We start from the raw sequence: 57671 nt of genomic DNA on the forward strand, positions 1-57671 counted from the left end.
AACTAACAAAGGGGAATTCGATATTTAACTATCAAATCCCCCTACAAATTTACAGTACTAGTACCTAGTGTACGTCTTTCCAATACTCTCTCTTAAGGAAATAAGTAAGAATAAAGAAGAAGAATAAGAAAGCTAATACCCAATAACCAATCGCTTTACGCTCAAGTTTATTTGGCTCACCCACATATTCTAAGAAGTTTGTTAAGTCACGTACTACAACATCATACTCTTCTGCCGTTAACGTACCGCCCATTGCTGGAGATAGCTGACCATGTTCATCAATAGTGCTAACACCTTGCAAGTTTTGCAATACGTGTGGCATACCAACATCTTTAAATACGGTGTTATTTACGCCAAACGGACGATTTTCATCTATATAGAATGAACGTAAGTAAGTATAGATCCAATCTGGGCTACGAAAACGTGCTTCTAAAGTTAAATCTGGTGGCGCACTACCAAACCAACTCGCTGCCTCTTTTTTCGGCATAGCGTTGAGAATATGGCCACCCACTTTATCACTTGAATACATATAGTTAGCAATACCGTCAGCTTCTTCTATGCCTAAATCGTTAAAAGTACGATTGTAACGTTGGTACTGTAACTGATGACAACCTAGACAATAGTTAACATAGGTTTTAAAGCCTTTTTTCAAAGACTCTTTATCAGATAAATCATTATTCGCTTTATCTAAATGAATACTTGGCCCTGAGGCAACAGCTGAGAACGGCACGAGTGCCGATACGCTGCAAAGTATGCCGAAAGTAGCGGCGATAATTAATTTTTTCATTAGTCTGCAATCCTCTCAGGTACTGGCTTAGTATTTTCATTTTTGCTGTAGAACCATAAAGCAACGAAGAAACCAAAGTAACCAAAACTAGCAATAGCACCAATCAAGTTAGCCATTGGTGTCGCAGGCATAGTACCTAAAGCACCAAGCACCACAAAACAAATTGAAAATTGAATTAAATTAAATAAATGCAGTTTCGAACGATAACGCACAGACTTAACTGTACCACGGTCAAACCAAGGCAATAAGAACAACACGATAATAGCGGAGAACATACCAATAGCACCTAACATTGCATTAGGAATAACACGTAAGATGGTATAGAAGGGACCAAAGTACCATACAGGTGCAATATGCTCAGGCGTTTTCAAACCATCTGCTGGCGTGAAGTTTGGCGCTTCCATAAAGTAACCACCACCCTCTGGGGCAAAGAACATTACCCAACAAAATAAGAATAAGAAGCCAACAACATACATAATATCTTTAACAGTGTAATAAGGATGGAAAGGTACCGCATCAACAATATCGTATTTATCGCTATATTGCTTATGGAAAGTAAATTTACTCAACTCTTCTGGTTTCATACTGCCTTTAGGTTTCTTAATATCGGTACCTTCTGGGTTGTTAGAACCCACTTCATGTAAGGCTAGGATATGTAAAAACACCAAGATAACTAGCACTAACGGTAAAGCAATAACATGCAAGGCGAAGAAACGGTTTAAGGTAGCACCGGATATGACATAATCACCACGAATCCACAGTGTTAAATCATCACCAATAATTGGCACTAAGCCAAAGATAGAGATAATAACTTGTGCACCCCAATAAGACATGTTGCCCCAAGGTAATAAGTAGCCCATGAAAGCTTCCGCCATCAACACTAAGAAGATCAACATACCGAAGATCCACAGTAATTCACGTGGCTTTTGATACGACCCATACATTAGGCCACGCATCATGTGCATATAAATAACAATGAAGAACGCTGACGCACCAGTAGAATGCATATAACGTAGTAACCAACCGAAGTCGACATCACGCATAATATATTCAATTGATGCAAAAGCACCCTCGGCAGATGGCACGTAGTTCATCGTTAACCAAATACCGGTAAAAATTTGGTTCACTAGTATTAACATGGCTAATGAGCCAAAAATGTACCAAAAGTTAAAGTTTTTAGGTGCTGGATATTGTGCTATATGCTTATTCCATGCATCGGTTACGGGTAAACGTTTATCTATCCAGCCCATAAAATCGGTAAATACTTTCATTAACATTATGCGGCTCCCTTATTTACATCTGGGCCTACACCAATTAATAAGGTGTCGTCACTAATAAATGAATGCTCAGGAACCACTAAGTTTAATGGTGCCGGAACGCCTTGAAAAACACGACCAGCCATATCAAATTTACTACCATGACAAGGACAGTAGAAACCGTTTGGTACACCTTCTACAAATTCAGCGAAATCACCACCGTGATGAGTTGGCGCACAACCTAAATGAGTACAAACACCTAAAGCAACGAGAAACTCAGGTTTAATTGAGCGATAAGCGTTAGTTGCATACGCAGGTTGCTGAGCTTTTTCAGAATTAGGATCACGTAACTGGTCATCATGTTTAGCTAAATCATTCACGGTCTTTTCCGTTCTACGTACAACATAAACGGGTTTACCTCGCCATTCGGCGCGGATTAATTGACCAGGCTGTATTTTACCTACATTCACTTCAACTGGAGCACCCGCCGCTTTCGCGCGAGCACTTGGATTCCAGGAAGCAATAAAAGGCACAGCAGCTCCAACCACACCAACACCACCAACAACAGCAGTAGCCGCTGTTAGGAAGCGTCTGCGGCCGTTATTCACAGGCTCATTGCTCATTCATACTCTCCAACTAAGACTCTAACAAAACAAATATTTTTATACCAAACTAAGCGTTATATTGATTATACGCCATATGCGCGGCAGCTGTTTTTGTTAGCTCAAATTCATACCAAGCGGTATATCGACAAAAATTTTCCTGATGATAAAGAAATAGTGTGTTTTTTACAAGGTAAAAAGGGGCTTAGGTACTGTAAAAGCAGAAATAATTTGAAATACTTTAAAATAGAATAAATAAAGCATATTTCAGTTAGGGGAATTGTAATTTATCACTGAAATGAAGGCAAAGTGTAGACATAAAAAAACCGACACTAGGTCGGCTTTTTGAAGCCAGATATACATTTTGCATATGTGGCTCATATTTTCTAAATGATCTGCATTGAGGCAAGGCGTTGAATTAAGAGTCCCTAAATTTAGATTAACTAAATGACTGGGACGAATAATGATAACAACGCAGCATAAATACTGAGCATAACGAAAATTAACGTTTTGAGAATTGTGGCTTCTTACGTGCTTTATGAAGACCAACTTTCTTACGTTCAACTTTACGCGCATCACGAGTAACAAAACCAGCTTGGCGTAAAGCGCCACGCAATGTTTCATCAAATACCATTAATGCACGAGTAATGCCGTGACGAATTGCGCCAGCTTGACCAGAACTACCACCACCAGTTACAGTAATGTTAAAGTCAAACTTTTCTACCATTTCAACTAACACTAATGGTTGACGAACAACCATTACAGCCGTTTCACGAGGAAAGTATTCCGCGATATCACGTTTATTAATTGTGATAGTGCCGTTACCAGCTTTCATGAACACACGAGCAGTTGAGCTCTTGCGACGACCAGTACCGTAATATTGATTATCAGCCATTGCTTAAAGCTCCAAAAGTTGTGGTTGTTGTGCAGTATGTGCATGCTCAGGGCCGGCATATACTTTTAATTTGCGGAACATTTCACGACCTAAAGGACCTTTAGGTAACATGCCTTTAACAGCAAATTCAATAACGCGTGTTGGTGCTTTTTCAATTAGCTTTTCAAAGCTAATTTGCTTAAGACCACCAGGGAACTCAGTATGCGAGTAGTAAATTTTACCTTTCGCTTTGTTACCTGTTACACGTACTTTTTCAGCATTGATAACAACGATATAATCGCCAGTATCTACGTGAGGAGTATATTCTACTTTATGCTTACCGCGTAAACGGCTAGCAATTTCGGTAGCGATACGACCTAAAGTTTTATCTTCGGCGTCCACTAAGAACCATTCGCGTTGTACGCTTGCTGGTTTAGCTACAAAAGTTTTCATTAAAAACCCAATCTTATAAATGTTACTTAAATAACAATAAAAGCAATAAGCTAATATTGTCCGTTAAATGGACTACGCCATTGCCCCTTCGAGCATCGAGCCCAGCGCCACTGTTTATGGATACTATTCACCTAAAAGTAAATCAAACCACAAAACAATAGGCATTTGTAACGCAGGGAGCGCGGATTATACAGAAGAAAATAGTAAAGATCACCTATATTAGCCATTGTTTTTAAATAAGGGCTAATATTTTTAACAGGTATAGCTAGGTTGCGCTATTAATGACTTTAATGAATGATAAATAGTCATCAAAACGACGTAAGTGTATAAAAGGCTGGATAAGTTACATCTTGTAATGTCTTGTAATGGTCTGAATATTTTTATTATTGTATATTTTATATGCTAACGGTAATTTGGTTTCTTACCGCTATTAGATATCAAAGGTAAGTCATCCTTTTAAGACAAACAGATTTTAAATTGATTACCACTTTGATCAGTTGACTTGAAGCTGATTATCCCTTGGCGAAATTTTCGTTAATAGGTTACTAGCCTAAGGTAAAAGTTAACCTTTAGTTAATAATGGGTTACAAAATAATCGATTAATGGTTAACCAGTAAAAAAAACAAAAAAAATCGTAACAAAGTTTTACATTTAAGACATTTTGTCGCAGTATGAGGTTTGCCCCCGTAAAAACAAATGGAATATAATTATGAAAGCTATTAAAAACTTAAACACATTTAATAAAGTACAAAAAGGTTTTACCCTGATTGAATTAATGATCGTTGTCGCGATTATCGGTATTTTAGCAGCAGTTGCTTTGCCTGCTTATCAGACTTATACCAAAAAAGCTCAGTTCGTTGAAATTATCCTTGCCGCCACTATTTACAAAAATGCGGCAGAAATTGCCTCACAAACAAAAACAAAAATTGTTTCTGGTACAGCCACGGCGTTAGTTGTAGGTGATTTAGATGCCGCTAATTATGGTATTCCAAAAGCAAATGATGCTGGCGCTATTTCTGGTACTCATGTTAAAGAAGCTACTATTGCAGACGGCGTGATTACCATTAAGGGCGAAGCTACGGTAGATAGTGCAACGTATACACTTACTGCCACAGTAAGTTCTACTACTAATGCCATCACTTGGGTAGCGGGCGGAACTTGTTTAACGCTAGGATTATGTTAAGCACTTAATTATCACTATCGGCATTGGCTACTTAGTGAGGGTTTAATACATTAAAGCTCCTTCGGGAGCTTTTTATTTACTTTATTTAACACTCAATTTATCAACATTAATATACTATTTAGCACATTAATGATGACTGCCAGAGTGTGGTTTTATTCTCTGTCAATACAAAGTATTTTTTACATAGTTGCTCGTCTATTGTCTGTACGCTTTACCCTTGCAGTTGATACAAGCTATTTATTGAAAACCGCATCCGCTTACAAATATTTTCTTCACAATAGTGACTTTTCTGTTGTTGGATTCTCTACATCATTGATTTATTATCAAATAATTTTTTGGCTGGCAATGTCTCTATTAACTTCATTACACTATATTTATTACAGATAGATGAGCTATTAGTTAGCTGAACAACCCTATACCGCGTTAATATTTTCGGTGGCATTACTTGCACTTTGATTGTTTTGTTGGCTTATTTACCGGCTATCGTTTGCTAATATACTAAAAAATATAATCCTATTATTTTGGGCAGATGAAGCCATCAGTAATTTAGCACTAATCCATACTCCGGCTAGCTTCACCTCATTAGCCAGTTTAAACAAAACAAAAAATGACCAAAATAATGCTAGTATAAGTTTTAAACAGAATATGCAGGCTAATAGTGCCAATAAGATTGAGGGAAATATTGTTCAGGGACTAAAGTCACAGCTAATAGAACATTTTCAACTTTAAGATTAATGATTCATAAAAATAACGTTAACCGATAATCGACAATGCTTCCTTAGTCACTTGCAGTCAAATGCTGCACTTAAAATATAAGTATAATAATCCGATGAAAAAAAAGTATTACCACCACGCACTATTACTGCTTCTTGTTGTTTTTGTCATTATTATTTACCTGCCTGGTATCAATGGCGCGTTATACTACGATGATATACGTCCGCTTAGCGCCCTAAGCCAGGTTGCTAATTTAAACTCAGCCTTAGTTTATATTTTTTCAGAAACGTCTGGCCCGCTTGGACGCCCAATTTCCATGTTTACCTTTTTGTTTAATAGCGCAGATTGGCCAGTGGCAGAGTCAACAGGCGATATCAGTGCTTTTTTGCGTGTTAATATTGTATTACACGCGATAAACGGAATATTAATCTTCGGCTTAAGCTATTTCCTTGCCCTATTGTACCAAGGTAAAAAGAGTAGTAATTATTGGCTAGCGTTGGCAACAGCCGCATTTTGGTTAGTATTGCCAATGCATGTATCCACCTCACTCCTTGCAATACAACGCATGACAGGTCTATCAGCTTTTTTTGTTTTTTCCGGGTTATTGCTGTATTTATATGGTTTGCATAAGCAAAATATAAATAGTAAGACCAAAAATAATGATGGCTTAAGCTTACAAGTTACCGCATTATTGCTCTTTACTTTACTCGCCATGTTCAGCAAAGAAAATGGCATACTTTTACCGGTATTTGTCTTGGTATTAGAGTTGACTCTGCTCAACAAAATTAAAGGTATTAATTATCGACGAAAGTTACGTGTATCTGCCTGTGCACTCGGTTTACTGATAATATTAATTTATTTGGCCTACCTTAGTTTAAATCATAACGATATTTTTCAGGGACGTAATTTTACCCTGCTAGAGCGCTTAATCACACAGCCAAAAATATTGCTCGATTATCTTGTATTAGCCTTTATCCCAAATATTACCGCGTTCAACCCTTATCATGATAATTACCCTCACATTAAACATTTACTTGATTCAAATATAGCAATATTCGCCAGTATATTATTGATAACAACACTTATCAGTGCAATTACCTTACGCCGTAGATACCCTTTATTTTCTTTCGCTGCGTTATGGTTTATATCTGCTCACTTACTAGAATCAAGTGTAGTGAATCTTGAGTTGTATTTTGAACATCGTAATTATATTGCGCTATTTGGTCCTTGCTTGGCAATGGTATTTGTATTCACAAAAATACCAACACACTATAAAAAACTCAGCGTAGTATTCTTTTCAATATATTGGATATATTTAGTTTTCAATTTAAGCATGACAACACAACTATGGGGTGACCCTTTTAATGCCTCACGCGCTTGGTTTATAGAGCAACAAGGGTCTCAAAGAGCAGCAGCTGACCTTGCATATAAATACTTCAACCGACAAGAGCCAGAGCAAGCTTGGCTAATAATGGAGCAGCAAGTACAAAGCTGTTCCGATTGCATTAACTCTCGCGCCCAGGCGATGTTATTTTCCTGTTTTGCCAGAAAGCATGAACGCACCACCGTACATTACCAAAAGTTGTTCACGCTCGCTCATACTGCGAGAAAAGCTAACGGTGTTGCACCCGTGTTGGCCCAAGTACATAAGTTAATTGGTGATAAAGTATGCACTTCGCTGACACTATCAGATCTTAAACAACTGAATAGTGAACTACTCCACCTACCCGATACCGCTTACAATAAAAGATCACCCTATCTACAAAATTTGTACAGCATTGCGTTAACAGAAAGAAACAGTAAAGAAGCTATTCGATTATTATATTTAGCATGGAATGATCAACAAGACCGACTCATAGCCAATGAGCTTGTTGCTATGTTATTAGCTGCAAATAGGTATGACGAAGCCAAGGACTTTGTTAACAATGAAATATGCAAAATATTGCCATTAAATCCAATATTGGCCAATATAGAGTTGCAGCAGTGTCTGGTATTATTTGAACGGGTGACTGCTACATTAAAGAGTAACTTATAACTTTAATAAACTATAAATTTTGACAAGAAATAAATTACTTTCTGTTATATTACTTACTAAGTGACACATATTCACTTGTACTAATATTATTTTTTATATTTAAGATCTAACCCACAATGCCATATGTAACAAACGTCAAAAGAAATAAAAATGAATACTAAACTATCAATTGTTATCCCTGCAAAAAATGAGCAGGTATCTATTAACGCTCTTATAACCAAACTTATTCACTTGCCTTTTGACTATGGCGTTGAAGTAATTGTTGTTAACGATGGTTCAACTGATAAGACAGCACAAGTAGCACAAGAAGCCGGTGCAAAAGTGATCACTCACCCATATAGTAAAGGCAATGGTGCAGCAATAAAGACAGGTGCAAGAGCTGCAAAAGGAGATGTTATTATCTTTATGGATGCCGATGGCCAGCATAACCCTGACGATATTCCACGTTTATTAGCTAAACTTGAGCAAGGTTATGATTTGGTGGTCGGCGCCAGAAAAAAAGGCTCACAAGCAAGTATCGGGCGCAGTTTAGCGAACAAGTTTTATAACAAATTTGCCAGTTACATGACAGGCCATAAAATTGAGGATTTAACCTCTGGTTTTAGGGCAGTAAAAGCAAATAAATTTCGTCAGTTCTTATCTTTATTACCCAATGGCTTTTCTTACCCAACGACTTCTACTATGGCCTTTTTCCGTGCTGGTTATTCGGTAGCTTATGAGCCAATTCATGCCGCACAGCGCGTTGATGACAGTAATAGTCATATTCATATAGTAAAAGACGGTATACGTTTTTTATTGATCATATTTAAAGTGGGTACATTATATTCGCCGCTTAAACTATTTTTACCTATTTCTGCCGCGGTATTTATGATTGGCTTATGCTATTACGCTTATACATTGGTAACCATGGGTCGTTTCACAAATATGAGCGCATTAATGTTTACCACTTCTTTAATAATATTTATGGTGGGCTTAGTTTCTGAACAGATTACAGCACTTATGTATAAACAGGAAGAGTAAGTGAAATCAGTCCTAATAAAATATTTAACGGCTTTAAGTATTATAGGAATATTAGGGCTATGCTTTTACTACGCGTCTTCATTTTATATGGCTATAGTTAAGGAACCATTAATTTTTAGCTTATTAGTTCTAGTTAACTTGGTTCATTTTTATATTCAATCTTCATTATTTTTACTGCTACTTAACACCAAGATGGAAGCATCGAATAGAGACTGCATTGGAATTTGGGGATGTTCTACAATACTTAGTTACCTTGCTCCCTTTCAATCGGGCTTAATGATAAGAGGAGTGTTTTTTCATTCTGTCGGCATTAAAACAAAGGATATTTTCACCGCTAGTTTTTTGCAGCTGTTCATTAATATTACTATTGGTTGTCTTATTATTTTAATAATACAATATGATAAAATTCAAATTGAATATATTTTAATTTTCGTGCTATTTTCTGTGGTTACTTTAAAGCTCCTTTTAAAGCTAAACTTTATAAAAGAAAAACTAAATACTTTTAGCTATCACAACATAAAGTATCGATTAAAAAAAATATTGAATCAAAGAGCCACCTTAATTAAAATAATTTCTTTTTCTTTAGCATTCCATTTAATACCTGGTTTTTCAACTTATCTTGGATTTCAATTAATCGGAGAGGTTGCATCGTTTAAAGATGCTATCTTAATATCATCAATGTCTTCTGTTGCCAGTGTTTTTTCTATTTTACCCAACAATATAGGCATACAAGAAGCAATTATCAGTGGTTATACACTTAATAATCTTGGTTCGAGTGAGTTAGGGATAAAGCTATCACTATTATTAAGAATTACTCAGTTAACTGCGGGCGTTATAGCAAGTATAATGTCTTTAAATTTTATTATTTCGTTGTACAAAAAACATGTTTAATAAAGAATATTATAAAAATTACTCTAGCATTTTTAATTCATCGAAATTAAGAAAAAAATTTAGCCCTCAAATAAAATATTTAAAAAAAACAATAATTACCCTGCCGGATAATGCACTCAGTTTAGATGTCGGTTGTGGTGTAGGTTCACTGTTGTCACTTCAAGAAAATCTAAGACCAGATTTAAAAACTGTTGGTTTGGATATTGGAGAACCACCCTATCAGCTTTTTAAAGGCAGTTTAATAAAAGCTGACTGTATTAATATCCCTTTGCGTGAAAATTCATTTGATTTAATATCGGCATGTCATTTAATTGAACACTTACAAAAGCCCTCTGAGTTAATCACTGAACTGGTTAGGGTAACGAAAAAAGGAGGGGTGATATATTTTGAGGCTCCGTCTCAAAACTCAACAAATAGTTTACTGCCTTTCTCTTTTTGGGACGACCCGTCCCATATAAGACCATACTCTCCTTTGTCATTAAAAAATTTAGCCGAAATGCATGGTTTGACAGTTGTAAAATTTGGTATCAAAAGGTCTTTTCTATCCGTAATGATGCTATTACCTGTTTTATTTATAAATATGTTTATAAAAAACAAAATTAATACGAATGTTTATTGGTCATATGTTTTTGGTGCAAATAGTTACTGTATCTGTCGTAAATAACAGTAATATTCATCTACTACATCAAAAGTTTTAGGTAATATCCAAACTATGAAAATATATTCCGCTTTAAATATGATCTTTGATTATTTACCTTCAACCTTAAAAAGTTAATTACTAAAGCAAAGCGAAAATAGATAAATTCAACAATAAAAACAAGAAAACTGAAGATGTATTTACACAAATATACCAATTGAATAAATGGGGAGGGGTAAAAGGTGAGTTTTCTTCGGGTTCAGGCACTGAACAGAATTCAATTATTAAGCCGTATGTAAAAATGATATCTGACGTTATAAGCTATCAGAAGTTTGAAGTAACTTCATTTGTAGATCTTGGCTGTGGATACTTTAAGGTAGGTTCAAAATCACTTCCCTTTTGCTCAAGTTATATAGGTATTGATATTGTAAAGCCGCTAATATTGCACAATGAAAAAACTTTTATAAATGAAAAAGTTAATTTACAACATCTCAATATTATTGAAGATGAGTTACCAGAAGGAAATATTTGTTTCATTCGCCAAGTTTTTCAACACTTATCTAATGAGCAAATAATTAAAGTATTAGCAAAACTAAAAAAATATAACTCAATTTTTATCACGGAACATTACCCAAGTGAAAGCACGTAATAACAACTAATATAAACAAGGTTCATGGGGCAGATATAAGACTTAATAGAGGTTCTGGCGTTTATCTTAGTGCTCGACCATTTAACATCCCAGAAGATCAATTAGAATTAGTATTAGAGGTAAAAGGAGTAGGCCTAGGTAAGAGCTATAATGAGCAAGGAATTATCAGAACATATTTATATACACCGTAAATGAACTTTTAAAAGACCATTTTTGCGTGATTGATTCAATATTCCCCCGATACACAGTTAGGATTACACCCTCATACATTGAGTAATAAAACAACCTGAGACCATATTCCTTATCTAACCTCAACTCGGGATAATAAATAGCCTTCTAACAGCTATTTTTACTATTATCTTCGTTACGTTGACGTTGTATTTGCACCAAAAAGATATGACCAATAACTTTATACGTTAAGTTTTTTAGTCTTTGCTATTGCTTGGTTAAAAACATCAATAACAGAACTAATCATATAAAACAAAAACCATGATATGGTAATTATAGTTAAAGGGCTATGCTTTAAATGCAAATACATCTCTGTCGCTGTATGCCCTACCGAAACATATACAGCATACGAGTTTATTCCAAGGGGAGTAGGTATATTTTCTGGTGCTCTCGTAGCTTTCAAAATACTTGGAGTTTCTTTTATCTCGGCTATTATTTTTCTAAATGTTGCATGTTTTACTAAACTAGGTTCATTAACCATTTCTTTTAACCCTAAAACGTTCCCTTCTTCATCTTCTTGGTATATTAATATATTTGGATCAAATACATGCCCCTTACCGTTGACTACCAATTCAGTAAAGGCGTGTTCAAATGTACTACCTGAGCTTTTACCAACCCAAAAGCGATTGTATTGACTAATCCCTAGGTATCTTGAAAGAGTAATAACATTATTAGCTTGATAACCACAATTTCCAATACCTCCTTTAATAACAGAGGCTACTGAACTACCATCAAACCAGTCTGGATAACCTTCTTTCTCCCACCCTGGGTACTCTGATGTTTTAATGACATTTTGCGCTAGCCATTTTGTAAGGGCCTTTAATTGCTCTTCTAAAGTCACCTTTCCTTTTGTAGCTTCTTTGACAACACTAGCAAGATACAAGAAGTCTTTTTCATCAGAATCCAAATCAGACAGCGAAGTATAACTTAGAAGAACGACAGATAACGCAATAAAAAAATAAGTGGTCATTAACCATTAATTCACCCAAGTACTTTATTTTAACCTCTACAACTCAAAATATTAGACGATAGCTACTATAACTTAAAAAATATAACTTTTTCTAGCCGTGCGTATAACCTACTTGAAAGTCATTAAATTAGATTTCAAGTAAAACTTAATAATTTAACCAAATGTTATTTTTGACAATATATGACCAAAAGCGACATAATTTTTATAATGAATCACAAAATAATTTAATACATTGAATCAGTGATTTTTTTACTTATTAATTTTGAACATGTAATCCAATTATATTTTTGAGAAAAGTAAAAAGCTTTTTCAATAGCCACTTTATCATGTTGATAATTATTTATTAATTTAAGTAATTCATTTTCATTTTCAAAATATTTAGCATGTTCTTGGTATACTTCACGGGCAACGGGGATATCATATGAAAAAACCGCTGTATTTAACCTCATAGCTTCAATAGGAGGTAGGCCAAACCCTTCATATAAAGATGCTTGTATTAATATATCTGCCCTTTGGTATATATCTCCAATATTTTCGATATGCGGTATTTCAGAAACAGAGATATTTATAGCTAAATGTTGAAGGCTGATTCTTGTTTGTTGATCAAATTTACCTACATGTACCCAATTAATAGAGTTATTGCATGATAATAAAGCTTTAACAATTACTTGATAGTTCTTTCTCAAGCTAGCAGGTCCTACTGTCATTATTGTTAACTTGTCAGATGATTTCTTTATTTTTTTTAAATAATCACCTTGATTTTCATAATTAAATTCTGGTGTTATTACGCCATTATAAGCAACTGAAATATTTTTACGTTCAACATTTAAATATTTTATAATTTCTTGTTTAGTAAAATTTGATATTGCAAAAATGTGTTTAGCTTTTTTTATACCTGGCCTTTTAAAAAAATAACTTAATATAAATATGAGAATGTTTTTAAACTTTACTTTATATGGAAAGTCATAAATGGGCCTTAAGCTAGTCAAGTCATGCATATGCAGATAAATATTTTTACTGTCAATGTAGGGGATAACTGTAGCGTCTGCATGGTCTGCAATATATACCATGGCATTTTTTGGTATTATTTTTTTACAATAACGAGGAAAAATAAAGTACCGGTATAAAACTTCTTTAACTATTTTCCATTTCCCTTGTTCTAGAGTCGCTTTGGGTTTCAAAACAACGTCTACTACGTTCCACCCCTGTCTTTCAAAGCCCTCTTTTAAACCCTTTGATACCACTCTAGTTGAGTAAGCTTGTAAGCCTAACACTCCACTTACTAAATATATTTTCTTATTCATACTTTTGCTTTACCGATAGGGCTAAGCTCATCCAACCGTTGCACCACCTTAATAAATTAAATTTTTTGGTGAAGTATTGATTTTTTTGATAGTAAAAAAATCCTTTCTGGTTATACATATTGGTAATAGTCCAATGATAAATATTATCAACTAATTCTGAATACTCATTTTTGTGACGAGAAAATGTAATTATTCCCTGGGCTGCGCCATGGATATCATAAGGTAATTCTTTATCACTCATCCACTTAGGAGCCCCATCATTATTGAATAAATTTTTAGCATAAAAATCTAAACCTTTTCTATATTGTGGCATCCATTGGTTATTACCAGACTCTTCCATATAAAACCATAGGGCATCTAAAATAAAACCTGTGTGATAGTTGTCGTGTCTAATATGGGAATCTTCAGATGGATCAGTATAGTACCAAGCACCTTCATCGGTTTGTTGATTGACAACATAGTTAATTAACCGAAAAGCAATTTTAGATAGTTTATCAGAAGGACGGTAAATGCAATATTTAGCAATAACACACCCAATTAAAATACTTACGTCCATTACCCTCATGGTCATTTCAACAGGCATATAGGATAAACACAATTCATTTTCATCATCTTTTAAGACACTAAGATCTCTCATGAAAAAGTTAATGCATTGCTCTACGACATTGAGATATTTTTCATTTTTAGTAACTTTATATGCATGAAGAAAACTCTCACAGACAAACGCACTAACAACGGCGTTTGGCATTTTTTTATGAGCAAAAAAGCCCATATCTTGCCATGGGTAGTGATAACCCCATGCAGTGGAATTATTATTTAAATCTGATTTAACATCTAATAATAATTTAAGTAAATATTCAGCTTCAACCAAGTAAGCTTGATCTTTTGTTGTTTCATATAAGTTTAAATATGACCTAACAAATAAAGAAAGTCCTTTTGGGTTATAGGTTTTAGGGATCAACAACAACGGTCTTAAATTAATAGGGAAACGCATAACTCCTTGTATTGCAATTAACCTTGGCCATTTTGCCCACCCTAAAAAAAAATTTAAAATAGGGCTATTCAAGCCATCATGCTTATTAAACCCTCGATACTTTTCTTTTTTACAATAGGACAGAGTGTCTACTAAAATTTTATTACTAACTGACTTATTTTTGTTGTTCATTTTCAAATAACTCTACCCATATATGTGTCCCAAGCATTAAATACAAAATAAAATAATGCCACCGATATTTTTTAGAAGCTGATGTATTTACAACCTTTTTAATAAAGTTATAATTAAATAATCCTATTGAATTTACTTTATCTTCAGTTAAGTATTGATTGATTAAAGGCTTTAATTGTAAATGAAAAAATTCATGAGAAGAAACTTGAAAGCCACTTTTTTTTCTTGATAGTATTTCATTATTTAAATAATGTTTGGCTGATTTTTTTAGGAAGTACTTTTTAGTTTGGTTATGATATATCACATCTCCCCAATAGGGAGAAATTTTACGGTATAACTCTTGGTCAACAAACGGCGTTCTCACTTCAAGTCCGTAAGCCATACTTAATCTATCTTCTTGCCATAGTAGATCATTGACCATTTTATTATCCCACTCAAACTGTTGCATAGCAGCTAATGGTGGGAGTTTGTGCTGCCATTGTTCGCCTATCCAATCAAAAATATTATCTAATTTTGCATCAAGTAACCTCTCTCCGTATATTTCTCTTCTTAATTTAGGTGAGTCCCAGCAGTTTCTTAATATTCCATAGGCAATATGAGGTTTTTTATTATTATCTAACATATTAAAAAAACGAAAAGACTCAGACCAGCTAAAAGATGCTTTCTGAGTTAAAAATTTTCCAGTTTTAGCAAAAACACTTGATAACAAAGGTGGAAACTTAAGAGTTCGATCAAAAATACTATGGGCATTGTAACCACAAAAGAGTTCATCCGCCCCTAAACCAGACAATACAACCTTTTCACTTTCTGATGCAAAAGAGGCTAATAAGTCGATTTGAAGAGCATTTACTTTTGGCGTTTCAAGATGAAAAATAACTCGTTTAAGATCTTCAATAGTAACTTGCTGAGCAAGACTCTTTATATTATTTTTAACCGACAGATATTCAGCAGTTTTTTGAGCATTTACCCCTTCATTTGGATCATCACCAATATTTAAAGTGTAGGTATTCAAATTTGGATTTTTCTTCGATAAAATAGCAGATATAAATGCTGAATCTATTCCTCCACTTAAATAACTAGAAACAGGAACATCGGCAATAGAATGTAAGTTAATAGTACTTATTAGTTCTTCATCTAAATCATCTAAAACAAATGAATTAACATCATTAAGTGGTAATTTAAAAAATTTATTTCCCTTAAGTGGCGTGTACTCAAGAATTGTACCTGGCTCTAATTGATTAATACCTGAAAATAACGTTTGCTGGCCGGGTAAATACCTTAGATTCATTAACCCATGTAAGGCATTTAAATTAAGTTCAAATCCATTTTTGATCGTTAATATGGCCTTAGCTTCAGAAGAAAAGTATACACTTTTATTATTATCTACATGATAAAAAAGAGGTTTTATTCCACAGTGATCTCTCACCAAGTAAGCCTTTTTATATTCATTGTCCCATAGAGAAAAGGCAAACATTCCTCGAAGCCTTCGCCACCCCTTAATACCTTCAAAATGGTATAACCATGGTATTACTTCTGTGTCGCTATTGGTTTCTAACTTCCCTCCTTGCTTTTCTATCCAATAAACAAGCTCTTTATAGTTATATATTTCACCATTAAAACTAGTGATGTACTTTCCACCGAGTGATGACATAGGTTGCTGACCATGTTCTATATCAATAACCGCTAAACGGGCATGAGCAAAACCTATAACCTCATTAAAAAAAAATCCACTTCCATCAGGACCTCGATGTAATATTGAAAGTAACATTTTCTCAAGTTTTGATTTTCTTTGTTCCAAAGGAATTTCAACACTAAAGAAACCTGCGATACCGCACATTATTTTTTTATTCCGTATTGTTCAGCTTGCTCATAAATCAACTGGCCGACATCAACCGTTTCATCTAGTAGCTTTTTGCGGTTTTCTTTTAATTTTTCGGAGTTAATATTCATCAACCAATAAAGTCCTTCTTGGATTTTTATTTCATTAATTGTGTGGATGTTTTTAACCAAACCATATTTTTTTTCTTGCTCATCGGTATAACCTCTTCCCGTATTGGCAATATATACTGATGGGATACCAAGCACTGCGGCTTCTGAAGTCAAAGTAGCGCTTTCTCCGTATAAACCAGTACAAAAAGCTAAAACATGATGAAGCATATTAGGGTCTCCCTGATATATATACTTCTGAAACTGCTCAGGCAATAAAGCTTCACTTGATATAATGATATTACCTTTAAGACTAAGGCTACTGATAATTTGTTCTAAATGAATAATGGAAAGACCAGATTCATTTAAATCATGATTCGCTTGCCAAGAAACAATCCTAATTAAATAATTTTCCTGCTCAGGCTGTATGCCATTGTTCTGTGCAACATTTAAATCCGGAGTAAAGTATTTTGGCGATAAATAAGATAGTTCATGGTAACCATCATATTTTAAATAAGACTTAGGTAAAGAGCCGTAATAGCAACTTGGGACAATGACTTTAGTCGCAAAAGGATACGTTATTGCATTTTGTAATTTGGCATTTTCAGTATCATAAAAAACTAGTGATGGAACTCTTAATAAAAAGCCAACATGTGCAATAAAAGTCCCTCCAATTGATAACATTACATCGGGTTTAAACTTTCGGGCAACGTTCAAAAGCCTATAATCTCGCAGGACTAATTCAGAAGCGAAAGAAAGTATGTTTTTTTTAGCTGAAGTTGACAATATTTTGTGCGGAATTGAAAAGTTATCTAACAAGGAAGTGGTTACTTCTTTATTTCTACTCGTCACCATAACTTCATGCCCACTATCAATAAATTTGAAGTATGGATTTTTAAAAAAGTGAACATGTGCAGGATGGTTAATATCGATTAAAACTTTCAAGAATTAAACTTATCATGGTATAAATAATAGTTATATTAACTGCTTTTTAATATTAGATAAAGACTTTACTTAACCGTTAATATGGATTAAAAGTAAGCCATAATAGTTAATGGGGTCAGAGTGAATTGATGCTCTGTCTATCTAACCTTTACTGTGCTGATACTTAATTGACTTTCTATCTCCACCTCTTGCTTTGGGTGAAACTGACACACAAAGTTGCCTTTCTATTTTCTGCTTAAAGCTATCATCACCTAGAATCCAAGCTTTATTCACTGATGCTCTGATTAATGACGCTTCATCATCACTCAAATATTGTTTACACAATTTAAGATACGATTGTTGCCGTTTACTGGCAGAATCACCAAGCTTTAAATAACAATCATGGTCCGTGAGCAAGCTAATTGTTTTCCCTAAAGCATGTTGATGATAACTTGACCAAGGATATGATTCAGGTCGAACAACCATTTCTGCACGTACCGGGTTGAACTCAATGTACCGAGTAATACCGGTTAAAAAATAATTATCGCTATCAACCAAGCTCGACTTGTATCTATCTTCCCATAAAGTACCTGTTCGGTGATAATACCAATTTGACTAAGTTTGTTCCCACTCAGAGCTTATCAGCGGTTTGAGAACAAATTGAATTTTTTTACATTATAGTTATGTCTATATGAAAGAAATTCAGTGCGGTTATCGAATCGCTGATAAGCTCCCGAAGGGCGAGTTTAAAAGGCTTACATACTACGTTATTGATTTTGACAAGGGAATAACCATTATCTTCAATCAATGCCTTGCCTCTAAGCCTTTTAACTCTCGCTGGGTGGGAAAAAACTTAATCAAAATGGTATGAGTTTTATTTATATATCTGACATAATAACGCCCCAGTGACTGCATCATCAGGCTAACGCCATTTTCAATTCTTGGTGTTGCCCGTAAATGCACATGGTTTGTCATTAAAATAAAAGCATGGATTTCAACTTGATGCTTTAGGCTATATTCAAGAAGTTTATCAAGATACACTTGATAATTTTGGTTTTCAAAAAAGCAAGCTTGACGATTATTACCACGTTGAATCACATGTTGCGGAATACCTATTAAATTTAACCGAGGTGATCTAGCCATTTTCATCCTTAAAAATAGAAGTCGAACAATAAGATGAGTTCATAAAAACAAGTTTACAACAACCAACTAACTCTGACCCTTTTGATGAAGTTATTTCAGCCCTAATACCACGTTTTTGTAGTGCATCAGCAAGGCGAATAGTAAAACATCTGAACCAGTACCTGCTTTAACACAAGGAAACCAAACAGTGATATCAAAATTCATAGTTCAGTCTCAAGTTGAAAATAACCTATTAATTGTTCTTCTAAATATAATGAAATATTGCCGCTTACTGAACCAATTACATTATTCCTTTCTTTAGGATCAGAGAATAACTCATATAACTCATTGGCTTTTTGTGCCTTGCGGTAATAAATATATTTATATAACTTGTTATTAGTTTGATAAATAACTGAATAAACTCCCGTTCTAGAGCTATGGAAAGTTAGAGGATGGTTTTCTACCTCACTAAATAAAGATATACCTATATATTGCTTTGGAATAGGAATATCAACAAAATCTAAAATAGTAGGGGCTATATCTAATATACTTGCATATTCTTTAAGGCTTAGTCCGATAGCTTTATTAGATGCAAAAATCATAGGTACGCCTATTTCTTCTTGGTATAAGCCCGTATAATGCCCAAAATAACCATGTTCGCCTAATGCATCACCATGATCGCCATAAATAACCAAAATGTAATTCTCTAAATACCCTTTAGCTTTTAATATCGATAAGGAACGCTGAACTAAATCATCTGCTTGCAAGGTATTATTATCATATGCATTTATTGCTACTTCATCATCTAACGATGGTAGTAAATACGAGAATACATTTTTTTGACTTGGTGTGTACTTCCTATAGCGATTAAAGTGTTTACCTATAGGGTGAGACGATAAATAACGTAAAAAAAAGAAGTTTTCTTTATTCTTACTTTGCGGTAATTTATTCAATTCATTTATAATATAAAAATCATCATGTATTGAATAATCTGATTGTTGATCAGACCTTGAGAATAGGTCTATTCCACCTTGAATTATGTTATCAAACCCTCCCCAAGAAAAATTTCCAACACCAATAAAATTATTTTTATAACCATATTTTTTCAACTGGTGGTGTAATAACTCAAATTTATTTGGTAATTTATCAATAAAATTAGAGCCTAATGCCGCCACCATGCCACAAATTGATTCAGAACAAATAGAAGTGGCAACAGTAATTTTTTCAGCACCATGTTCTAACAATTTATCGATATAAGGGGTGGTATTACGATAATAACCATAAGCTGACATATGATCAGAACGCATGGCATCAAGGTGAATATAAATAATGTTAGGTCTAATTTTCTTATCATTTTTTTTTATTGGAATTAAAATTTTTGGCGTATATAAATGATGTATTCCGGTACTATTTAGAACCAAATTGGTAATAAACTCTCCTTCCCATATTTTTGGATCTTTAGGATCAAATGATATAAATACATTTAACATAACAACAAAAGAAAATATATAATAAACCTTAAAATCCCCCCATGATGGTTTAGCTTCTGAAAATACAACATGGCGATTATAAAACTTAAAAAACAAACAAAAAACACTTATTGCTACAATTAAGACTAAAAGTAATGCAAATGGAATGTCTTCTAGTAAGCTATTTATTTGGCAGAGGTAAAGCCAAATAAATGAGAATGTTACTGTGCTGCCCCAATAATTAAGTGCTAGAGTATTTAATATATATAACCAAAAGATAAAGAAACTAACTAAAGAAAATAGCAGGATTTTAACTAAGGGTGCATTAATCAACACTGTTTGACAAAAAACATAAGTTAAAAAATACAATGAAAACAAAATACTCAGGTGTAGAAAAATCAAGATAAAAGGCAGTTCATTAAACAGGATTATAATTGACATAACCAATGCTGTGAATGCTAAATGAATACCTAAAAATGGAATGAATTGATGTTTTGATGAGGTGTAAGTCACGATAAATACCGAGGAAAACTAATAGCTGAATAATACAATTCCATAAATATACCATGAGAGTAATAGGCAACACTATAGCCATATAATAAAAAGGAAATGTATCTTTCTGTTATGCAGATCCCACTATAGTGGCAAGATATACAACTCTGGAGTCAAATGACTGTCCGCTATTCATAAATCTCTTTGTTCTTTTATATAATTATAAGTTACACTAAAATACTAACTACTAATTCTGTATTTCCAAGAGGTTATCTGCAAACGTTATGAAAGGAAGCCACCAGCAAGCCAGTGTTTTATCGGCACTATCCAAGCAGAACCTTATTCCTCTAGAGTCAATTGATGACATTACCGCTGATTTTGTCGGAAAAAGTAAGCCTTTTATTCGTTTTTTAATCGAAAATAAAAACCTTGATGGTAAAAGTATTGCCAAAGTGCTGTCTAAAAGCTTTGGCTACCCACAAATTCAACTATCAAACTTTGATACCACTTTAGTACCCGATGGTGTTCGTAATGAAAAGCTCATTACCAAGCACAACGCCTTGCCGCTATTTCTACGTGGTAAAGTGCTATTTGTTGCTATGTCAGATCCCACTAATCTAGATGCGCTAGAAGAAATTCAATTTAATACTGGCTACAACACTGAGTTAGTCTTATGTGAAGATACTAGCTTACAAGCCTGTATTGAGAAAGTTTTAGAAGATGAAAGTGATGCCCTAGATATCAAGGATATTGATTCCGAAGAGCTAGCGGGTATAGATGTCGCAGAAGCAAAAAAAGAAGAAGATAAAGCGAATAGCGAAGATGACGCTCCTATTGTGGTTTTTATTAACAAGATTTTACTCGATGCCATTAAAAAAGGCGCTTCTGATTTACATTTCGAACCCTATGAAAAATCATTTCGTATTCGCTTTCGTATTGATGGCATATTGTCTGAGATAGCTAAACCGCCTGTAGCTCTAGCGTCAAGAATGGCGGCGCGCTTAAAAGTCATGTCAAAATTAGATATCGCTGAGCGACGGGTGCCACAAGATGGCCGGATAAAATTAGCCTTATCAAAGAAAAAATCTATCGATTTTCGTGTTAGTACCCTACCCACTATGTGGGGCGAAAAAATTGTAATGCGTATCCTAGACTCATCAAGTGCCATGCTTGGTATCGATATGCTTGGTTATGAGCCTGAACAGAAAAAAATATACATGGAAGCATTAGAGCAGCCACAAGGCATGATATTAGTTACCGGGCCAACAGGCTCAGGTAAGACAGTATCCTTGTATACCGGATTAAATATTCTCAACACTGAAGAACGTAATATATCTACCGCTGAAGATCCGGTTGAAATTAACCTTGAAGGTATTAACCAGGTACAAATTAATAATCGTGCCGGTCTAACCTTTCCCATCGCCCTGCGCTCTTTTTTACGACAAGACCCCGATGTTATTATGGTGGGTGAAATACGAGACCTTGAAACCGCTGAGATTTCCATCAAAGCCGCACAGACTGGTCACTTAGTACTATCAACGCTACATACTAACTCTGCGGCAGAAACGCTAACCCGTTTATTAAATATGGGTGTGCCGGCTTATAATGTTGCCAGCTCTGTTTCAATCATAATAGCCCAGCGATTAGCGCGTAGATTATGCCCTCAGTGTAAGGAAGAGGAGCCTCTTTCGGAGATGCTATTAGCCGAAGAAGGATTTCCTGCTGATAAACTTAGCGAGATAAAATTATTTAAAGCGGTAGGTTGCAGCCACTGCACTGGCGGTTATAAAGGCCGCGTAGGAATTTATGAAGTGATAAAGATTAGTCCAATCATAGCGACTATTATTATGGAAGGGGGTAACTCTCTCGATATCGCTAAACAATGTCAAAAAGAAGGCTACAACAACCTACGTCAATCAGGGTTAATTAAAGCCATGAATGGCATGACCAGTTTAGAAGAAATTAACCGCGTGACTAGCTCTTAAGCTAAAATTCGGTTAACTTAATTAGATTAAATAAGATAACTTACTCAATAAATATCACTTTATTTACCTCCTAAAAGAATAATAAGTAGAGTAACTCATGGATCAAGGTTAACTATGGCTATTACATCAAATAGAAAATCTACTAGAACTCAAAAAAAAGTAAAAAAACAAGAAGTTTATATTTGGCATGGCGTCAACCGTAAAGGTAAAAAAATAACGGGTGAATTAACGGCTAATAATGTCATTGAACTAAAGTTACAGTTACGTAAACAAGGCATAACACCAAGTCGGGTCAAGAAAAAACCTAAACCTTTATTCGGCATGGGGGGGGATAAAGCAATAACCCCGATGGATATTGCCCTTATTACTCGCCAAATAGCAACCATGTTAGGCGCTGGTGTGCCTCTAGTGCAAACCATCCAAATGATTGGCAAGGGACACAACAATGGTAAGGTGCGTACCTTGCTAGCGGATATTGAGGTGAAATTATCTTCAGGCATCCCATTATCGGACTGTTTACGTGATCATCCGCTTTTTTTCGACGATCTTTATTGTGACCTTGTTGCCTCTGGTGAACAATCTGGATCTTTAGAAACTATCTATGGTCGTATAGCAACCTATAAAGAAAAAGCAGAAGCATTAAAAAGTAAAATTAAAAAAGCCATGACTTATCCTATTGCCGTGTTAGTAATAGCTGCCATTGTAACGTCAATTTTACTTATTTTTGTTGTACCGGTATTTCAGGAGATATTTGCTGGTTTTGGTGCTGAATTACCAGGATTTACGCTATTTGTCATTGCTATTTCCGAGTTTATGCAGGCCTATTGGTATTTTGGCTTGGCCGGTCTTTACCTGGCATTGTTCTTATTTAAACGCGCGCACAGAAATAGCCAAAAGCTCCGTGATAGTGTCGATAAAAACATTCTAAAACTGCCTGTTATTGGTGATTTGTTAGAAAAAGCCGCCGTTGCCCGCTATGCTCGCACCCTATCAACCACTTTTGCCGCCGGTGTGCCACTAGTTGATGCGCTTGAATCGGCTGCAGGAGCTTCCGGTAATGCGGTATTTCGTGATGCGATTCTCGAAGTCCGAGCTGAAGTTACCTCTGGCATGCAAATGAACTTAGCCATGCGTAACTGTAAAATATTCCCCGATATGGTTATTCAAATGGTTGCCATAGGTGAAGAGTCAGGTGCTGTTGATGATATGCTTGAAAAAGTAGCCAATCTTTACGAGCAACAAGTTGATGATGCTGTCGATAGTTTAACCGCTCTATTAGAGCCAATGATCATGGCAGTACTCGGTGTCGTTATTGGTGGTTTAATCATAGCCATGTACTTACCAATATTTGAAATTGGCAAGATTGTTTAGATTCAGTATCAGTATCAGTATCAGGGGGAGTCGTAGTCATACGGCTCCATTGCTGCTAGCCTCTCTACTTTTCTCATCGATTTTAGCTGAAATCTCTTAACTTTATATGTAGGTAACCCCTTTGTTAGACAATATCTTTTCCTTCTTTGATCATTTATTAATATCAATGCAGCAATCTGCCACTTTGTTTTATTTCACTGTTGGTTTAATTTCACTAGCCATCGGCAGCTTTTTAAATGTGGTGATTTACCGCACGCCAAAAATGATGGAATATACTTGGTATCATGACTGCCGAGAGTTTTTAGCCGATGAAGTGAAAAATATTAAAGCTAAAAACCTTACCGCGATGACCTTATCCAAGCCTAATTCTAGCTGTCCAAGTTGCGGCCATAATATCCGCTTTTATGAAAATATTCCGGTGCTAAGCTGGCTTATGCTTAAAGGGAAATGTAGTCAATGTGCCAATACAATTTCTGCACGCTATCCCCTAGTTGAAATATCAACAATGCTGTTAAGCCTTATTGTTGCTCAACATTTTGGCGTTACCAGTGAAACCTTTTTTGCTTTGATACTTACCTGGGGCCTAATAACATTAACCATGATAGATTTTGATCATATGTTATTGCCTGATCAAATTACCCTACCGCTATTATGGCTGGGTTTATTGATAAATATCAATGGTACATTCGCGCCGTTAACCGATGCAGTAATTGGCGCTGCGATTGGTTATATGAGCTTATTTTCTGTCTTTTGGATTTTTAAGTTACTTACCGGCAAAGAGGGCATGGGCTTTGGCGACTTTAAGTTATTTGCCGTTTTTGGTGCTTGGCTAGGTTGGCAATTATTGCCTCTGCTTATTTTGATGGCATCCGTGGTTGGAGCTATTGTTGGCATTACCCTAATATTATTCAAAAACCATCAAAGGGAACAGGGTATTCCTTTTGGCCCTTATTTAGCCATAGCGGGTTGGCTCACTTTATTATGGGGTGATGGTATTTGGTCGTGGTACTTACAACTACTACACTAACTTATAAGTTTATTTAACATGTCAGAGCTCATTATTGGCCTTACCGGTGGTATTGGCAGTGGTAAATCCACTATAACTCATTATTTTCAAGAATTAGGCATTGAGATCATTGATGCTGATATCATTGCCCGAGAAATGGTCGCCCTTAACAGTCCCGCATTGAAGGCCATTGCTCAACATTTTGGTGATAACTACCTACAAGTAGATGGTCAGCTGAATAGGCGGTTATTGCGCAGTAGGATCTTTGCCAATGAAGCAGATAAATGTTGGCTGAATAAGCTATTGCATCCTTTAATACGAACTAGCCTGATCAACAAAACTGCCGCCGCAAAGAGCTCATATTGTATTTTAGTTGCGCCCTTGCTGATTGAAAATAATTTACTGGCGCTGGTAAACCGAATTTTAGTGCTTGATGTCAGTGAAGCGACTCAAGTAGCACGAACCATGCTTAGAGATAACAGCTCAGTAGCCGAAGTTAAGGCAATTTTAGCGAGTCAGACTAATCGTGCAAAAAGACTTGCCGTTGCTGATGATGTTATTAAGAACGACGACGTTAGCCTAACAGAGATCAAAAAAATCGTGTTATCACTTGATAAAAAATATTTAGCCTTGACAACAATGCTTTAAAAATCGACAATGAAATAATCCTTTCTTTATTTACATCTCAGGTTAACTGATTACAAAACGCTGTATGTCTACCGTCTTATATGAACATCCGCTCAATGAGCGCATTCGAAATTATCTAAAACTTGAGCATCTCTTCGCTCAGGCCTATTCATGTATCAATCATACACTCACTATGGTTAACAGCCATCAAGCATTCTTTAATGCCTTGTTTTCGATTATTGATACTTTAGAGCGAAATGACGTCCGTGGTGATTTAATTAAAGACTTAGAAAAACTAGAGCAAAATTTAGTAATATGGTCAAAAGCTCCAGAGGTAGATAGCAGTGCACTCGACAAGAATTTAGCAGAAACCGTTAAATTAGTCGCTAAACTCAGGAGCCCTAACCCAACCTGGATGCAATTAAAAGAAGATAAATTACTAACCTCTTTAAAGCAGCGCTTTGCCATACAAGGTGGTAGTTTTAGTTTTGATTTACCGCAATTACATTTTTGGCTGCACCAAGATGAAAAAACAATAAAACTAGAAGCTCAACAATGGCTTAGCTTATTAAGTGATATCTCATCTGCTATTGCTATAGTGCTTAAATTTATTCGTCTGCGGGCTGAATTTGAAACTATCGAAGTTGATAGTGGCTTTTATCAAGATAATGGTGAAGGACTGGTATTATTAAGGATCAAGTTAGCCCTAGATGCCAAATATTATCCGACAATTAGTGGTAACAAATTCCGCTATTCCATTCGTTTTATGCTGCCCTGCCAACACACTGGCCGTAGATACGCCAATCAAGCAACAAATTTTCAATTAGCGCGCTGTTAACCGAGCATTTTTGCTACGGCTGATAGCTTTTATAGCCATTACTCTTAATAGCATCTGCTAAGCTTTAGTGTATAATTAACAGTATATATAGTTTTAGATGATATTTGCCCATGACCTTAAAAGTTTCCTGCCCTCAATGCCAAAAAACTGTTATCTGGCAAGCAAGTAGTGAGTTTAGACCTTTTTGCTGTAAACGCTGTCAACTTCTTGATTTAGGTGAGTGGGCAGATGAAAGCCATAAAATTAGCGTGCCTATCCCGGTTGACTCCGCCATCTCTCAAGAAATGCTTGATGCCATGGAAGACGACATTTTACTTAATAATAATTTTTTTGTAGAACCCGAGTAAGTCAAATTGACTAGTGGGTTTGCGCTAAAAGCTCGCTAATAATGGCTTTGTTCGCTGCGGGAAATTCAAGTAACTGTAATGCTGGTAGTGAAAACCAGCCCTGACCTTGTCCTTCTTGTGCACTTGGCTCACCGATAAAATTATCGACAATAAAAACCTCCAAGCAAACACTTTTATCTGCTGCTCCGCCTTTACTTCGGTAGGTATGCTCAACCTTAATCAATAGTTGACAAGATAACACCTCAATGGCCACTTCCTCTTTAAGCTCTCTAGCGAGGGTTTGTGCGATAGTTTCACCATTTTCCACCTTACCACCTGGGAACTCCCACTTCCCGCCTTGATGAGCCTGCTCTAAGCGCTTGGTTAAGAAATACAGTGTTCCATTTTCCTTAGAGCTCTTGGTAATAACGCCTACGGCGACATGCACAACTTTATTCATTACTTCACTTCTCTTTATGACCGGATAGATATAATAAAAATGCCAGTCATTTGACTGGCATTAATTAATATCTAGGCTATTTAATTAAGCTAATTTGCCATGACATTGCTTATATTTCTTACCTGAGCCACATGGACATGGCTCATTACGACCTACGCGAGGTACTTGCTCTGGTCGACCTGGGCTTGATGCCGCTTTATGTTGAAAGTCCATGGCTATTTCTTCTGACTTTCTATGTTGCTCTTCAACCGCTTCAACATCTGACTCAGCACGAATTTGTACTTTAGACAAGATGCCGACAACGTCATACTTCAAGTTATCGAGCATTTCAGTAAACAACTGAAATGATTCACGTTTAAACTCTTGCTTAGGATTTTTTTGCGCGTGGGCACGTAAACCAATGCCTTGGCGAAGGTGATCCATAGCGGATAAATGTTCCTTCCAATGAGAATCTAAGCTCTGTAACATCACTGCTTTTTCAAACTGACGTAAAACATCTGCACCAACAGCAGCTTCTTTATCTTTATAACCTTGCTCAAAGGCAGTAATAATTTTTTCGCGTAATGTTTCTTCATGAAGATTGTCATCTTCTTTAAGCCATTTTGCGATGGGTAATTCGGTGGCAAACTCACCTTTTAATTGCTCTTCAAGCGCCTGAATATTCCACATTTCGTCTAATGATTGTGGTGGGATATGCTGCTCAATAACACCAACAATGACATCATTGCGAATGGCACTCACTACATCACCAATCTCTTCATTATCCAGTAACTCATTACGTTGCTCATAGATAACACCACGTTGATCATTGGCAACATCATCATATTCCAGTAACTGTTTACGCATATCAAAGTTACGACCTTCAACTTTACGCTGAGCATTTTCAATACTACGGGTCACCCAAGGATGTTCAATCGCTTCACCATGTTCCATGCCTAATTTTCGCATCATATTAGAAATACGTTCTGAGGCAAATATCCGCATCAATGAATCTTCCATTGATAGGTAAAAACGTGTGGAGCCTTGATCACCTTGTCGTCCTGAACGACCACGAAGCTGATTATCAATTCGTCTTGATTCATGACGTTCAGTCGCCACTATATGTAAACCACCGAGCTCAAGTACTCTGTCATGGTCAATTTGCCACTGCGCTTTCACTTTGGCAAGCTCATCTTCACTCGGGTTAGTTAACTTAGCGATTATGGCCTCTAAATTACCACCTAGAACGATATCGGTACCACGACCAGCCATATTGGTAGCAATAGTAACCGCGCCCTCTTTACCTGCATCGGCGACGATTTCAGCTTCTTGCTGATGGAACTTAGCATTCAGTACCTTGTGCTTAATTTTTTCTTTCTTCAAGAAATCAGAAAGGAACTCTGAAGTCTCAATGGCAATAGTACCAACAAGTACCGGTTGGCCTCGTTTCACGCAATCTTTAATATCCGCTAAAATTGCTTCAAACTTTTCATCTTTTGTTAAGTAAATCAAATCAGCCATATCATTACGAATCATCGGTTGATTAGTAGGGATAATAACCGTCTCTAGACCATAAATATGATTGAACTCGAACGCTTCAGTATCGGCCGTACCTGTCATACCTGACAGTTTTTGGTAAATTCTGAAGTAGTTTTGAAAGGTAATAGAAGCAAGTGTCTGGTTTTCATTTTGAATATTAACACCTTCTTTTGCTTCGATCGCTTGATGAAGACCTTCAGACCAACGACGACCATCCATCGTACGGCCAGTGTGTTCATCAACAATCACTATTTCGTCATCTTTTAAGATATAATCGACATCTTTTTGAAAGAGCTTATGGGCACGAAGCGCCGCCATAACATGGTGTAATAAGGTGATATTAGCGGCTGAAAATAAAGTATCTCCGGCAGTTAATAGCTCTTTTTCCACCATGATCTCTTCGATATGAATTTGACCACGTTCAGTTAAATAAACTTGTTTAGCTTTTTCATCAATGGTGTAATCACCCGTGCTTTCTTCACCTTCTTTATCTTCTTCGTCTTGTTGCACTAATGTGGGTACAACCGTATTGATAATTTTATACAGTGCTGAGCTATCTTCTGCCTGACCAGAAATAATCAGTGGCGTTCTGGCTTCATCAATTAGGATTGAATCGACTTCATCAATAATGGCAAAATGTAGTGGTTTTTGTGCGCGTTCTAGCGACGAAAACACCATATTGTCACGTAAATAGTCAAAACCAAATTCGTTATTGGTACCGTAAGTGATATCTGATTGATATGCAGCTTGTTTATCCTCAGTTGTCATACCAGCAACATTACAACCGACGGTTAAACCAAGAAACTCAAATAACGGACGACACCAATCAGCATCACGGGTAGCTAGGTAATCATTGACGGTAATGACATGCACACCTTTGTTGGTTAGCGCGTTAAGATATGATGGTAAGGTTGCTGTTAACGTTTTACCTTCACCGGTACGCATTTCAGCAATTTTCCCGTCATTAAGCACCATACCGCCAATCATTTGCACATCGAAATGGCGCATACCAAAGACTCGTTTACTGGCTTCACGAACGACAGCAAAAGCTTCTGGCAATAATTGCGCTATCGATTCGCCTTGAGCGCAGCGCTCTTTAAATTCAGTGGTTTTTGCTTTTAATTCTTCATCACTTAATACTTCTAAAACAGGTTCAAGCGCATTTATTTTATCGACTTCTTTGCTCATTTGTTTTAGCAATCTATCATTTCGACTACCAAATATTTTTGTTAACAAATTTCCAAACATCTTATTTAAACCATTTATTGAGAATTATCAGTGACTATACCTATTACCTTGGTACTGGGTATATCTGCCACCTTTAGTGAATTTATTATGATAACCGACGTTTTATCCGGCTACTTCCCTTTGCGATAAACAAATTTAATTGGATTAATTTGTTTATTATTTCGTAATATTTCATAGTGAACATGCGGCCCAGTAGAACGGCCTGAACTGCCCATACGTGCAATTTTTTGCCCTTTATTAACGACATCACCGACATTTACTAGTATATCTTTGTTATGACCATAACGAGTAGCTAAGCCATCACCATGATTGATTTCAATCAATTGTCCATAGCCATAACGCTTGCTTGCCCACGTTACAACCCCCGATGCCGTGGCAATAATGGCGGTATTTTCTTTACCGGCAAAATCGACACCTTTATGCATGGTTGGTTTACCATTAAAGGGATCTTTGCGCACGCCATAATACGAGGATAACCAACCTTTAGTAATTGGTCGTCCTGACAAATATGCATTATTTTGTATATGGTGACCAAAAGTTAAAGATTCAAGCATTTGTAATTGTTTTTCTTCGTAATTTATCTTACTTTCAAAACCTTCTATATCAATAAAGAGCTGTTCAAGGGTTTTATTATTTACTGGATAAGCCTCTGAAAATGGTCCGCCACTGACGGGTAGTTGGCTGAAGTTAAACTCATTAGCGGGAATATTAGCATCATCTGCCAAGCGATCACCCAGGGCATTTAAACGTAACACCTGACTTTGTAATTCAGCAAGCTTCATGGTTAAGGCGGTAATTTGTTGCTCTGTTATTAGTGTTGGTACAGAATTAACATGCGCTACTACACGGTATTGCTCGCCATTGGGCTGCCATTTATTACTGGCAATGAGGTGAACAATTAACCCTGAAATTAAGGCAAACGCGCACAATGCTGACAACCAATGCAATTTAGTAAGTCGCATTGAAAATCTGACGTTTTTTCCTCGGTATAGTAGTGTTAAACTCATAGGACTCTATTTGATTAATTTATTCAGTATGCTTAGACACTGAATTTTGGTAGTTACAATGGCTAGAAAATCTAAAAAACCTATTAATATGTCAGCGCTATTGCAAACAACGACAGGCACTTTGGCACATATTCAAACAAAAACCAACTCTTTGACCATCTTGGCGGACATTGTACGGCAAATTTGCCCTGATTTACCAGTAGATGCTTGGCATATTGCCAATTACCACCAAGATACCCTTATCATTGAAGTGAAGTCACCTGTGTGGGGGCAAAGGTTACAGTTTGAACGTAATAACATATGTAACGCCTTGAAGACTAACACTGAGGGTAATTTTCACCAGATAGAGATTAAAGTGAACCCGCAAGGCTTTCGTCAACAGCGCCATGAAGTCACAGAGAAAATACGGGCAGAACTTGAGCAATCTGCGCCAGTGACAACGGAGCAAACTAATACCGTAGTAAATGAAAAAACGGCTAAGCAATTTTTAGCAATTGCCAAAAACGCCCCTAAAGGCTTGAAAGAAAAGCTGGAAAAATTAGCACGGGTAGCAGGAAAAAGATAAGCACCGTGAAGTATGAAACGAAAGGAGCACTGCGCTAAGTGCTCACCTTATAAAAAATGAACAAAACAGCTAAAAGGCTGTGGCGTTAATTTCCTGATATTCTATTGGAGAAGCTTTATCATCTTCATAGGTTACCCACTCCCAAGAGTCAGTTTCTTTAAAAACCTTTCTGAGTAACTTATTGTTTAAACCATGTCCAGATTTAAAGGCATTTAATTCCCCGAGAATACTGGCGCTGCCCATATAAAGATCACCAATCGCATCGAGTATTTTATGCTTAACAAATTCATCATCATAACGTAATTCATTTTTATTTAGCATACGGTAATCGTCTAACACTATCGCGTTTTCTAAGCTACCGCCTAGGGCTAAATTATGAGAGCGTAAGAACTCAATATCTTTCATAAAACCAAAGGTTCTAGCGCGACTAATTTCTTTTATATATGAGCAACTAGAAAAGTCCATACTCATAGTTTGACAGGTTTTTTTAATAACTGGATGGTCAAATTCAATAGCAAAATTGACTCTAAAACCCTCATAAGGCAATAACTCTGCCCACTTGTCACCTTCTTCAACACGAATTGGTTTTTTAATACGTAAGAAACGCTTAGGTGCATTCAAGGTCTCAATGCCAACAGACTGAATTAAATATACAAAAGGTAAGGCACTGCCATCCATAATAGGAATTTCAGCAGAATCAACATCGATAATTAAGTTATCAATACCTAAGCCGGCAAGTGCTGATAGTAGGTGCTCTACCGTTGAAACCTTAACTTGCTGCTCGTTGACTAAACAAGTACATAACGTGGTTTCACCGACAGCTTCGGGTGTCGCTTTGATTTCAACCACAGGGTCAAGATCAATACGACGGAAAACAATACCGGTGTTTGCGGGTGCAGGACGGAGAGTAACCTGTACTTTTTCACCTTTATGTAAACCAACACCTACGGTTGAAACACTTGTTTTTAATGTACGTTGCTTAATCATATTAGCCTTGCTTTTTATTTGCGCATAAATGCCATTGCTTTCATAGATGCTTTACCGAGCGATTAAGCTAGATAACACTAACTACTACCCGCATTTTAGCCATAGTTAAAATGAATTAATTACCAAGCCCATATTTAATTTAGGCGCTAAAGCAGCTAAGCCAATTTACCGGCGCATAATATACCAAAAATAAGCGCTTAAATCAAAAATAAGCGCTTAAATCAAAAGTAACTAACTGTAGGACTTAGTTACTCGCTAATGAGTAACTAACTAGTCAAGAATTAGTCGGCTTGCTTGCGCAAAAAGGCCGGTATATCTAAATAAGTGTCTAAATCAGTGGCAACCGCTTTTTGGGCGTTACTATCTGTCATGGTTACTGTCTCAACTGCCGCACTTGGCTGTGCTGTAGCGGGGCTATAATCAGCACCAACAATTTTATTAGGCTCAACCATTTGCGTAGGGTTTACTAAGGTAATATCTGGTTTATTTTCAGCGCCAATACCAGTCGCTACCACAGTAACACGAAGTTCATCGGTCATATCCATGTCAATCACCGCACCAACCACAACGGTAGCATTTTCAGAAGCAAAGGCTTTGACTGCATTACCGACGGTCTCAAACTCATCGATGCTAATGTCCATACCGGCAGTAATATTTACTAAAATACCGCGAGCACCGGCTAAATCAACATCTTCAAGTAATGGACTTGAAATAGCAGCATCAGCGGCTTCTTGAGCTCTATCAGGGCCGGACGCTGTACCAGAGCCCATCATAGCCGTGCCCATTTCAGACATTACCGTGCGTACATCGGCGAAATCGACGTTAATTAAACCGGGACGGGTAATTAACTCAGCAATACCTTGCACCGCGCCAAGTAAAACATCATTTGCCGCTTTAAAGGCATCTAATAAACTTGTTCCTGGGCCAAGTACTTTCAGCAGTTTTTCATTTGGGATAGTAATAAGTGAGTCAACATTTTTAGATAAAAACTCAATGCCTTGATCGGCATAGTTCATACGTTTTTTACCTTCAAAAGGGAAGGGTTTAGTAACTACCGCAACGGTCAGAATACCCATTTCTTTCGCTATTTCAGCCACCACAGGTGCAGCACCTGTACCTGTACCGCCGCCCATACCCGCGGCAATAAAGATCATATCAGCACCTTGGAGGGCTTGCTTGATAGCTTCTCTATCTTCTTCCGCGGCACAACGGCCAACTTCCGGGTTTGCGCCCGCGCCTAGGCCTTTAGTTACACCAGCACCAAGCTGTAAGGTTACATCGGCAGAAGAATTACGTAACGCTTGCGCGTCGGTATTTGCCGTAATAAACTCAACACCTTCAATCGTTTGTGAAACCATGTGTTCAACAGCATTACCACCACCGCCACCAACACCGATAACTTTAATTATCGCTTCTTCCTTATGGTCTTCCATTAATTCAAACATTCTATCTCTCCGTTTTACTTACAATGACTTAAAATACCAAATAAACTGTTGCCAACCATTACTTTTAACAACAATTCGAGACAGCTGTTATTTCCATTTAACAGCTCACAACAAAATTCCTTTAAACTAGCTTTTAGAATTCGCCTTTAAACCAGGCATGAATTCTTGACCAAAAATCACCCACACTTTGGCCTTTTTTACTTAAGTTATCTACTTCGCTGGCGGCTTGCATACCATAATGCAAAAGACCAACAACCGTGGCGTAGCTAGGGTCGTTAACATATTCTTTTAGCCCTTGTACTGACAAGGGACAGGCAATACGAACGGGCATTTGAAAAATTTCTTCGGCAAATTCCAGTACACCTTCCATTTTTGCCGTGCCACCGGTTAAGACATAGCCGGCAGCAATTTGGTCTGATAAACCTGATTCTCTAATTTCTTCTTGAATTAGCTCAAATAACTCTTGATACCTTGGTTCAACAACTTCGGATAAGGTATGGCGTGACATTGAACGCGCAGGGCGACCACCAACACTTGGCACCTCAATACTTTCTTCCATGCTAACTAATTGCTTTAAAGCACAGGCATACTGCACTTTAATATCTTCCGCATGACTTAATGGCGTTCTAAATATTTTAGAAATATCACTGGTGACTTGGTTACCGGCCACAGGTATTACTGCCGTATGTCGTAAGGTTCCACCGGTAAAAACCGAAATATCCATAGTGCCGGCGCCCATATCCACGACACACACACCTAACTCTTTCTCATCATCGGTTAACACCGAATAACTTGAAGCAAGCGCGGAAAAAATCAATTGGTCCACGGTTAAATCGCAACGTTCCACACACTTAACTAAATTTTTCGCCATATCATTGGCACAAGTAATGATATGCACTTTGGCTTCCATGCGAACACCTGACATACCAATAGGGCTTTTAATGCCGTCTTGACAATCAATACTGTATTCTTGTGGCAGCACGTGTAACATGCGGCGCTCTGCTGAAATAGGTACTGAACGCGCCGTGTGAATAACATTGTCTACATCTTCTTGAATAACTTCATTGTCATTAATTGGCACCATGCCATTTTCATTTTGGCAACTAATATGTTTGCCCGAAATGCCTAAATAAATAGAGCTTATTTGACAATCAGCCATCAGCTCAGCTTCATTAATGGCGCGTTGGATTGCTTGAATAACAAGATTCAAGTCATTTACTCCGCCTTTATCCATGCCGCGTGCAGGCTGATTACCGACACCAATAATACTTAACTGGTTGTCTGGTGTGATCTCCCCGACGGCGACAGATATTTTGGAGGTGCCTATATCAAGGCCAACCACTAATTTTCTTTCTGCTGCTTTAGACATTTAACTTAAACTCTTAACTGATTGCGCTGATTGCGCTGATTATTATCATTATTTTTTAGCAATTTATTTTGGCTAATTTTATCCAGCCTTTTCCAACCAACAGCCAATCCGGTATCATACCGTAAATCGATGTAATCAACCGCCTGATTTTGCTGTTTTTCCGCAATTATTTTTGCTTTTAGTTGTGCTTTGATTATTGGGTAAACATCCATGAAACGTTGAATACGTTCAACCCGCTCTTCTCGACCTAAATTTAAGGTCACGCCATCATCCAAGGTTAACTGCCAAGAGAAGCGTTCACTCAACACTAACTCATCAATGGTTAGCGATTCGGAAGCAAGTAGTTCGTTGAAATCTCTATAATTTTTAAGTGCTAACACTTCACTTCCCTCAGGGCCAAAAAAGCTAGGCAGGTAATGTTTAACCCGCTCAATATCCGCCTGAAAAACCTGACCAAGTTGATTGATTAAAAAATTGCCATTCCAAAATGCCACTGGATTTTGATCAACCACATAGATCTTTAATTCGTTTGGCCACTGTTTTCTTACCGCTACCGAGTAAACCCAAGGTAAGGTAAGCACATAACGTTGCACTTCGTTGACGTCAACTTGGAAAAAATTACCCATATTCACTGGTGCAATAGCATTAATAATATCGCTACGTTGGCTATAGGGCATTTCCCCTGAGATGACGATAGCAGTCACCGGCGAACTTTCTTGACCAACAAAATGCTTAATAAGCCACCAACTGATGGTTATCAGGCTAAATAGCACCACAATAAAAAACAACAAACCCAAGCCAAAAGACAAGGTATTCGCCTCGCCTTGGCGGGCGGTTTTTTCTATAATGTTCCGCCGTTTATTAGTCACAATAGCCGCCTTACCCCTTGACACTAAGCCGTAATATTTGTGTCACCAACTCACTAAAATTTAAACCAAATACCTTGGCGGCTTTGGGCACTAGTGATGTTTCTGTCATCCCTGGCACCGTATTCACTTCTAATATCTGCCATTCGCCCTTATTATTACGCATGATATCAACCCGTCCCCAGCCCCGCGCGCCTGTGGCATTAAAGGCTTTAATAGATAAATTTTTCAATTCACTTTCATCACGTTCACTTAAATCACATGGACAATGATATTGTGTACTTGTCGATTGATATTTTGCTTCATAATCATAAAATTCACGTGGTGTTTCCATATGAATCACTGGTAATGCCTGATCACCTAAAATAGCAACGGTATATTCAGGGCCATCAATCCAGGCTTCAAGCAATACCTGCTGGTCAAAACCAAAAGCCTCTATCAAGGCATTATGCAGTTGCTCAACAGTTTGTGCCTGTGCCATACCAATACTTGAGCCCTCATTGGCGGGTTTTACCATGACTCTACCACCTAAATCAGCAAGAATATTTGCTAATGATAACTGGGCAAAGTCGGCTTTATCAACAACAGCAAAGGCTGCTGTTGGTAAGCCACAGGCTTTGAAAATCTGTTTACTACGCACCTTATCCATAGAAAGTGAAGAGCCTAAAACATTTGAGCCAGTATAGGGAATGCCCAAATACTCAAGCGCCCCTTGCACACAACCATCTTCACCACCCCGACCATGCAAGGCAATAAAAACACGCTTTACTTTTTTACTCAACAAGTCAGTTAAGGGTACAAATTTGGTATCGATTAACACCACATCAAAACCGGCTTGCTCAAGACCTTTGGCTATGGCTTGCCCTGAATTAAGTGAAACTTCTCGCTCCGCTGAGTTACCACCATAAAGCACAGCAATTTTTTCTTGCTTGAGCTGTGCCAATGAATCGGTCAATGTAGATTGCCAAGCACTAGCCATTACTTAGCACCTTTAGCCGCTGAGTTTACATGCAACAAACTATGCTCGGCTAAGTTTATAGCAACCGCGCCGATACTGCCGGCACCTTGGGTTATCACCATATCGTTATCCTGTAATTGCATTACTAACAGCTCTGCTAATTTATCAACATCGCTGATATAAATAGGCTCTACTTGACCACGTTGACGAATGGAACGCGCTAAACTTTTACTGTCTGCTGACGCAATTGGCTTTTCTCCGGCTGCATAAACATCGAGTAAAAACAGGCAGTCTACGTCTGAAAGAACTTCGACAAAGTCTTCATATAAATCGCGCGTCCGAGAATATCTATGGGGTTGAAAAATCATCACTAAGCGTCTATCTGGCCAACCTTGACGTATAGCCAATATAGTGGCTTTTACTTCACTCGGATGATGACCATAATCATCAACAAAAAACATATTACCGGCATCCGTAGTAAAATTAGGCAGCTGCTCAAAACGTCGGCCAATACCAGCAAATTCAGATAATGCTTGGCATATAGCTTCATCACTTACCCCTTCGTCTTTAGCAACGGCGACACCAGCCAAAGCATTTAAGACATTATGCTGACCCGGTAAGTTTACGCTCATAGCTAGCGGTGCTTGCCCTGCTATCTCTACGGTAAAATGACTCACGGCACCCTCTTGTTGGTAATTTACCGCTCTAACATCGGCATCTGCAGAAAAGCCATAGGTGATCACTTGGCGGCTAATTCGTGGTAATAATTCACGCACTACCGGATCATCTATACAAACCACCGCTAAACCATAAAATGGCAAGTTATGTAAAAACTCTATGTAAGTGTCTTTGAGCTTTTCAAAATCCCCGCCGTAAGTTTCCATATGGTCGGTATCGATATTGGTGATGACGGAAACCATGGGTTGTAAGTGTAAAAATGACGCATCACTTTCATCTGCTTCCGCAATCAAATAACGACTACTACCTAATCGGGCATTGGTGCCAGCACTGTTGAGTAAACCGCCAATAACAAACGTAGGATCTAATTTACCTTGGGCAAAAATACTGGCAATTAAGCTGGTTGTCGTTGTTTTACCATGGGTACCCGCAATTGCAATACCATGGCGAAAACGCATTAACTCAGCTAACATTTCTGCGCGTCTAACTACAGGAATACGTAATTTTTTTGCGGCGACAAGTTCTGGGTTATCACTACTTATCGCGGTAGAAACGACAATAACACTCGCTTGGCTAATGTTATCAGCTTTATGACCGATAAAAATTTTTGCACCTAAGCCGGTCAGTCGTTGCACCACTTGGTTCTCACCTATATCGGAGCCCGATATTTCATAACCTTCATTCAGCAAAACCTCGGCAATCCCGCCCATACCGGCGCCACCTATACCAACAAAGTGGATACGTTTAACCCGACGCATTTCAGGCACCTGAGCTGAGTACAAGTTGCTACCTTTATTTAAATGGGCCGTTGCGTGAGTACTTTTACTTGCACCAGTACTTGAGTTAGTTTGCTTTATCATATTTTCTCTTCGTTATTGCTAAGTGCTGTGCCATTTGCTTGGCTAAGCTGTTGGCACAATTTTGCTACTTTTATACTTGCGTCACTGTTTGCTGCGGAAAATGCAGCTTTAGCCATGGTTATCAAGGTTTCAGGTTGCTCAAATAGCTCGGTAATTAACGCGGTGATACTGCCTTCATTCAACTCTATTTGTGGCAGTAATTTCGCTGCCTCGCGTTTAACCAGATAGAGGGCATTTTTTGTTTGGTGATCATCGACCGCATGCGGCAGCGGTATAAAAATAGCTGGCGTTGCCGCCATGGCTAATTCTGATACGGTTAACGCGCCCGCACGACAAATAACAATATCAGCCCACTGATAGGCTGTTGCCATATCCTTGATAAACTCAGTAACTTCTACCTTATCCGCAGCTAGACCTTGCTCTGCATAAGATACCATGACTTTTTCTTGTTTATTAGCACCCGTTTGGTGCCAAATTGAGAAATTTTCATCCTCCCGCGCTAGACGAGCAAAACTGCTGGGCATTACTTCATTTAACACTTGCGCGCCAAGGCTGCCACCAACCACTAATATATTTTTACTCGCTTTTTTCTGCTTAGTTTCATTCGCCGATTTTTGCTTGGCTAACGCTGCTTGCTGGCCAATGGCAACACGCAAAGGATTACCAACCACCTCAGCAACAACCCCAGGGGCAAAAGCATGAGGAAAAGCGCAGCATACTTTATTGGCAATACGCGCTAATAATCTATTACTTAAACCCGCGGCAGCATTTTGTTCATGGACAATTAAGGGTATTTTACTTAACCATGCTGCTAAGCCACCCGGAGCACTCGCATAACCGCCCATTCCTAGTACCACATCGGGTTTAACGGCTTTGAGCACTCGTCGAGCTTGGTACAGTGATTGCAGTAATTTTAAGGGTATAACTAACATTGCTAACAATCCTTTACCTCGCAAGCCACTTATATTAATGAAAGATATATCATAACCATGTTCAGGAACAATATTAGCTTCCATTCGATCAGCGGTGCCCAACCAATGAATATGCCAACCTTGCGCCTTAAGTTCATCCGCAACAGCAAGACCTGGGAATATATGACCACCCGTGCCACCCGCCATCACCAGTAAAGTTTTAGTTTTACCCTTGTCGTCTTGATCATTATTAACCACCATTAGCTAGCACCACTTTTCTTTTCGTTAGGCTTAGTCACTTTTTGAGCACTTCTTTTTGAGCTAGTTGCTTGAATACTTTGCAAGCGAATTTCGTGGTCGATACGTATTAAAATCACTAACGCTAGGGTCATCACTATCATAGAGCTACCACCATAACTAATCAGTGGCATGGTTAAGCCCTTAGTGGGTACAATACCGGCACTTGCACCAATATTTACCGCAGCCTGAAAGCACATCCAAATACCTATCGAGTACGCTAAGAAACCTTCAAAATACTTTTCTTTTGCGAGTGCACAACGCCCTAGAATAAGCGCCTTTAAGACTAAGGTCATACTCAGCAGCAGCACCACACTGATACCAACAAAGCCAAATTCTTCGGCTAAAACCGCCATAACAAAGTCAGTATGTGCTTCAGGCAAATACTCTAATTTTTGAATGCTATTACCTAAACCCTGCCCTAAAATCTCACCTCGACCGTAAGCCATTAATGACTGTGTTAACTGGTAACCACTACCAAACGGGTCTTGCCATGGGTCTAAAAAGCTGGTTACTCGTCGCCATCGGTAGGGTTCAAAGTAAGCAAGCATACCTAACGATGTGGCGCCAACCGAAGCCATAGCGATAAATTGCCATAACTTAGCACCCGCTAAAAACAACAGGCCGAAAGTGGTGACGAACATGACAATAACGGTACCTAAATCCGGTTGTAATAATAACAAGGCGGCCATAACACCAAAAACAATTAACGGCTTAATAAAGCCTTTTAAGTTTTCCATTACTTGCTCACGGCGACGTACTAGATAGGCGGACAAATAACAAAAGAAGAATAGTTTCGCTGGCTCTGCTGCTTGTACCGTAATAGGCCCTAGTACGATCCATCGGGTAGAGCCGTTTACTGTCCGACCAATAAGCAATACTGTCACTAGCAGTACAATGGCAAAACCTAATAAGTAACTGCTGTTTTTATGCCACCAAGACATAGGAATTTGTAAAGCTACCCCAGCCATGGCAATACTTAAACCAATATAAATACCGTGACGTATAACAAAATGAAATGGATTATTAAATAGACGTTCCGCTACCGGTATTGAGGAAGAGGCCACCATGACTAGCCCAACCATATACATGATCAGTCCCAAGACAATAAAGCTGCGATCAAACGTGCGGCTACCATATTCATCTGAATCGGTCATCAGGCGGTTAATCCATGCAGGTAATGACGGCACTGGTACTTTCGAGATGGCCTTGCTTATTGTCTGAGTGGTTGCTAAGGACATTGTTTTTGCTAAGGTCATGGTTTTTTCTAACGACATGAGACCTCCTGCGCATGTACTGCCGCAATAAATTGCTCACCTCGTTCCAGGTAATTTTTGAACATATCAATACTGGCACAAGCGGGTGAAAGTAGCACCATATCACCTGGTTTCGCTAGTTTTTTAGCTTGTTGTACCGCAGCCAACAGGGTCTCAACAACAATGGCATCACTGACTAAGTCCGCAATTTTATCGCCATCTTTGCCTAAAGTGATCAACTGACTGACTTCAGCCTTGAAGATAGTTTTAAGGGCGGAGAAATCAGCGCCTTTGCCGTCCCCGCCAGCAATAAGTATTAATTTATTGTTATCAGCCAGCGTCGGCGCCAAGCCAGTGATCGCGGCTAGGGTAGCCCCTACATTGGTGGCTTTCGAATCATTAATCCATTGAATACCATCGTCACTGACAACACGTTGACAACGATGGGCTAAACCGATAAATCCCGGCAGTTGTTTAACCATGGCAGATAGAGACCAACCCGCGCTATAACCAAGCGCCAAAGCCGCCATATAATTTAAGGCATTATGCCTACCGGCTAGGGGTAATAGCTCGCTCGAAATTAAGGCTTGCTCACCAAACATCAACATCTGTTTGTGATCAATAACAGCCAGACCAAACTGGCCTTGCTCTGGCTTACTTAAACCAAATGAAATGATTGTTTGTGCGGCAACTAAAGTGTTAGTCGCTTGATCATCTCTATTAACCACGGCAACTTTCGCTTGTCGATATATACCTTGTTTAATGGCCTGATAATTAGCTAAGGTTTTATGGCGGTCTAAATGATCGTCGGTCAAATTTAGTACACTAGCGGCTATAGCTTGCATGCTAGTGAGTGTTTCTAGTTGAAAGCTGGACAGTTCGACAATGACAATATCGGGCTGATTAGCAGACAAACTTTCGCTGGCTTGCTCAAGTTGCAGTAAATCAAGTATTGGTTCACCTATATTACCCGCCAATGCCGCATTAATGCTAAGGTTTTGTGCAAGGTAAGCCAGCAGTGACACTACGGTAGACTTGCCATTAGAGCCTGTTACTGCCAACATTCTCATGGGGGTAGCGCGGCTATTATTGACTAGACAAAATAACTCAATATCACCCATAACTTGGCAATGTGATGAAATAAGTGCTGCAATACCCTCGCCAGCTAAATCGATACCCGGGCTAGTGATAATGATATCGGCATGGGCAATTAGGCTTTGCTGCCATTGACCGAACATAAATTTAGCTTGGGGAAAATCCTGCTGGTATTGAGCTTGTTGCTCAGCATTAGCAAAGGGCATGATACGTGAATCATTAACAGCAAATGACAAACCTTGCCCATGCAAAAGGCGTAGGCATGACAAACCTGTCATTCCGGCACCAAGCACAACAATATTTTTATCTTTAAACGCTGTTAACCAAGTCATAATGTATTTAATTTTACCTTACTTTACTGAACGCTATTTATTTAACGCTATTTGCTTAATGTAGTGTTATCGTAACTTCAAGGTAGCTAAACCTATCAGTACTAATATCAATGAAATAATCCAAAAACGAACAATGACTCGCGGCTCTGGCCAGCCTTTTAATTCATAGTGGTGATGAATGGGCGCCATTCGGAAAATACGTTGACCACGCAATTTATATGAGCCCACTTGTAAAATAACCGAGAGGGTCTCCATAACAAAAACACCACCCATAATAAATAACACCAATTCTTGGCGAACCAGCACGGCAATAACACCAAGTCCGGCACCTAAAGCAAGTGAGCCAACATCACCCATAAAGAGTTGCGCTGGGTAGGTGTTAAACCACAAAAAGCCCAATCCCGCGCCAACAATAGCGGTACAAACCACCACAAGCTCACTGGTTAAAGCAATATGGGGAAGATTAAGGTAACTGGCAAAATTAACGTTACCTGTGACATAGGCAAATAACGCAAACGCGCCGGCAACCATGATGGTCGGCACTATGGCTAAACCATCTAGACCATCCGTTAAGTTAACGGCATTTGAAGTACCAACAATAACAAAATAGGTCATTACCACATAAAAAATGCCTAACTGAGGTAATAGCTCTTTCATAAAGGGTATTAACAATGCGGTTTCATTTGGACCCTGAGCAATATAATATAAAAACAGTGCGGTACTTAAGCCGATAACGCTTTGCCAAAAATATTTCCAGCGAGCAATCAGGCCATTAGCATCTTTACGAATAACTTTTCGGTAATCATCAACAAAACCGATGGCGCCAAAGCTCACCACCACAAATAGCACCACCCAGACATAAATATTACTTAAATCGGCCCACAGTAAAACACTGATCACAATGGAGCCGAGTATCAATAAACCGCCCATCGTTGGCGTACCCGATTTAGATAAATGACTTGCTGGGCCATCTTCTCTTATCGTTTGACCAATTTGCATCTTTTGCAAATAACGAATAAGTTTTGGGCCAAAATATAAGGATATAAACAGCGCGGTTAGCGTGCTGATAATGGCGCGAAAGGTTAAATAAGAAAAAACATTAAACCCGGAGTAATATGGAGTCAAAAACTCACCTAACCACAATAACATTAAGCTTTACCTTCTTTACATTGATTTTTACTAGCATTCATATTTTCACTAGCGTTGTTTTCTTTACTAACATTCATTGCTTGGTTAGTACTTTCTTGACTATTCATTTGTTCAAACCAGTGAGTTATTTCTGTTACTACATGCTCCATATGAGCACTACGAGAGCCTTTAACTAAAATAGCAATATCTTGCTGACCAGCCGATAATTGCTGATTTAGCATGTTAAGCAAATGAGCCATCAACTCAGCTCTATGGCTAAAATGTTGACTTTGTTCACTTTGATCATTGTCCTTGGCAAAGGCATCACTTGCACTTTGACTCAGTACGCCTAAGGACAATAAAGTATTTAACGATAAACTTTTAGCAAACTCGCCCAGCTCTTGGTGATAACTACGCGCGTCAGTACCCAGCTCACCCATATCACCTAAGATAAGTATTTTTTTACCTGGGTAACTTGATAATAACTGAGTAGCAGCTTTAGCAGACTCGAGATTAGCGTTATAGCTGTCATCAATGAGTTTGATGTGACAAGCGGTTTTTTTATCATGCCATTGATATAAATTTAGTCGCCCTTTAACGGGCTGCATTTTCGCTAAACCTAAACAGATATCTTCAAGGCTGGCGCCAAATTCTAAGGCAATACAAGCCGCAGCAACCGCATTACAAACATTATGTTTGCCCGGTACGGTTAAGTGAATTTCACAACTCCCCTGCGTTGTTTTTAACGTAAAAGTAGCGTAGCCATTTTCATCTAAGTTGACATTTTCGCTATAACAATGCGCTTTATTAATACATGAAAAAGTACGTACTGCTTTACCCTCTAAGCGCCATTGCCATTTATCGCTGTATTGGCTGTCTTGGTTATATAAGGCAACGCCATTTTCACCAAGACCTGAGAATATTTCACCTTTAGCACGAGCAACACCACATAAGTCGCCAAAACCTTCTAAGTGCGCGGCAGCAATATTATTAATCACAGCAACATCAGGTTGGGTTAACGCTGTGGTATAGGCAATTTCACCGAGATGATTAGCGCCCATTTCAATAACCGCAAAATCATGGCTGCTATCCAAACGAAGTAACGTTAACGGCACGCCAATATCGTTATTAAAGTTACCTTGAGTTGCCAGCACTTTTCCTAGACGCGACAATATAGCGGCGACCATTTCTTTGACCGTGGTTTTACCACTACTACCTGTTATACCAACAGTTTTAGGCGCAAGCTCTTTTTTAACAAAAGCGGCAATTTTACCTAAAGCAATACGGGTATCGCTAACCACCAATTGTGCGGTATCAATCACATCGATCAAGTGATGATCGACGATAAGTAACTGACAACCTTGTTCGATCACTTGCGGTGCAAAGCGATGACCATCAAAATTAGGGCCTTTAAGGGCAAGAAAAGCGCAGACCTTGGCCGAGTTTTTATCGATTGCGCGGCTATCGGTAACTAAATCGTCAATAACCAAATCATCGAGACTTAGTGAGGTTTTATTTACTGCTGCAATGAGTTGGCCATCAGTAATCTCGGCTAACGTTGGCAATGAAATAACAATCATACCTTTGCCTCATTTGGCAATGTGGCCAAGCCAGCGTGCTGTTGATAAAAATTTTCTACCACTAAACGCTCGTTATAGGCTAATTTTTCCGTGCCTATGATCACCCCATGCTCATCATATTTGGCGACAATGACATAGTCTTCATGCCCTTTACCTGCCAATAAGACGATATCGCCAGCTTGGGCTGTTTGCAGTGTCGTCAATACGGCTTGCTCTCTTGCTAAAATAATGCTTATTGTATCGGCATCCGGATGGGTAAAACCGGCGATAATATCGTTGGCTATCAACTGAGCATCTTCACTGCGTGGGTTATCATTAGTAACAACGACACAGTCGGCATATTTTTCTGCGGCTTGTGCCATCAAAGGTCTCTTACCTTTATCTCTATCGCCGCCACAGCCAAACACCACATAAAGTTTTCCTGAGCAATGTTGACGACAGGCTTGTAGTGCTTTTTCTAACGCATCGGGTGTATGGGCATAATCGACCACGGCGGTCGCTAAGTTATTAGCACTCGTGGCTTCCATTCGACCAGCAATAGCACTGACCTGTCTGACTAAATCAGGGAGTTCACTTAATCGCGTACCTTCAATAAGTAAGACGCAGATTGCCGCCATTAGATTATCAATATTAAAATCGCCCAACAATGGACTGCTAATAACAACACGGCCTAAATGACTTATGAGGGTAAAAGATACGCCATGACTATGATGTTTAATATGCTTAGCGGTGACAAAATGCTGATTGCATTCTATGTTATCAGTACGACCATAAAGCCAAAGCACTTGTTGCTCTGGCCAATTTTCAAGCCAGTTCTTTGCTTGTTCATCATCAAAATTCACCACGGCAATTTGACGGTTATCACCGGTAAAAATCTGTTTTTTAGCGGCACCATAACTAGCCATAGAGTCATGATAATCAAGATGATCACGACTCAAGTTGGTAAACACAGCAATATCAAACAAATCGGCTTGTACACGTTGTTGTGATAAAGCATGGGAAGAGACTTCCATCGCGACATGACTAAACTTGCCATGGACAGAGTGCTCATCAATAAAAGCAGTGAATAATTGATGTAATTGACAAGCGCCAGGGGTAGTATTTTCTATCTGTGCTAGTTTATCGATACTACCCGCACCATTAGTACCAATAATAGCGCAAGGTTTATGGGCGTGAGTAAACATCTGAGCTAATAACTGACTGGTGGTCGTTTTACCGTTGGTGCCGGTAATGCCCACTATGGTCATATGCTTTTGTGGCGCTTGATAATAATGTTTAGTTAAGGTAAATAAATGCTGGTTAAGTTGATAAAAATTAACGATAGCGACACCGTTGCCGTTTGAGGCAATAACGAGTTCACCGTGGTCAGCTGCACTGTCACACTCGCGAATAACTAACTTAACGCCTTGCTTAAGCGCTTGCTCAATATATTGGCGACCATCTTGCTGGTGGCCAATAATGGCGCAGAAAATATCCCCGGCAACAAGCAATCGACTATCGTTATGCAGATCGCCGACAAAACCATCTAAAGCAAGGAACTTTGTTAGAGTAATGCCAAATTTCGCTAAAGATGCGATGATATTTTGCGTGGCAGGTTTAGGCATGATGCTCTTCTGCAGTTATTGCTTTCTCAGCGCCTGTGGTCTCAGTTGACTGATTAGCCGCGTGTCTATTTTTCGCATCAGGAGCAATATTCAACACCTGTAGTGCACCTTTCATTACCCGAGAGAATACTGGCGCGGCTATATCGCCGCCATAATACAAATCACCACCTGGTTCATTAATGACCACCACCACCACTATTTCAGGGTTTGAGATTGGCGCCATGCCGGCAAAAAAAGCAACGTATTCGTTACCATAGCCACCCGCAACCGCTTTGATTGAAGTACCGGTTTTACCACCAACACGATAGCCATCCACTTTTGCTTTTGGTACATGTTCATCAACCACAGCTTCGAGCATATGGGTAATAGCGATACTGTTCTCTTCAGAGAAAATTCTTTCTTGGTCTTCTGGCGCTATATTTTGCTTATCAATTTTAATAATCGACAATTTACGTTTAATGCCGCCATTGGCAAGGGCCATATAAAACCGTGTTAATTGTGCTGGGGTAATGGCTAAACCCGCGCCCCAAGAGAGTGTTGCTAACTCGAACTTAGACCAACGGTTTCTATCATGCATAATACCGGCACTCTCACCCACTAAGTTAGTACCGGTATCTTCGGCAAAACCAGCATCGAAAAACTTAGTTAACAAATAATCTTTGGGCACTGACAGTGCCAACTTAGTTGTGCCTACATTGGAGGAATAGACCAAAATATCTTCAATAGAAAGTTTACCCCGATTAACGGGATCGCTAACTCGTCGGCCCCCTAAACGCATCCATCCTGGGCTGGTATTAATAATAGTATTAACTTTTACCGAGCCAAACTCCAATGCGGCCAATACGGTTAACGGTTTCATGGTTGAACCTGGCTCATAGACATCGGTGATCGCTCGATTCCTAAACCGGTGAATAGCCGTATTACGCCGGTTATTTGGGTTATATGATGGGCTATTGGTCATTGCCAATATTTCACCGGTATGGACATTAGCGACTACGATAGAGCCCGAGGTCGCTTTAAATGCTTGCACCGCACCTTTTAGTTCTTTATAAGCTATGGCTTGTATACGTTGATCAATACTTAAGGTAATATTTTGCGCTTGTTTTGCTTCTAACACAGAAATAATTTCAATTTTTCGGCCTTTAGCATCTTTTCTAAAACGCTTGGCGCCACCAGTACCGGTAAGTAAGTCATCATACATACGTTCTATGCCTTCAATGCCTTTATCATCAACATTAGTAAAGCCGATAAGGTGAGCACTAATTTCCCCTGTTGGATAAAAACGCTTCGATTCTCTTCGTAAATGAATACCCGGTATTTTTAATTCTTTGACGTAATTTGCCACGGCGGGCGAAATTTTTCGTGCTAAATAAATAAAACGTTTACGAGGATTTTTCTGCACACGAGCGATAAGTTTATTGATATCTTGATCAAGCACATCGGCTAAGGCTTGCCAATGTTTAGTCATGGCTAAGGCCTTATTATCCATGATTATTTTAGGATCTGCCCAGACGGTTTCCACGGGTACACTAATCGCCAACTCGGCACCATTTCGATCAACAATTAAACCGCGTTGTACCGTGTTAGCGGTAACACGTAATGATCGCAAGTCACCTTGCTTTTTCAACATATCTGGTTCAATTATTTGAATATAGGCTGTGCGAGCCATCAAACTAAGATAAATCAGCGCAACAACAGCCAGCACTAAATAATAACGCCAAGCAGCGGTATTTAATGACTTATTGTTTTTGGCTGATTTTTTATTCACACCGTTCCCATTTATATTATTGTTTTACTACTGTCAGGCAAAGGCATATTGGCTTTGAACAAGTTATTTCTCATAAGTTCTCGCTATTAGCCTTGCCCTACTGCAAGCTAACAATCACTTCCGAGTCCCTATCAGGCCGTTTCATATCTAATAACCTTTTGGCTTTACTCTCTATCGCACTGTGTTCTGCTAAACTACTTTGCTCTATTAATAAGTTACGCCACTCAATATCTAATTCATCTTGGAGTGTTAACAACACTTCAAGGTCACTGGTAGTTTGTCGATTGATATGACTGTAATAAATCACAGAAAATGCCGACATCACCACAAATAACAATAAAATATAAGTCACGCTAAAGCGGACAATATCTTGCCAAATATCAAAGACTAAGGCACGAGCTGCCATAACTAATCAATGTTTCTAGCTAAACGCTCAGCAACACGTAATACCGAACTTCTCGAACGTATATTTTGCTCAACTTCCGCTTTACTGGGTTTTAATTTACGACCAATTAACAAGAATTTTTTACTTTTATTTAATTCAACCTCACTGATAGGCAGGCCTCGCGGCACTTTTCTACCCTGAGAATGTTTTTTCATAAACTGCTTCACTAAACGGTCTTCCAAAGAATGAAAGCTAATAACAACAAGACGCCCGCCCTCTGCTAACACATCAAGTGACGCGGCCAGGACTTTTTCAATTTGCTCTAGCTCACTGTTGATATATATGCGAATGGCCTGAAAGCTTCGCGTTGCTGGGTGCTTCTTGATTTCTCGTTGTGGTGCTGTGGTTTTGATCAACTTGGCTAATTGGCTGGTTCTAGTTAACGGTGTTTCTTCTCGGCTATCAACAATCGCATTAGCAATGCGCCAAGCATGTTTTTCTTCACCAAACGTTCTTAACACCCAAGTAATGTCTTCAACATCGGCAACCGCTAGCCATTCTGCTGCGGTTTGACCCTTGCTGGTATCCATACGCATATCAAGAGGACCATCTTTCATAAAACTAAAACCCCGTTCAGCTTCATCTAACTGAGGGGAAGAAACACCTAAATCAAGTAAAATGCCATCAACCTTACCGGTTAAGTTATGCTTTTCAGCAATTTCAGCTAAGGCGGCAAAACCTTGATGTTCAATTAAAAAACGTGAATCATCTTTGAATTTGTCAGCGGCAGCAATGGCAGTAAGGTCACGGTCAATGGCAATTAAGCGACCCTTACTAGATAACTTAGAAAGAATTAATGATGAATGACCGCCGCGACCAAAAGTACAGTCGATAAAACAACCATCACCTGTAATAGCTAAGCCTTCAACGGCTTCATTGAGCAACACTGAGATATGAGTGGTGTCTAATTCCATGTTATTATTTTTATAACCCTTGTTAACACATTTATGTTGATAAGTGATTTGAATAACGACTAAAGTGATAAGTCGAGCAAACGTTCAGTCAATTCAATTTCACCTGTTTGTATTTTACTAATACCCTGTTGCATTAGTGTTTTCCATGCGGTGTCATGCCAAATTTCAAATTTATTCAACTGGCCGACAAGCATGATGTTTTTATCTAAATTGGCATGTTGTCTTAATGGCCCATTAATAAGTAAGCGACCATTTTTATCCATTTCACAATCACTGGCATTACCCAAAATTATTTGTTTGAATAACCGTTCTTGTCGGTTGGTGCTAGACAAGCTAGCCAAAGATAATTCTATTTCTTCCCACTCAGCTAAGGGATAAAGTAATAAACAAGCTTGCTGAATATCAACAGTACAGACCATTTTCCCTTGGCAATCAGCAAATAGCTCATCACGATACTTGGTCGGTATCGTGATCCTATTTTTGCTATCAAGCGTAATTGCGCTGCTGCCTCTAAACATATCTGTTGTTGCTTCGCCGTTTTCGGTCAATTAATAAACAAGTGAGTAGAGGCAAAACTTAAAGAGCCACATTTCCCCACATTTTTCCACAATGATACAGTTTAGTGAAAAAAGTAAGGGGCTGTCAAGTAAGGAAAACGAAAAACACTGACAAGATACTGGCTATAACACCAGTAAAATTAAGGCTTACAGGGAAGTGAATGAATTTTTGGTATTTTGTGGTCTGCAATACAAAAAAAGCAGTAAAAAACCTACTTTTTCTCGCTTTATGACGAAATATCACCCGCAATTGTCAGAGCAGTGATAACGGAGGGCGGTTATCCAAAAAAAGAACATTTAGTTAACCTCAACACAGCCTAATGAATGTTAATCAATATCGATATCGATATGAACGCAATAAAGCAGTAATGGCAAAAAAATCATTAGCGAAAAACTATCATATTATCAACCATGATAGTTTTTTGCTTTAACAAGCGTGCCATCGTGCATGCACAATGGCAATGAACATAAAGGTAAAAATTTCTTGTTGGCTAACTTTGCTTATGCCGAGTTGCAGTGAGTGATTTTATTAGGCTAAAAAAGATCATCATCGATAGCAAATAAAGTATGACAACCCGACTTGATGGTCGCCAGTAACGATAATCGGCGCGGTAATAAACGAGCAAAATAATATCGTGCGGTATGCAACTTACTCTGATAAAAATCAGCGCCGTACTCACTTTGCTCATCATTAGCATTTTCCAGCTGAGCAAGGTGTTGCAATGATACTTGCGCCATCTTAGCCCAAATAAAAGCCATGGCAGTATAACCAAAGACATGTAAGTAATCATTGGCTGCAGCGCCAATTTCATTTAAATCATCAGCAGATTTTGTTAACAGTAATGTCGATATATCTTGTAAATCAGCCAAGGCACTTGCTAAGGGGTCAACAAACTCAGTCATGGCTTGGTTACCTTGCTGAGACTCAATGTAGTCACTGACTTCTTTAGTAAACACGTTAATCAAGTCGCCTTTGCTGCCAATTACTTTACGCATCAACAAATCCATAGCCTGAATACCATTGGTGCCTTCATAAATTTGTGCAATACGGGCATCACGCACTAATTTCTCTTGTCCCCACTCACGAATATAACCATGCCCTCCCAACACTTGTTGGCCGGCAACAGCAGATTCAAAACCTAAGTCAGTGAAAAAAGCTTTTGCCAAAGGTGTCATTAAGCTCGATAACTGTTCACCTTTTTTCTGCATATCTCCGCTGGCAAACGTTGCGTAATCAAGTTGCATGGCAATATAGCAACTTAATGCCCGCGAGCCTTCATTAAAGGCTTTCATAGAGAGCAACATACGACGGACATCACCATGAACCATGATAGAGTCCGGCTGAGCTGATTTCTTTGACGATTTAGTTAGTGATTTACCTTGGCGTCTGTCTTTAGCATATTCAAGGGCATTTTGATAAGATCGCTCACCCGCTGACAGGCCTTGTATACCAACGCCGATACGTTCAAAGTTCATCATGGTAAACATACAAGCCAAGCCTTTATTTAACTCACCAATTAAGAACCCTTGCGCACCATCAAAATTCATTACACAAGTAGAGGAGGCATGAATACCCATTTTTTCTTCAATGGAGCCACAACTAACCTTATTTCGCTCGGCTAAACATTCATTGTCATCGACATTAAATTTAGGTACCAAAAAGAGGGATATACCTTTAGGGCCATCGGGTGCGTCAGGTAATTTAGCTAAGACTAGGTGAATAATATTTTCGGTAAGATCATGCTCACCACCGGTAATAAATATTTTACTACCGCTAATATGGTAACTACCGTCTGCTTGTGGCAACGCTTTGGTTTGGATAATGCCCAGATCTGAGCCCGCATGTGCTTCAGTTAAGCACATTGATGCCGACCATTGACCACTATAGAGTTTAGTTAAATAACGTTGCTTTAATGCTTCACTACCATGTTTGGCTAATGACAAAGCAGCGCCAGCGGTAAGTATTGGGTATAAGGCAAACGAAATATCCGTGCTACAGAGCATCTCCTCCATAAAAGCACTGACAATTTTTGGCATACCCATGCCGCCATAATTAATATCACCGCCAAGGGCGCACCAACCACCTTTAGCGAAAGTATTAAAAGCCTCTTTATAGCCAGGTGCCGTTTTAACTTGGCCACCGACACCGTCTTCATTAAGGGTAAAACTAACACCTATTTCATCACCTTGACGAGCAATGGGATCTATTTCTTGCTCAGCAATTTTTGCACATTCTTGTAATATTGCTATCGCTGTTTCTTTATCAACTTGTTCTTTGAGCTGGGATGATTGTTGCCACATTTTATCGGCATTAAACACTTGATATAACAAAAAGTTCATATCAGTTAATGGCGCTTTATATTCAGCCATGTAAACCTCCTCTTTATAAAATAGATTGCCGTGTGGCAAACACACGATTAAAACACTCGTTTGAATATAATGTAAATCATAGCAATGTAAAGCGATAATCATCAAAGCCCTACTTTATTTTAAAAAACACCATGATTATGTTGTTATTTTCTTGGCAGAACTTTATCAGCCGCTTACTATTGCCTTTAAAACTAAGTTAAGGTGTTATTTAGGGTTTATACTCAGCTAATCCTTAGCCAAATTGCTAAGCCTAAGTTAATTTCAAGCTTAAGCGATAAAAACATTAATGCCTGTATTAACAAACGACAGTGCTAACAACCGTCATAACATTTGTGCTAACAGCAGCACTATCACCAGAGTAAAGAGTAAAAAAAACGTGACTTTTAAATTACCCTACACATTTCTTAACAAGTATCAGCGCCTACTAATCATTACTGCTTTGCTGCCCTTACTTATGGTGAAGGGCCAAGCTCAGCAACTGAGCTTTAATAAAACTCAGGTAGAGCAAGGTTATCGTTTTCATTACCAATGGCTTGACCACAGAAAAGTCAAACAAGACATCAGTTTTACCTTAACATCAGCAGGGTTATTTGAGCGCTTTAGAAACTTTAAAAACTATCAAAATAGTTATGCGCAAAAAACAATTCTTCGCCGTATAAAAAAACATATGCAGCAAAACCCTATAGCAGGGGTGCAAATACATTATCGGCAGCAACAAAATAATTTTATTATTGAAGCCAGAGGTTTAGATAAAAATAAAGTAACAAAAACCTATCAAGAATTAGCGCGAGTAGAGGCTAAAATAACTCGAGAGTACTTACAGGAAACGTATTACCAATCCTTTACCAATCATGAACAGCTCAGTGGCATTAAGGTAGACCATGTTAGTATAGCTAATGATTCGGTCGCCGATTTAAAGGCTTTAAAGCCGATAATTTTAGAGCAGGTCTCTATTGAAAATATTCGTAAAGCCACTAACTATGTCTTGGGTTTTGTGCAAAGTATTCCTTACAATACCTTAGAATCTAGGCTCACCTCTTCAGGTGCAGGTTTTAACCCGCCATTACAGCTACTGTGGCAGAATCAAGGAGATTGTGATAGTAAGATGACGTTAACCGCAGCCTTACTTAGAGCTTTGATGCCTAGGATTGAGATGGTATTAATCTATGTTGATGGTCATGCCTTTATCGGTATCAATATTCCCGCAAAAGCAGGGGAAGTCACTATTGAATATGAGCAAGTGAATTACCTGTTAGCAGAGCCGACTGGGCCGGCATTATTACCTTTGGGGAAACTAGCGCCGGAGTCAGAGCTAGCGATTAATCAAGGACACTACATAGCCGAAAATTATCATGAGGTGATAGCAAAACAACCAGCAGAGCCCGCCAGTGAACAAGACAAATAAAGGGCCCGTGCTGTTAAGCTAAGGTGGTTGCTATTAGTCAATATCAGCCACATGAGCAAGGAAATTTAAACTAGGGGCAAAAAAGGCGCTACCCGTTTCAGCTTGGGTATATTTAAGTAAATGATCCACATTACCATGACCATCGCCATGGATCATACTATGAAGCATAAGCTCAAAGGGCTTGGGTGACTGACAATAGGAAACAAAAAACAGCCCTTTACGCTTCATGTCACCATAAGGCATACTTTGCCTAACAATTTCAATACTATTACCGTGATCATCTTTAAGGCTAGTGCGTTTAGTGTGAGCTGTTAGCGCCTTATCAGCACTCTCATATTCAATGTTATCTAGCTTAGTTCGACCATAAACATCTTCTTGCTCATGCTCAGCAAGCGAGTCCCACAGTGTTAAGTTATGCTGATAACGCTGGGTATGTAAATAGCTACCACCAGCAAAACCACTATCATCTTGCTCTTTCACCAGAGCCACTTCACGGCGGTGCAGTCCTTGTGGGTTCTCAGTGCCATCAACAAAACCTGTTAAGTCTCTGCCATCTAAAAATCTAAACGCTTGTACTTGCTCTATTAGCTCAACACTATCACCCAATAGCTGACAGACCTTAGTACTGACAATATGATTCACATCAGCGCGATCACTACGGATTTCTACATAAATATCATAACTATTGGTTGGTGCAACTCGATCACCACTATGCATTACGGGAAAGGGGGCTAATAAAGCTGGACGTGCACGGGGATAAAACTCATCCCAATAAGCTTCACCTATGGCGATAACACCAATAAGATTTGCCTCAGAAAACTGCTCGGCATAATTTTCAAATAACGTAGGTAAACGTGAGATTGCCGCACGAATAAAGGCGTTTTTATTATCTAGGGCATTAAATAATAAATAATTTCCATGCAAGTTTGGTTCAGCGCAAATACCAAATTGTTCTCTAGCCATGTTCCGTTCCTGTTAACGTCTTTTATATTGCAAGCTTATAATGCCAGTATTGTACACAATAAAGTTTGTCTTACCATGATGTTGGGAGAAAAGCTTAATAGACTGAGTATTAGTTCACCTTCCATAAACCTTTATCGTTAATACACATTAGCTCTTTGAGGGTTTCTTTTTCTTTGCCAAAAAGATTATTAAAGGTGACATTAAAACATTGCCGTTTATTACGAATCGTCATTTTTCCTTTAATAATGATACCGTGATTACCGCTGGCAACATTTTGCCATAGCGACTTGTTTTGCTTACTATCATTAAGTAAAACAACAACTTTTTCTTGCATCAAGGCAACGTCTTGCGCCGTTAAATACTTAGCAGAGCGAGAGTTCACATCAACAATACCCGCGAGACCCGCAACCACCTCAAAAGGCAAAGTAATAACACCTTTGAAAAAACCTGACACTAAACCACTACTCGCTTCCTTGCCAATAGTTTTAGCATCAACGATAGTATTTTCAATGCGAGAAAGGTACTGTGGAATATAGTCTCTGGAGAGCTCAATTTCTTCCAGATATCGAGTGGAATGAGCTCGCCAACGCGCTACTTCCGCAGTGGTATTATTGGTGGTGTTAACAACATCATCAACGCGTTTAAGTATGGCTGGCATAGAGGCTTGTAATTTTACTACTTGCTGCTCGATACTCGCCAGTTGGCTTAGCAATGCTGGTAACTGTCTTGAATAATACTCACTTTCCACTATCACTTGCTGCACCACAGGCAGTGACGCTGCCACTTGTGATAAAATCTCAGGGGCTTGCTGCGCAACTAATGCTCTGACTTTAGCCACTTCTACTCTAACTAAAGCAACTTCAGTGACTATGTCAGTAATTTTTGGACTTACCGAGTCTACTGTTTGCGTGGTTTTCTCAATAACACTGATAATAGCGGGTAGCTGTAGAGTAAACTTGAATAAAGACCAAGCTAAAAAGGCAATGGCTACAGCCAACAAGGCTTGTGAATAAGAAAATGGCTTCGTCATAATAATATTACTGCTGCTCAATCAAATAAATTTCATCAATTAGGCAATGGGCCAAGTCATTAATTAGCAAATGATCTGGTTTATCTGCCACTAATTCTCTCTTAATTATAATCTCTAACTCTTGTGCTGCTTGGTTAAGTTCAGCAAAGCCAAACATTTGTGCCGCACCCGCTAAACGATGAGCAAGGTACGCTATTTTTTCTATCTCATCATTATCATTATAACGCTGCAACTCTCGCTTATCCTGATTAAGATTGAGTTTAAATTGATGAACTAAATCACTCAAATCAACTTGAGAGAGACTTTGTTCGGCTTTATAAACCACTTCACTGGCCGTTAACCCCAGCCCTGGTGACTCACCTTGCGGATCAGTGGTGAAATACTTAGCCAGGGTAGCAATAAAATTCTTTCTTTCAATGGGCTTCTTTAAGTGCCCAGTAAAACCGACTGCCAAGTATTGGCTTACTTCATGGCTCATAGCATTCGCCGTTAAAGCATAGATAGGCTGATGGCAACCTAAAGCACGCAGCGTTTTATAAGCCTCAACACCGTCCATTTCAGGCATTTGAATATCTAAAAGTATCAACTTGGGCTGATGTTCAAGGCAAAGTTGTACCGCTTCTTTACCATTGCTGGCGACAATAACGTCTAAACCTAAACTGGTCAATAATCGGGTAATCAAGCGACGGTTATCATCATGGTCTTCAGCCAAAAGTATTTTACCGCTAAAACTCAGGTCAGCAATTTCCACTGGCGGTACATCATCAATGGCATTACTCGTGTCATTAATATGTTGACAAGGTAGGGTCAGGCAAAACTGGCTGCCCTTACCTAAAGTACTGGTCACCGCGATATTGCCAGCCATTAATTTTGCTAGCTGATTTGATAAAGAAAGTCCAAGTCCAGAGCCGCCAAAGCGTCGGCTAATACTATTATCGGCTTGAGTAAATATTTCAAAAATTTGGGCTAAATGCTCCTTACTCAAGCCTATGCCGGTATCTGAGACAGTAAAAGTCAATTGCTCATGTTGCCATGTGATCGTGAGTATTACCTGACCTTTTTGGGTAAATTTAATCGCATTAGCACATAAATTTAGCAATATTTGCTTTAAGCGTAAACTATCGACTTGAATAATAAAGGGTAACGATAATTGATGTTCAATGGTGAATTTCAAGTTCTTTTGCTGAGCTTGATCGGTAAA

Annotated in this window: 50 protein-coding genes (1 of these 50 cut by a window edge); 14 read left to right on the forward strand and 36 right to left on the reverse strand. The window is 38.4% G+C overall.

Features of this window, described 5'->3' with window-relative positions:
• Positions 1 to 64: 64 nt before the first annotated feature.
• The 5 genes from ASU03_RS15280 to rplM form a co-directional block, all read right to left on the reverse strand.
• A complete protein-coding gene (locus tag ASU03_RS15280) occupies positions 65 to 787 on the reverse strand; it encodes a cytochrome c1 (protein ID WP_057832642.1) in 723 nt (240 codons plus the stop codon).
• Positions 787 to 2064, reverse strand: coding sequence for a cytochrome b (locus ASU03_RS15285; protein ID WP_197411262.1), 1278 nt, complete (start codon positions 2062 to 2064; stop codon positions 787 to 789). The genes ASU03_RS15280 and ASU03_RS15285 overlap by 1 nt, the downstream gene beginning before the upstream one ends.
• On the reverse strand, positions 2064 to 2666 hold the full coding sequence (gene petA / locus ASU03_RS15290) for a ubiquinol-cytochrome c reductase iron-sulfur subunit (protein ID WP_057832643.1): 603 nt from the start codon (positions 2664 to 2666) through the stop codon (positions 2064 to 2066). Before petA ends, ASU03_RS15285 begins: the two co-directional genes overlap by 1 nt.
• A 481-nt stretch (positions 2667 to 3147) precedes the next feature.
• Positions 3148 to 3540 carry a 30S ribosomal protein S9 gene (gene rpsI, locus ASU03_RS15295; protein WP_057182467.1) on the reverse strand — a complete coding sequence of 131 codons (393 nt, stop codon included), beginning with the start codon at positions 3538 to 3540 and terminating at the stop codon, positions 3148 to 3150.
• Between the two features lie 3 nt (positions 3541 to 3543).
• The gene (gene rplM, locus ASU03_RS15300) at positions 3544 to 3972 is read right to left on the reverse strand and encodes a 50S ribosomal protein L13 (RefSeq protein ID WP_057832644.1); all 429 of its coding nucleotides are present in this window, start codon (positions 3970 to 3972) and stop codon (positions 3544 to 3546) included.
• Between the two features lie 709 nt (positions 3973 to 4681).
• On the opposite strand from rplM, the gene ASU03_RS21835 reads away from it, so the two are divergent.
• The 6 genes from ASU03_RS21835 to ASU03_RS15335 all read left to right on the forward strand — a co-directional run bounded on the left by ASU03_RS21835 (position 4682) and on the right by ASU03_RS15335 (position 11101).
• Positions 4682 to 5155: a pilin gene (locus ASU03_RS21835; protein ID WP_057832645.1), complete on the forward strand. Its 474-nt coding sequence runs from the start codon at positions 4682 to 4684 to the stop codon at positions 5153 to 5155.
• An 829-nt stretch (positions 5156 to 5984) separates the two neighbouring features.
• A complete protein-coding gene (locus tag ASU03_RS15315; protein ID WP_057832647.1) occupies positions 5985 to 7904 on the forward strand; it encodes a hypothetical protein in 1920 nt (639 codons plus the stop codon).
• A 150-nt stretch (positions 7905 to 8054) separates the two neighbouring features.
• Positions 8055 to 8924, forward strand: coding sequence for a glycosyltransferase family 2 protein (locus ASU03_RS15320; RefSeq protein WP_057832648.1), 870 nt, complete (start codon positions 8055 to 8057; stop codon positions 8922 to 8924).
• Complete coding sequence (locus ASU03_RS15325) at positions 8925 to 9815, forward strand: lysylphosphatidylglycerol synthase domain-containing protein (RefSeq protein WP_057832649.1); 891 nt, start codon at positions 8925 to 8927, stop codon at positions 9813 to 9815.
• Positions 9808 to 10479, forward strand: a complete 672-nt coding sequence (locus ASU03_RS15330) for a class I SAM-dependent methyltransferase (RefSeq protein WP_057832650.1) — start codon at positions 9808 to 9810, stop codon at positions 10477 to 10479. The genes ASU03_RS15325 and ASU03_RS15330 overlap by 8 nt, the downstream gene beginning before the upstream one ends.
• A 190-nt stretch (positions 10480 to 10669) precedes the next feature.
• On the forward strand, positions 10670 to 11101 hold the full coding sequence (locus ASU03_RS15335; protein ID WP_157465931.1) for a class I SAM-dependent methyltransferase: 432 nt from the start codon (positions 10670 to 10672) through the stop codon (positions 11099 to 11101).
• A 409-nt stretch (positions 11102 to 11510) separates the two neighbouring features.
• Here the strand turns inward: ASU03_RS15335 and ASU03_RS15340 are convergent, their stop codons facing one another.
• The 8 genes from ASU03_RS15340 to ASU03_RS15375 all read right to left on the reverse strand — a co-directional run bounded on the left by ASU03_RS15340 (position 11511) and on the right by ASU03_RS15375 (position 20722).
• Positions 11511 to 12299, reverse strand: coding sequence for a transglutaminase domain-containing protein (locus ASU03_RS15340; RefSeq protein ID WP_057832652.1), 789 nt, complete (start codon positions 12297 to 12299; stop codon positions 11511 to 11513).
• A 224-nt stretch (positions 12300 to 12523) separates the two neighbouring features.
• On the reverse strand, positions 12524 to 13603 hold the full coding sequence (locus ASU03_RS15345; protein WP_057832653.1) for a glycosyltransferase: 1080 nt from the start codon (positions 13601 to 13603) through the stop codon (positions 12524 to 12526).
• Complete coding sequence (locus tag ASU03_RS15350) at positions 13596 to 14768, reverse strand: hypothetical protein (protein WP_057832654.1); 1173 nt, start codon at positions 14766 to 14768, stop codon at positions 13596 to 13598. Before ASU03_RS15350 ends, ASU03_RS15345 begins: the two co-directional genes overlap by 8 nt.
• On the reverse strand, positions 14752 to 16605 hold the full coding sequence (gene asnB / locus ASU03_RS15355) for an asparagine synthase (glutamine-hydrolyzing) (protein ID WP_057832655.1): 1854 nt from the start codon (positions 16603 to 16605) through the stop codon (positions 14752 to 14754). Before asnB ends, ASU03_RS15350 begins: the two co-directional genes overlap by 17 nt.
• On the reverse strand, positions 16605 to 17639 hold the full coding sequence (locus tag ASU03_RS15360) for a DUF354 domain-containing protein (RefSeq protein WP_057832656.1): 1035 nt from the start codon (positions 17637 to 17639) through the stop codon (positions 16605 to 16607). The genes asnB and ASU03_RS15360 overlap by 1 nt, the downstream gene beginning before the upstream one ends.
• Before the next feature lie 141 nt (positions 17640 to 17780).
• The gene (locus tag ASU03_RS15365) at positions 17781 to 18176 is read right to left on the reverse strand and encodes a hypothetical protein (RefSeq protein WP_197411263.1); all 396 of its coding nucleotides are present in this window, start codon (positions 18174 to 18176) and stop codon (positions 17781 to 17783) included.
• A gap of 246 nt (positions 18177 to 18422) precedes the next feature.
• Positions 18423 to 18761, reverse strand: a complete 339-nt coding sequence (locus ASU03_RS15370) for a transposase (RefSeq protein WP_331456673.1) — start codon at positions 18759 to 18761, stop codon at positions 18423 to 18425.
• A gap of 200 nt (positions 18762 to 18961) precedes the next feature.
• Positions 18962 to 20722: a sulfatase family protein gene (locus ASU03_RS15375; RefSeq protein ID WP_157465932.1), complete on the reverse strand. Its 1761-nt coding sequence runs from the start codon at positions 20720 to 20722 to the stop codon at positions 18962 to 18964.
• Positions 20723 to 20985: 263 nt separating this feature from the next.
• Here ASU03_RS15375 and pilB point away from each other — a divergent pair, with 263 nt between their 5' ends.
• The 6 genes from pilB to yacG all read left to right on the forward strand — a co-directional run bounded on the left by pilB (position 20986) and on the right by yacG (position 26875).
• On the forward strand, positions 20986 to 22686 hold the full coding sequence (gene pilB, locus ASU03_RS15380; RefSeq protein WP_057832658.1) for a type IV-A pilus assembly ATPase PilB: 1701 nt from the start codon (positions 20986 to 20988) through the stop codon (positions 22684 to 22686).
• 114 nt (positions 22687 to 22800) lie between these two features.
• Entirely contained in the window at positions 22801 to 24057 is a 1257-nt protein-coding gene (locus ASU03_RS15385; protein WP_057832659.1) for a type II secretion system F family protein, read from the forward strand.
• Positions 24058 to 24223: 166 nt separating this feature from the next.
• Positions 24224 to 25084, forward strand: coding sequence for a prepilin peptidase (locus ASU03_RS15390; protein ID WP_057832973.1), 861 nt, complete (start codon positions 24224 to 24226; stop codon positions 25082 to 25084).
• Between the two features lie 18 nt (positions 25085 to 25102).
• Complete coding sequence (gene coaE / locus ASU03_RS15395) at positions 25103 to 25711, forward strand: dephospho-CoA kinase (protein ID WP_057832660.1); 609 nt, start codon at positions 25103 to 25105, stop codon at positions 25709 to 25711.
• A gap of 64 nt (positions 25712 to 25775) precedes the next feature.
• Entirely contained in the window at positions 25776 to 26528 is a 753-nt protein-coding gene (zapD, locus tag ASU03_RS15400; RefSeq protein ID WP_057832661.1) for a cell division protein ZapD, read from the forward strand.
• A gap of 110 nt (positions 26529 to 26638) precedes the next feature.
• Complete coding sequence (yacG, locus tag ASU03_RS15405) at positions 26639 to 26875, forward strand: DNA gyrase inhibitor YacG (protein WP_057832662.1); 237 nt, start codon at positions 26639 to 26641, stop codon at positions 26873 to 26875.
• Between the two features lie 10 nt (positions 26876 to 26885).
• Here the strand turns inward: yacG and mutT are convergent, their stop codons facing one another.
• From mutT to ASU03_RS15420, 3 genes are all read right to left on the reverse strand, one after another.
• Positions 26886 to 27314 carry an 8-oxo-dGTP diphosphatase MutT gene (mutT, locus tag ASU03_RS15410; protein ID WP_057832663.1) on the reverse strand — a complete coding sequence of 143 codons (429 nt, stop codon included), beginning with the start codon at positions 27312 to 27314 and terminating at the stop codon, positions 26886 to 26888.
• Positions 27315 to 27398: 84 nt separating this feature from the next.
• Positions 27399 to 30080: a preprotein translocase subunit SecA gene (gene secA, locus ASU03_RS15415; protein WP_057832664.1), complete on the reverse strand. Its 2682-nt coding sequence runs from the start codon at positions 30078 to 30080 to the stop codon at positions 27399 to 27401.
• A 110-nt stretch (positions 30081 to 30190) separates the two neighbouring features.
• Positions 30191 to 31042: a M23 family metallopeptidase gene (locus ASU03_RS15420; protein ID WP_231731601.1), complete on the reverse strand. Its 852-nt coding sequence runs from the start codon at positions 31040 to 31042 to the stop codon at positions 30191 to 30193.
• A 103-nt stretch (positions 31043 to 31145) separates the two neighbouring features.
• Between ASU03_RS15420 and ASU03_RS15425 the strand changes: the two genes are divergently transcribed.
• Positions 31146 to 31652: a DUF721 domain-containing protein gene (locus tag ASU03_RS15425; RefSeq protein WP_057832666.1), complete on the forward strand. Its 507-nt coding sequence runs from the start codon at positions 31146 to 31148 to the stop codon at positions 31650 to 31652.
• Positions 31653 to 31721: 69 nt separating this feature from the next.
• Here the strand turns inward: ASU03_RS15425 and lpxC are convergent, their stop codons facing one another.
• The 17 genes from lpxC to ASU03_RS15510 all read right to left on the reverse strand — a co-directional run bounded on the left by lpxC (position 31722) and on the right by ASU03_RS15510 (position 53072).
• Positions 31722 to 32639 (reverse strand): UDP-3-O-acyl-N-acetylglucosamine deacetylase, encoded by a 918-nt coding sequence (gene lpxC, locus ASU03_RS15430; protein ID WP_057832667.1) that lies wholly within the window; start codon positions 32637 to 32639, stop codon positions 31722 to 31724.
• 281 nt (positions 32640 to 32920) lie between these two features.
• On the reverse strand, positions 32921 to 34084 hold the full coding sequence (ftsZ, locus tag ASU03_RS15435) for a cell division protein FtsZ (RefSeq protein ID WP_057832668.1): 1164 nt from the start codon (positions 34082 to 34084) through the stop codon (positions 32921 to 32923).
• A 133-nt stretch (positions 34085 to 34217) separates the two neighbouring features.
• Entirely contained in the window at positions 34218 to 35453 is a 1236-nt protein-coding gene (gene ftsA / locus ASU03_RS15440) for a cell division protein FtsA (RefSeq protein ID WP_057832669.1), read from the reverse strand.
• Positions 35454 to 35458: 5 nt separating this feature from the next.
• Positions 35459 to 36322, reverse strand: a complete 864-nt coding sequence (locus ASU03_RS15445; RefSeq protein WP_057832670.1) for a cell division protein FtsQ/DivIB — start codon at positions 36320 to 36322, stop codon at positions 35459 to 35461.
• A 10-nt stretch (positions 36323 to 36332) separates the two neighbouring features.
• Positions 36333 to 37298, reverse strand: a complete 966-nt coding sequence (locus tag ASU03_RS15450) for a D-alanine--D-alanine ligase (protein WP_157465933.1) — start codon at positions 37296 to 37298, stop codon at positions 36333 to 36335.
• Positions 37298 to 38713, reverse strand: coding sequence for a UDP-N-acetylmuramate--L-alanine ligase (gene murC / locus ASU03_RS15455; RefSeq protein WP_057832975.1), 1416 nt, complete (start codon positions 38711 to 38713; stop codon positions 37298 to 37300). Before murC ends, ASU03_RS15450 begins: the two co-directional genes overlap by 1 nt.
• A gap of 98 nt (positions 38714 to 38811) precedes the next feature.
• On the reverse strand, positions 38812 to 39987 hold the full coding sequence (murG, locus tag ASU03_RS15460; RefSeq protein WP_057832671.1) for an undecaprenyldiphospho-muramoylpentapeptide beta-N-acetylglucosaminyltransferase: 1176 nt from the start codon (positions 39985 to 39987) through the stop codon (positions 38812 to 38814).
• Positions 39987 to 41300, reverse strand: a complete 1314-nt coding sequence (gene ftsW, locus ASU03_RS15465) for a cell division protein FtsW (protein WP_057832672.1) — start codon at positions 41298 to 41300, stop codon at positions 39987 to 39989. The genes murG and ftsW overlap by 1 nt, the downstream gene beginning before the upstream one ends.
• Positions 41291 to 42706, reverse strand: a complete 1416-nt coding sequence (gene murD / locus ASU03_RS15470; RefSeq protein WP_057832673.1) for a UDP-N-acetylmuramoyl-L-alanine--D-glutamate ligase — start codon at positions 42704 to 42706, stop codon at positions 41291 to 41293. Before murD ends, ftsW begins: the two co-directional genes overlap by 10 nt.
• 66 nt (positions 42707 to 42772) lie before the next feature.
• Entirely contained in the window at positions 42773 to 43855 is a 1083-nt protein-coding gene (mraY, locus tag ASU03_RS15475) for a phospho-N-acetylmuramoyl-pentapeptide-transferase (RefSeq protein ID WP_057832674.1), read from the reverse strand.
• Positions 43855 to 45414, reverse strand: a complete 1560-nt coding sequence (locus ASU03_RS15480; protein WP_057832675.1) for a UDP-N-acetylmuramoyl-tripeptide--D-alanyl-D-alanine ligase — start codon at positions 45412 to 45414, stop codon at positions 43855 to 43857. Before ASU03_RS15480 ends, mraY begins: the two co-directional genes overlap by 1 nt.
• Positions 45411 to 47018, reverse strand: a complete 1608-nt coding sequence (locus ASU03_RS15485) for a UDP-N-acetylmuramoyl-L-alanyl-D-glutamate--2,6-diaminopimelate ligase (RefSeq protein ID WP_057832676.1) — start codon at positions 47016 to 47018, stop codon at positions 45411 to 45413. Before ASU03_RS15485 ends, ASU03_RS15480 begins: the two co-directional genes overlap by 4 nt.
• Positions 47011 to 48786: a penicillin-binding transpeptidase domain-containing protein gene (locus ASU03_RS15490; protein WP_057832677.1), complete on the reverse strand. Its 1776-nt coding sequence runs from the start codon at positions 48784 to 48786 to the stop codon at positions 47011 to 47013. Before ASU03_RS15490 ends, ASU03_RS15485 begins: the two co-directional genes overlap by 8 nt.
• Positions 48787 to 48883: 97 nt before the next feature.
• Positions 48884 to 49192, reverse strand: a complete 309-nt coding sequence (gene ftsL / locus ASU03_RS15495; RefSeq protein ID WP_057832678.1) for a cell division protein FtsL — start codon at positions 49190 to 49192, stop codon at positions 48884 to 48886.
• 2 nt (positions 49193 to 49194) lie between these two features.
• Positions 49195 to 50145: a 16S rRNA (cytosine(1402)-N(4))-methyltransferase RsmH gene (gene rsmH / locus ASU03_RS15500; RefSeq protein WP_057832679.1), complete on the reverse strand. Its 951-nt coding sequence runs from the start codon at positions 50143 to 50145 to the stop codon at positions 49195 to 49197.
• Between the two features lie 59 nt (positions 50146 to 50204).
• Positions 50205 to 50663, reverse strand: a complete 459-nt coding sequence (gene mraZ / locus ASU03_RS15505; RefSeq protein ID WP_057832680.1) for a division/cell wall cluster transcriptional repressor MraZ — start codon at positions 50661 to 50663, stop codon at positions 50205 to 50207.
• A 573-nt stretch (positions 50664 to 51236) separates the two neighbouring features.
• On the reverse strand, positions 51237 to 53072 hold the full coding sequence (locus tag ASU03_RS15510; RefSeq protein WP_057832681.1) for an acyl-CoA dehydrogenase: 1836 nt from the start codon (positions 53070 to 53072) through the stop codon (positions 51237 to 51239).
• 286 nt (positions 53073 to 53358) lie between these two features.
• Here ASU03_RS15510 and ASU03_RS15515 point away from each other — a divergent pair, with 286 nt between their 5' ends.
• Positions 53359 to 54477, forward strand: a complete 1119-nt coding sequence (locus ASU03_RS15515; protein WP_231731602.1) for a hypothetical protein — start codon at positions 53359 to 53361, stop codon at positions 54475 to 54477.
• Positions 54478 to 54510: 33 nt separating this feature from the next.
• On the opposite strand, the gene ASU03_RS15520 is transcribed toward ASU03_RS15515, so the two are convergent.
• From ASU03_RS15520 to ASU03_RS15530, 3 genes are all read right to left on the reverse strand, one after another.
• A complete protein-coding gene (locus tag ASU03_RS15520) occupies positions 54511 to 55440 on the reverse strand; it encodes a Dyp-type peroxidase (RefSeq protein WP_057832682.1) in 930 nt (309 codons plus the stop codon).
• Between the two features lie 109 nt (positions 55441 to 55549).
• Positions 55550 to 56470 carry a hypothetical protein gene (locus ASU03_RS15525; RefSeq protein WP_057832683.1) on the reverse strand — a complete coding sequence of 307 codons (921 nt, stop codon included), beginning with the start codon at positions 56468 to 56470 and terminating at the stop codon, positions 55550 to 55552.
• Between the two features lie 7 nt (positions 56471 to 56477).
• Positions 56478 to 57671, reverse strand: the final stretch of a protein-coding gene (locus tag ASU03_RS15530; RefSeq protein ID WP_231731603.1) for an ATP-binding protein. 1710 nt of this gene lie beyond the right edge of the window; the window shows 1194 of its 2904 coding nt (coding positions 1711–2904); the start codon falls outside the window, past its right edge; its stop codon occupies positions 56478 to 56480.

Origin of the sequence: Colwellia sp. TT2012, assembly GCF_001440345.1 — a bacterium.
Taxonomy (GTDB): domain Bacteria; phylum Pseudomonadota; class Gammaproteobacteria; order Enterobacterales; family Alteromonadaceae; genus Colwellia.

What these genes read in the sequence shown, in the direction of transcription:
- murC (WP_057832975.1), bottom strand. Translation starts at nt 38,713, where the DNA reads ATGCGTCGGGTTAAACGTATCCACTTTGTTGGTATAGGTGGCGCCGGT.
- yacG (WP_057832662.1), top strand. Translation starts at nt 26,639, where the DNA reads ATGACCTTAAAAGTTTCCTGCCCTCAATGCCAAAAAACTGTTATCTGG.
- petA (WP_057832643.1), bottom strand. Translation starts at nt 2,666, where the DNA reads ATGAGCAATGAGCCTGTGAATAACGGCCGCAGACGCTTCCTAACAGCG.
- ftsW (WP_057832672.1), bottom strand. Translation starts at nt 41,300, where the DNA reads ATGTCGTTAGAAAAAACCATGACCTTAGCAAAAACAATGTCCTTAGCA.
- ftsZ (WP_057832668.1), bottom strand. Translation starts at nt 34,084, where the DNA reads ATGTTTGAATTAATGGAAGACCATAAGGAAGAAGCGATAATTAAAGTT.
- ASU03_RS15420 (WP_231731601.1), bottom strand. Translation starts at nt 31,042, where the DNA reads ATGCGACTTACTAAATTGCATTGGTTGTCAGCATTGTGCGCGTTTGCC.
- ASU03_RS15525 (WP_057832683.1), bottom strand. Translation starts at nt 56,470, where the DNA reads ATGACGAAGCCATTTTCTTATTCACAAGCCTTGTTGGCTGTAGCCATT.
- ASU03_RS15280 (WP_057832642.1), bottom strand. Translation starts at nt 787, where the DNA reads ATGAAAAAATTAATTATCGCCGCTACTTTCGGCATACTTTGCAGCGTA.
- ftsA (WP_057832669.1), bottom strand. Translation starts at nt 35,453, where the DNA reads ATGTCTAAAGCAGCAGAAAGAAAATTAGTGGTTGGCCTTGATATAGGC.
- ASU03_RS15480 (WP_057832675.1), bottom strand. Translation starts at nt 45,414, where the DNA reads ATGATTGTTATTTCATTGCCAACGTTAGCCGAGATTACTGATGGCCAA.
- ASU03_RS15285 (WP_197411262.1), bottom strand. Translation starts at nt 2,064, where the DNA reads ATGTTAATGAAAGTATTTACCGATTTTATGGGCTGGATAGATAAACGT.
- ASU03_RS15450 (WP_157465933.1), bottom strand. Translation starts at nt 37,298, where the DNA reads ATGGCTAGTGCTTGGCAATCTACATTGACCGATTCATTGGCACAGCTC.
- rpsI (WP_057182467.1), bottom strand. Translation starts at nt 3,540, where the DNA reads ATGGCTGATAATCAATATTACGGTACTGGTCGTCGCAAGAGCTCAACT.
- ASU03_RS21835 (WP_057832645.1), top strand. Translation starts at nt 4,682, where the DNA reads ATGAAAGCTATTAAAAACTTAAACACATTTAATAAAGTACAAAAAGGT.
- coaE (WP_057832660.1), top strand. Translation starts at nt 25,103, where the DNA reads ATGTCAGAGCTCATTATTGGCCTTACCGGTGGTATTGGCAGTGGTAAA.
- ASU03_RS15330 (WP_057832650.1), top strand. Translation starts at nt 9,808, where the DNA reads ATGTTTAATAAAGAATATTATAAAAATTACTCTAGCATTTTTAATTCA.
- mraZ (WP_057832680.1), bottom strand. Translation starts at nt 50,663, where the DNA reads ATGTTTAGAGGCAGCAGCGCAATTACGCTTGATAGCAAAAATAGGATC.
- ASU03_RS15345 (WP_057832653.1), bottom strand. Translation starts at nt 13,603, where the DNA reads ATGAATAAGAAAATATATTTAGTAAGTGGAGTGTTAGGCTTACAAGCT.
- ASU03_RS15370 (WP_331456673.1), bottom strand. Translation starts at nt 18,761, where the DNA reads ATGGCTAGATCACCTCGGTTAAATTTAATAGGTATTCCGCAACATGTG.
- mutT (WP_057832663.1), bottom strand. Translation starts at nt 27,314, where the DNA reads ATGAATAAAGTTGTGCATGTCGCCGTAGGCGTTATTACCAAGAGCTCT.
- asnB (WP_057832655.1), bottom strand. Translation starts at nt 16,605, where the DNA reads ATGTGCGGTATCGCAGGTTTCTTTAGTGTTGAAATTCCTTTGGAACAA.
- rplM (WP_057832644.1), bottom strand. Translation starts at nt 3,972, where the DNA reads ATGAAAACTTTTGTAGCTAAACCAGCAAGCGTACAACGCGAATGGTTC.
- ASU03_RS15385 (WP_057832659.1), top strand. Translation starts at nt 22,801, where the DNA reads ATGGCTATTACATCAAATAGAAAATCTACTAGAACTCAAAAAAAAGTA.
- murG (WP_057832671.1), bottom strand. Translation starts at nt 39,987, where the DNA reads ATGGTGGTTAATAATGATCAAGACGACAAGGGTAAAACTAAAACTTTA.
- ASU03_RS15315 (WP_057832647.1), top strand. Translation starts at nt 5,985, where the DNA reads ATGAAAAAAAAGTATTACCACCACGCACTATTACTGCTTCTTGTTGTT.
- pilB (WP_057832658.1), top strand. Translation starts at nt 20,986, where the DNA reads ATGAAAGGAAGCCACCAGCAAGCCAGTGTTTTATCGGCACTATCCAAG.
- rsmH (WP_057832679.1), bottom strand. Translation starts at nt 50,145, where the DNA reads ATGGAATTAGACACCACTCATATCTCAGTGTTGCTCAATGAAGCCGTT.
- ASU03_RS15510 (WP_057832681.1), bottom strand. Translation starts at nt 53,072, where the DNA reads ATGGCTGAATATAAAGCGCCATTAACTGATATGAACTTTTTGTTATAT.
- murD (WP_057832673.1), bottom strand. Translation starts at nt 42,706, where the DNA reads ATGACTTGGTTAACAGCGTTTAAAGATAAAAATATTGTTGTGCTTGGT.
- ASU03_RS15515 (WP_231731602.1), top strand. Translation starts at nt 53,359, where the DNA reads ATGCCTGTATTAACAAACGACAGTGCTAACAACCGTCATAACATTTGT.
- secA (WP_057832664.1), bottom strand. Translation starts at nt 30,080, where the DNA reads ATGTTTGGAAATTTGTTAACAAAAATATTTGGTAGTCGAAATGATAGA.
- ASU03_RS15390 (WP_057832973.1), top strand. Translation starts at nt 24,224, where the DNA reads ATGCAGCAATCTGCCACTTTGTTTTATTTCACTGTTGGTTTAATTTCA.
- mraY (WP_057832674.1), bottom strand. Translation starts at nt 43,855, where the DNA reads ATGTTATTGTGGTTAGGTGAGTTTTTGACTCCATATTACTCCGGGTTT.
- ASU03_RS15485 (WP_057832676.1), bottom strand. Translation starts at nt 47,018, where the DNA reads ATGCCTAAACCTGCCACGCAAAATATCATCGCATCTTTAGCGAAATTT.
- zapD (WP_057832661.1), top strand. Translation starts at nt 25,776, where the DNA reads ATGTCTACCGTCTTATATGAACATCCGCTCAATGAGCGCATTCGAAAT.
- ASU03_RS15320 (WP_057832648.1), top strand. Translation starts at nt 8,055, where the DNA reads ATGAATACTAAACTATCAATTGTTATCCCTGCAAAAAATGAGCAGGTA.
- ftsL (WP_057832678.1), bottom strand. Translation starts at nt 49,192, where the DNA reads ATGGCAGCTCGTGCCTTAGTCTTTGATATTTGGCAAGATATTGTCCGC.
- lpxC (WP_057832667.1), bottom strand. Translation starts at nt 32,639, where the DNA reads ATGATTAAGCAACGTACATTAAAAACAAGTGTTTCAACCGTAGGTGTT.
- ASU03_RS15425 (WP_057832666.1), top strand. Translation starts at nt 31,146, where the DNA reads ATGGCTAGAAAATCTAAAAAACCTATTAATATGTCAGCGCTATTGCAA.
- ASU03_RS15340 (WP_057832652.1), bottom strand. Translation starts at nt 12,299, where the DNA reads ATGACCACTTATTTTTTTATTGCGTTATCTGTCGTTCTTCTAAGTTAT.
- ASU03_RS15350 (WP_057832654.1), bottom strand. Translation starts at nt 14,768, where the DNA reads ATGAACAACAAAAATAAGTCAGTTAGTAATAAAATTTTAGTAGACACT.
- ASU03_RS15520 (WP_057832682.1), bottom strand. Translation starts at nt 55,440, where the DNA reads ATGGCTAGAGAACAATTTGGTATTTGCGCTGAACCAAACTTGCATGGA.